Annotated in this window: 50 protein-coding genes, 1 tRNA gene and 2 pseudogenes (2 of these 53 cut by a window edge); 27 read left to right on the top strand and 26 right to left on the bottom strand. The window is 61.7% G+C overall.

The genetic code is table 11. The features are described 5' to 3' along the window. Window positions 1-397, bottom strand: the start of a protein-coding gene (locus M5J09_RS05565; RefSeq protein ID WP_257157244.1) for a threonine/serine exporter family protein. The gene continues 1,280 nt to the left of window position 1, outside the view; the window shows 397 of its 1,677 coding nt (coding positions 1-397); it begins with the start codon at window positions 395-397; its stop codon lies beyond the left edge, outside the window. Window positions 398-582: 185 nt separating this feature from the next. Here M5J09_RS05565 and M5J09_RS05570 point away from each other — a divergent pair. After that, window positions 583-655: transfer RNA gene (locus M5J09_RS05570), tRNA-Thr, on the top strand. Window positions 656-659: 4 nt separating this feature from the next. Here M5J09_RS05570 and M5J09_RS05575 read toward each other — a convergent pair. Further along, entirely contained in the window at window positions 660-1,187 is a 528-nt protein-coding gene (locus tag M5J09_RS05575) for a TetR/AcrR family transcriptional regulator (RefSeq protein ID WP_070537308.1), read from the bottom strand. Next, window positions 1,171-2,682 carry an MFS transporter gene (locus M5J09_RS05580; protein ID WP_257157245.1) on the bottom strand — a complete coding sequence of 504 codons (1,512 nt, stop codon included), beginning with the start codon at window positions 2,680-2,682 and terminating at the stop codon, window positions 1,171-1,173. The genes M5J09_RS05575 and M5J09_RS05580 overlap by 17 nt, the downstream gene beginning before the upstream one ends. A 169-nt stretch (window positions 2,683-2,851) precedes the next feature. On the opposite strand from M5J09_RS05580, the gene M5J09_RS05585 reads away from it, so the two are divergent. Then, window positions 2,852-4,597 (top strand): pyruvate dehydrogenase, encoded by a 1,746-nt coding sequence (locus M5J09_RS05585; RefSeq protein ID WP_239181094.1) that lies wholly within the window; start codon window positions 2,852-2,854, stop codon window positions 4,595-4,597. A gap of 35 nt (window positions 4,598-4,632) precedes the next feature. Here the strand turns inward: M5J09_RS05585 and M5J09_RS05590 are convergent, their stop codons facing one another. Continuing rightward, window positions 4,633-5,922 carry an MFS transporter gene (locus tag M5J09_RS05590; RefSeq protein ID WP_239181095.1) on the bottom strand — a complete coding sequence of 430 codons (1,290 nt, stop codon included), beginning with the start codon at window positions 5,920-5,922 and terminating at the stop codon, window positions 4,633-4,635. A 188-nt stretch (window positions 5,923-6,110) separates the two neighbouring features. Between M5J09_RS05590 and M5J09_RS05595 the strand changes: the two genes are divergently transcribed. Further along, window positions 6,111-6,815 (top strand): response regulator transcription factor, encoded by a 705-nt coding sequence (locus M5J09_RS05595; protein ID WP_144792296.1) that lies wholly within the window; start codon window positions 6,111-6,113, stop codon window positions 6,813-6,815. Between the two features lie 2 nt (window positions 6,816-6,817). After that, window positions 6,818-8,266: a cell wall metabolism sensor histidine kinase WalK gene (locus M5J09_RS05600; RefSeq protein WP_144792298.1), complete on the top strand. Its 1,449-nt coding sequence runs from the start codon at window positions 6,818-6,820 to the stop codon at window positions 8,264-8,266. Window positions 8,267-8,275: 9 nt separating this feature from the next. Here M5J09_RS05600 and M5J09_RS05605 read toward each other — a convergent pair whose 3' ends face one another. Continuing rightward, window positions 8,276-8,701 (bottom strand): HIT family protein, encoded by a 426-nt coding sequence (locus M5J09_RS05605; protein ID WP_042532254.1) that lies wholly within the window; start codon window positions 8,699-8,701, stop codon window positions 8,276-8,278. A 34-nt stretch (window positions 8,702-8,735) separates the two neighbouring features. On the opposite strand from M5J09_RS05605, the gene purD reads away from it, so the two are divergent. Both purD and purB read left to right on the top strand, forming a co-directional pair. Next, a complete protein-coding gene (gene purD, locus M5J09_RS05610) occupies window positions 8,736-10,010 on the top strand; it encodes a phosphoribosylamine--glycine ligase (RefSeq protein ID WP_257157246.1) in 1,275 nt (424 codons plus the stop codon). Window positions 10,011-10,038: 28 nt separating this feature from the next. Beyond that, window positions 10,039-11,478 (top strand): adenylosuccinate lyase, encoded by a 1,440-nt coding sequence (gene purB, locus M5J09_RS05615; RefSeq protein WP_257157247.1) that lies wholly within the window; start codon window positions 10,039-10,041, stop codon window positions 11,476-11,478. A 92-nt stretch (window positions 11,479-11,570) separates the two neighbouring features. On the opposite strand, the gene M5J09_RS05620 is transcribed toward purB, so the two are convergent. Both M5J09_RS05620 and M5J09_RS05625 read right to left on the bottom strand, forming a co-directional pair. Further along, complete coding sequence (locus M5J09_RS05620) at window positions 11,571-12,848, bottom strand: hypothetical protein (protein WP_257157248.1); 1,278 nt, start codon at window positions 12,846-12,848, stop codon at window positions 11,571-11,573. Next, window positions 12,848-13,663 carry a serine/threonine protein kinase gene (locus M5J09_RS05625; RefSeq protein WP_257157249.1) on the bottom strand — a complete coding sequence of 272 codons (816 nt, stop codon included), beginning with the start codon at window positions 13,661-13,663 and terminating at the stop codon, window positions 12,848-12,850. The genes M5J09_RS05620 and M5J09_RS05625 overlap by 1 nt, the downstream gene beginning before the upstream one ends. A gap of 64 nt (window positions 13,664-13,727) precedes the next feature. On the opposite strand from M5J09_RS05625, the gene M5J09_RS05630 reads away from it, so the two are divergent. The 3 genes from M5J09_RS05630 to M5J09_RS05640 are packed head-to-tail and all read left to right on the top strand — an operon-like array spanning window position 13,728 to window position 17,450. Then, window positions 13,728-14,585, top strand: a complete 858-nt coding sequence (locus tag M5J09_RS05630) for a phosphoribosylaminoimidazolesuccinocarboxamide synthase (protein WP_257157250.1) — start codon at window positions 13,728-13,730, stop codon at window positions 14,583-14,585. Between the two features lie 9 nt (window positions 14,586-14,594). Then, entirely contained in the window at window positions 14,595-16,703 is a 2,109-nt protein-coding gene (locus tag M5J09_RS05635; RefSeq protein ID WP_257157251.1) for a S9 family peptidase, read from the top strand. 60 nt (window positions 16,704-16,763) lie between these two features. Then, on the top strand, window positions 16,764-17,450 hold the full coding sequence (locus tag M5J09_RS05640) for a DUF2334 domain-containing protein (RefSeq protein WP_257157252.1): 687 nt from the start codon (window positions 16,764-16,766) through the stop codon (window positions 17,448-17,450). A 443-nt stretch (window positions 17,451-17,893) separates the two neighbouring features. Here M5J09_RS05640 and M5J09_RS05645 read toward each other — a convergent pair whose 3' ends face one another. From M5J09_RS05645 to M5J09_RS05660, 4 genes and pseudogenes are all read right to left on the bottom strand, one after another. Next, window positions 17,894-18,310, bottom strand: a complete 417-nt coding sequence (locus tag M5J09_RS05645) for a hypothetical protein (protein WP_257157253.1) — start codon at window positions 18,308-18,310, stop codon at window positions 17,894-17,896. Further along, window positions 18,261-18,638, bottom strand: a complete 378-nt coding sequence (locus M5J09_RS05650; RefSeq protein WP_257157254.1) for a serine protease — start codon at window positions 18,636-18,638, stop codon at window positions 18,261-18,263. Before M5J09_RS05650 ends, M5J09_RS05645 begins: the two co-directional genes overlap by 50 nt. 16 nt (window positions 18,639-18,654) lie before the next feature. Then, window positions 18,655-19,080 (bottom strand): annotated as a pseudogene (locus M5J09_RS05655) (transposase family protein); the annotation flags it as partial. 158 nt (window positions 19,081-19,238) lie between these two features. Beyond that, window positions 19,239-23,129: an ExeM/NucH family extracellular endonuclease gene (locus M5J09_RS05660; protein WP_257157255.1), complete on the bottom strand. Its 3,891-nt coding sequence runs from the start codon at window positions 23,127-23,129 to the stop codon at window positions 19,239-19,241. A gap of 228 nt (window positions 23,130-23,357) precedes the next feature. Here M5J09_RS05660 and purS point away from each other — a divergent pair, with 228 nt between their 5' ends. The 3 genes from purS to purL are packed head-to-tail and all read left to right on the top strand — an operon-like array spanning window position 23,358 to window position 26,582. After that, the gene (purS, locus tag M5J09_RS05665; RefSeq protein ID WP_039676532.1) at window positions 23,358-23,588 is read left to right on the top strand and encodes a phosphoribosylformylglycinamidine synthase subunit PurS; all 231 of its coding nucleotides are present in this window, start codon (window positions 23,358-23,360) and stop codon (window positions 23,586-23,588) included. Further along, window positions 23,588-24,256, top strand: a complete 669-nt coding sequence (gene purQ / locus M5J09_RS05670) for a phosphoribosylformylglycinamidine synthase subunit PurQ (RefSeq protein WP_257157256.1) — start codon at window positions 23,588-23,590, stop codon at window positions 24,254-24,256. The genes purS and purQ overlap by 1 nt, the downstream gene beginning before the upstream one ends. Window positions 24,257-24,290: 34 nt before the next feature. Next, on the top strand, window positions 24,291-26,582 hold the full coding sequence (gene purL / locus M5J09_RS05675) for a phosphoribosylformylglycinamidine synthase subunit PurL (RefSeq protein ID WP_257157257.1): 2,292 nt from the start codon (window positions 24,291-24,293) through the stop codon (window positions 26,580-26,582). 77 nt (window positions 26,583-26,659) lie between these two features. On the opposite strand, the pseudogene M5J09_RS13295 reads toward purL, so the two are convergent. The 3 genes and pseudogenes from M5J09_RS13295 to M5J09_RS05695 form a co-directional block, all read right to left on the bottom strand. Next, window positions 26,660-27,618: pseudogene (locus tag M5J09_RS13295) on the bottom strand (Abi family protein). Window positions 27,619-27,915: 297 nt separating this feature from the next. Continuing rightward, complete coding sequence (locus tag M5J09_RS05690; RefSeq protein ID WP_257157275.1) at window positions 27,916-28,557, bottom strand: alpha/beta hydrolase-fold protein; 642 nt, start codon at window positions 28,555-28,557, stop codon at window positions 27,916-27,918. After that, window positions 28,557-28,952 carry a hypothetical protein gene (locus tag M5J09_RS05695; protein WP_257157259.1) on the bottom strand — a complete coding sequence of 132 codons (396 nt, stop codon included), beginning with the start codon at window positions 28,950-28,952 and terminating at the stop codon, window positions 28,557-28,559. The genes M5J09_RS05690 and M5J09_RS05695 overlap by 1 nt, the downstream gene beginning before the upstream one ends. Window positions 28,953-29,243: 291 nt before the next feature. Between M5J09_RS05695 and M5J09_RS05700 the strand changes: the two genes are divergently transcribed. Next, the gene (locus tag M5J09_RS05700) at window positions 29,244-29,897 is read left to right on the top strand and encodes a hemolysin III family protein (RefSeq protein ID WP_042533436.1); all 654 of its coding nucleotides are present in this window, start codon (window positions 29,244-29,246) and stop codon (window positions 29,895-29,897) included. A gap of 30 nt (window positions 29,898-29,927) precedes the next feature. Here M5J09_RS05700 and M5J09_RS05705 read toward each other — a convergent pair whose 3' ends face one another. After that, window positions 29,928-30,551: a DUF6891 domain-containing protein gene (locus M5J09_RS05705; protein ID WP_070537258.1), complete on the bottom strand. Its 624-nt coding sequence runs from the start codon at window positions 30,549-30,551 to the stop codon at window positions 29,928-29,930. Next, a complete protein-coding gene (locus M5J09_RS05710) occupies window positions 30,467-31,462 on the bottom strand; it encodes a LysR family transcriptional regulator (RefSeq protein WP_083280805.1) in 996 nt (331 codons plus the stop codon). The genes M5J09_RS05705 and M5J09_RS05710 overlap by 85 nt, the downstream gene beginning before the upstream one ends. Before the next feature lie 79 nt (window positions 31,463-31,541). Between M5J09_RS05710 and M5J09_RS05715 the strand changes: the two genes are divergently transcribed. Then, window positions 31,542-32,558 (top strand): TDT family transporter, encoded by a 1,017-nt coding sequence (locus M5J09_RS05715; RefSeq protein ID WP_052471420.1) that lies wholly within the window; start codon window positions 31,542-31,544, stop codon window positions 32,556-32,558. A 113-nt stretch (window positions 32,559-32,671) separates the two neighbouring features. Here the strand turns inward: M5J09_RS05715 and M5J09_RS05720 are convergent, their stop codons facing one another. The 3 genes from M5J09_RS05720 to M5J09_RS05730 all read right to left on the bottom strand — a co-directional run bounded on the left by M5J09_RS05720 (window position 32,672) and on the right by M5J09_RS05730 (window position 36,806). Continuing rightward, window positions 32,672-33,307 carry a DUF6891 domain-containing protein gene (locus tag M5J09_RS05720; protein ID WP_042532223.1) on the bottom strand — a complete coding sequence of 212 codons (636 nt, stop codon included), beginning with the start codon at window positions 33,305-33,307 and terminating at the stop codon, window positions 32,672-32,674. Between the two features lie 92 nt (window positions 33,308-33,399). After that, on the bottom strand, window positions 33,400-35,478 hold the full coding sequence (locus M5J09_RS05725) for an acyl-CoA dehydrogenase family protein (RefSeq protein ID WP_257157260.1): 2,079 nt from the start codon (window positions 35,476-35,478) through the stop codon (window positions 33,400-33,402). A gap of 29 nt (window positions 35,479-35,507) precedes the next feature. Next, the gene (locus M5J09_RS05730; RefSeq protein ID WP_042532218.1) at window positions 35,508-36,806 is read right to left on the bottom strand and encodes an acetyl-CoA C-acetyltransferase; all 1,299 of its coding nucleotides are present in this window, start codon (window positions 36,804-36,806) and stop codon (window positions 35,508-35,510) included. 185 nt (window positions 36,807-36,991) lie between these two features. On the opposite strand from M5J09_RS05730, the gene M5J09_RS05735 reads away from it, so the two are divergent. Together M5J09_RS05735 and M5J09_RS05740 are read left to right on the top strand one after the other, a co-directional pair. Then, a complete protein-coding gene (locus M5J09_RS05735) occupies window positions 36,992-38,317 on the top strand; it encodes a 3-oxoacyl-ACP reductase (protein ID WP_257157261.1) in 1,326 nt (441 codons plus the stop codon). Further along, window positions 38,318-39,262, top strand: coding sequence for a MaoC/PaaZ C-terminal domain-containing protein (locus tag M5J09_RS05740; protein ID WP_257157262.1), 945 nt, complete (start codon window positions 38,318-38,320; stop codon window positions 39,260-39,262). It begins immediately after the preceding gene. A 51-nt stretch (window positions 39,263-39,313) separates the two neighbouring features. On the opposite strand, the gene M5J09_RS05745 is transcribed toward M5J09_RS05740, so the two are convergent. Beyond that, the gene (locus tag M5J09_RS05745; protein WP_042532211.1) at window positions 39,314-40,336 is read right to left on the bottom strand and encodes an acyl-CoA thioesterase; all 1,023 of its coding nucleotides are present in this window, start codon (window positions 40,334-40,336) and stop codon (window positions 39,314-39,316) included. A 33-nt stretch (window positions 40,337-40,369) separates the two neighbouring features. Between M5J09_RS05745 and M5J09_RS05750 the strand changes: the two genes are divergently transcribed. Genes M5J09_RS05750 through purM form a run of 3 tightly spaced genes read left to right on the top strand, consistent with a single transcriptional unit; the run spans window position 40,370 to window position 43,370 of the window. Beyond that, window positions 40,370-40,774, top strand: coding sequence for a sterol carrier family protein (locus tag M5J09_RS05750; protein WP_257157263.1), 405 nt, complete (start codon window positions 40,370-40,372; stop codon window positions 40,772-40,774). A gap of 10 nt (window positions 40,775-40,784) precedes the next feature. Beyond that, window positions 40,785-42,302 (top strand): amidophosphoribosyltransferase, encoded by a 1,518-nt coding sequence (purF, locus tag M5J09_RS05755; RefSeq protein ID WP_374982102.1) that lies wholly within the window; start codon window positions 40,785-40,787, stop codon window positions 42,300-42,302. 15 nt (window positions 42,303-42,317) lie between these two features. After that, window positions 42,318-43,370, top strand: coding sequence for a phosphoribosylformylglycinamidine cyclo-ligase (gene purM, locus M5J09_RS05760; RefSeq protein WP_070537264.1), 1,053 nt, complete (start codon window positions 42,318-42,320; stop codon window positions 43,368-43,370). Window positions 43,371-43,472: 102 nt separating this feature from the next. On the opposite strand, the gene M5J09_RS05765 is transcribed toward purM, so the two are convergent. Both M5J09_RS05765 and M5J09_RS05770 read right to left on the bottom strand, forming a co-directional pair. Further along, complete coding sequence (locus M5J09_RS05765; protein ID WP_042533434.1) at window positions 43,473-43,685, bottom strand: DUF3073 domain-containing protein; 213 nt, start codon at window positions 43,683-43,685, stop codon at window positions 43,473-43,475. Between the two features lie 187 nt (window positions 43,686-43,872). After that, window positions 43,873-44,934, bottom strand: coding sequence for a folate-binding protein (locus M5J09_RS05770; RefSeq protein WP_257157264.1), 1,062 nt, complete (start codon window positions 44,932-44,934; stop codon window positions 43,873-43,875). Window positions 44,935-44,964: 30 nt separating this feature from the next. Here M5J09_RS05770 and M5J09_RS05775 point away from each other — a divergent pair, with 30 nt between their 5' ends. Further along, a complete protein-coding gene (locus M5J09_RS05775; protein ID WP_257157265.1) occupies window positions 44,965-45,843 on the top strand; it encodes an aminodeoxychorismate lyase in 879 nt (292 codons plus the stop codon). A gap of 46 nt (window positions 45,844-45,889) precedes the next feature. Here M5J09_RS05775 and M5J09_RS05780 read toward each other — a convergent pair whose 3' ends face one another. After that, window positions 45,890-46,573, bottom strand: coding sequence for an FABP family protein (locus M5J09_RS05780; protein WP_042532199.1), 684 nt, complete (start codon window positions 46,571-46,573; stop codon window positions 45,890-45,892). A 63-nt stretch (window positions 46,574-46,636) separates the two neighbouring features. Here M5J09_RS05780 and M5J09_RS05785 point away from each other — a divergent pair, with 63 nt between their 5' ends. Next, on the top strand, window positions 46,637-47,677 hold the full coding sequence (locus tag M5J09_RS05785; protein ID WP_257157266.1) for a diacylglycerol kinase family protein: 1,041 nt from the start codon (window positions 46,637-46,639) through the stop codon (window positions 47,675-47,677). 58 nt (window positions 47,678-47,735) lie between these two features. Here M5J09_RS05785 and M5J09_RS05790 read toward each other — a convergent pair whose 3' ends face one another. Then, window positions 47,736-48,572 carry a DUF2993 domain-containing protein gene (locus M5J09_RS05790; RefSeq protein WP_257157267.1) on the bottom strand — a complete coding sequence of 279 codons (837 nt, stop codon included), beginning with the start codon at window positions 48,570-48,572 and terminating at the stop codon, window positions 47,736-47,738. Between the two features lie 33 nt (window positions 48,573-48,605). Between M5J09_RS05790 and mshD the strand changes: the two genes are divergently transcribed. From mshD to pstB, 5 genes are all read left to right on the top strand, one after another. Beyond that, entirely contained in the window at window positions 48,606-49,526 is a 921-nt protein-coding gene (mshD, locus tag M5J09_RS05795; RefSeq protein WP_257157268.1) for a mycothiol synthase, read from the top strand. A gap of 171 nt (window positions 49,527-49,697) precedes the next feature. After that, window positions 49,698-50,822, top strand: coding sequence for a phosphate ABC transporter substrate-binding protein PstS (pstS, locus tag M5J09_RS05800; protein ID WP_257157269.1), 1,125 nt, complete (start codon window positions 49,698-49,700; stop codon window positions 50,820-50,822). A gap of 142 nt (window positions 50,823-50,964) precedes the next feature. Beyond that, window positions 50,965-52,014, top strand: a complete 1,050-nt coding sequence (gene pstC, locus M5J09_RS05805; protein ID WP_239181157.1) for a phosphate ABC transporter permease subunit PstC — start codon at window positions 50,965-50,967, stop codon at window positions 52,012-52,014. 13 nt (window positions 52,015-52,027) lie between these two features. Continuing rightward, window positions 52,028-52,945 carry a phosphate ABC transporter permease PstA gene (pstA, locus tag M5J09_RS05810; RefSeq protein WP_239181156.1) on the top strand — a complete coding sequence of 306 codons (918 nt, stop codon included), beginning with the start codon at window positions 52,028-52,030 and terminating at the stop codon, window positions 52,943-52,945. Window positions 52,946-52,984: 39 nt separating this feature from the next. Next, complete coding sequence (gene pstB, locus M5J09_RS05815; protein WP_239181155.1) at window positions 52,985-53,758, top strand: phosphate ABC transporter ATP-binding protein PstB; 774 nt, start codon at window positions 52,985-52,987, stop codon at window positions 53,756-53,758. Between the two features lie 152 nt (window positions 53,759-53,910). On the opposite strand, the gene phoU is transcribed toward pstB, so the two are convergent. Further along, on the bottom strand, window positions 53,911-54,639 hold the full coding sequence (gene phoU, locus M5J09_RS05820) for a phosphate signaling complex protein PhoU (RefSeq protein WP_257157270.1): 729 nt from the start codon (window positions 54,637-54,639) through the stop codon (window positions 53,911-53,913). Window positions 54,640-54,723: 84 nt separating this feature from the next. Next, a complete protein-coding gene (dusB, locus tag M5J09_RS05825) occupies window positions 54,724-55,869 on the bottom strand; it encodes a tRNA dihydrouridine synthase DusB (RefSeq protein ID WP_042532179.1) in 1,146 nt (381 codons plus the stop codon). A gap of 210 nt (window positions 55,870-56,079) precedes the next feature. On the opposite strand from dusB, the gene M5J09_RS05830 reads away from it, so the two are divergent. Then, window positions 56,080-56,641: the 5' end (the start) of an acetyl-CoA hydrolase/transferase family protein gene (locus M5J09_RS05830; protein WP_042532177.1), read on the top strand. Its footprint extends 941 nt past the window's final position; only the first 562 of its 1,503 coding nucleotides appear in the window; its start codon is at window positions 56,080-56,082; its stop codon lies beyond the right edge, outside the window.

The following is a 56,641-nucleotide window of genomic DNA, read 5'->3' on the forward strand; positions in this document are numbered from 1 at the left end:
AGCGGATGAGGCGGTCCACGGCCGACAACTTAGTGAAGTCCACTGCGATACCGGGGGCGACGCGGAAGACGTGCAGGTTACGGCGGTTCGGGCCGGTGCCGATTGCGGTGTGAATCGTAATGGTGTTCATCAAAATCGACACGTGGCAGTAGTGCAGACCATACGAGGAGGCCACGAGGTGAATCTGCGCCTGGGCATCGGTGTTTGCCGTGCCGGCCGCGATGAGGATCCCGCCAACGCGCGCGGCAATCTCCATGACGCCCGTGACCTGTGCTGGGTCGGTGAGATCGACCGGGGCGAGCGGGGAGGGTGGTGGGGCGGCTTTGGCGGTGTCGATGGTGGCGATATGCGCCGAGCCATAGCGCAAGCGCTGGCGGAGCGAAGAAAGAACAGACACGGAAAAGATAGACCTCAACAACACTTCTGGATTCGGTAAGTCAGCACTTTAGTAACTGTCGCCGATTTATGCACCTGCCAGTGCTTTTAGTGTGGCGCGGCGCACGCTTTTGTGCAGCGCATGGACCTGGCTTTCCGTCTTCGGGGTGGACTCGGGTACGATTCCCATAGCGGATCATCCGCGGTGCTGGAGTGGCGCAATTGGTAGCGCAACGCACTTGTAATGCGTAGGTTGCGAGTTCAAGTCTCGTCTCCAGCTCAAATTACTCGGCGAGGTGGGCCAGGGCGACGTCGATAAGCGCGCGGCGCCGACGTGGCGGCAGGGGGCGCTCGGTGAGGTGGTCATGCACCCACAACCCGCTGCCAATCACCGATGCGAGCACGACGGATTCGTCCTCTGTGGCGGGGTCAGGTAGCCAGCGCTTGTCGACGGCCCTCCATACCTCCTGAAAGTCCGGATGCGACTGCGAGTGGATGGACATGAGCAGCTCGATGAGCGGATCGTTTTTGCCCATTGACTCAATCGCTGCGCGGTAGCGCTGACGCTCAGTCAACTCGTCCGCGGTTTTTCCACCGGAAAGGTGCACGAGTTCTTCCTCCCACCGCTCGGCACAGAGCGTGTGGCAGTCAATGAGCAACTGGTGGCGAGTGGGGAAGTGGTAGATGAGCCCGGACTTACTCATCCCAGTGGCGGTGGCCAGGGAGTCGTAGGTGAGCGCGTGGACGCCGTCCCTCTCGATGATGAGAAGCGCCATCTCCAGCGCTTCTACCTTTTTACTCACGCGTGGCATCAGCACCTCCAGACGTCGGATTATGGCGGAAGCACCAACTAGTTACTGCGGCAAAGAGGAGCATGACCACGGCGAGTCCGGCGGCGGTAGTGAGATAGGCGTCGGTGTAGGCGGCAGCGGGTGCGGTGCCAAGCTCAGGGACCCGCAGTGCCTCGACGCCGAGGTCCTGCGCCTCGTCCGGGAGGCTGCTGGTGAACAGCAGCGGCAGGACCGAACCCGTCACGGCAATGGACAGCAACGTGCCGAACTCATAGGAGACCTCCTCCACGCCTGCGGCCATGCCGGAGCGCGAGACTGGGGCCGAGCCGATGATGGCAGTGGAGGAAACCGACATGACGAGGCCCGCGCCCACGCCAGTGAGGAGGAGCCCCGCCAGATAGGCGGCGAACACGTCGCGGTGGCCGCCCCACACCACACAGGCAATGCCGGCGGCCATGAAGAGGAAACCTCCGCTGATAATCGGCAAGAAACCCCAGCGGTGCAAATTCGCCCCGCCCAGTGCGGACATGGGCAGCGCGGCCAGCGCGATGATGGAGATAATCAGACCCGCATGCAGGGGCGAATACTGATCCACGAGCTGCAGCTTCTGGGTCGTGGTCATCTCCAACCCCGACATGCCAAACATTGCGCCCGCTGCCGCCACAACGCCGCCGGTGAAGATGGGGGAGCGGAAGATATCGAAGGTAAGGAGCGGTTCCTCGAGCTTGTCTTGGCGGCGGGTAAACAGGATGGCGCCACTGAGGCAGGCGGCCAGTGCGCCGCCGATCAGCGTGGCGTTGAGGTGGGAGCTGGCTACAGATTTGATGACGAGCACGAGTGAGGTCAGGGTCACCAGCGCGTAGAGCGAGGAAAGGAAATCCCACTGCTTTGCCGGGTTCGCCACATTCGGTGGGGCAAGAAACGCCGTGAGCACGAGCGCAATGACCACGATGGGCACGTTGACCAAGAAGACCGAGCCCCACCAGAAATGTTCGAGCAGAAGGCCGCCCACCGTGGGACCGGCCGCCGCGCCGACGACGGCGATGGAGCCCCAGATGCCGATTGCGGTGTTGCGTTCAATTTCGTCTTCAAAGGTCAGGCGAATGAGCGCGAGGGTGGCGGGCATCATGATGGAGGCGCCGAGTCCCAGGAAGGCGCGGGCGGCGACGAGCTCCCACGCGCCGGGGGCAAGCGCAGCGGTCAGCGAGGCGATGCCGAAAATCCACAGGCCTATGACGAACATGCGGCGGTGGCCGATTTTATCGCCCAACGTGCCGGTGCCGAGGAGCAGGCCGGCCAGCATGAGCGCGTAGGCGTTGATGATCCACAGCTGTTGCAGCGAGGTGGCGTGGAGCTGCTCGGAAAGCGCCGGCAGGGCGGTGTAAAGGATGGAGTTGTCCAGCCCGATCATGAGCAGTCCGAGGGAGACGACACCAAAGAACGTCCATCGGCGCGGTGCTGAGGAGCGGAGGGCGTCAGTGGCGTCAGTGAGGTCTGTCGTTTGGGCGTCTGTCATGCTGCGAAACTATAGCGAACGGTCGTTACAGTTTCAATCCATGTAGGGAGAGTTGTTGTTGGGGTCACAAAACGACCGTTACGTGAGAATTGAGGTTTAAGGTGGCGAAACCACTCCGGTTGGAGCAAAACTGGGGTCTGTTCACAACAAAGTTAGAGAGGAAGACAACATGGCACGCACGTATGCCACACAACTTGTTGAGATGCTGGAGGCGCAAGGCGTCGAGCGCATTTATGGCCTGGTGGGTGACTCCCTGAACCCCATCGTGGATGCGGTACGCCGCTCCTCTATCGAGTGGGTCCACGTCCGCAACGAGGAAACCGCTGCCTTCGCTGCAGAGGCTGATTCCCTCACCACCGGCAAGCTCGCCGTCTGCGCTGCTTCTTGTGGCCCGGGTAATACTCACCTTATTCAGGGGCTTTATGACGCCCACCGTAACGGCGCCAAGGTCCTCGCCATTGCTAGCCACATCCCGTCGCGCCAGATTGGTTCGAAGTTCTTCCAGGAGACCCACCCGGAGTCCATCTTCCAGGAGTGCTCCAGCTACTGCGAGATGGTGAACTCGGCTGATCAGGGCGGAGTTATCCTGCACCACGCCATCCAGAACACCATGGCGGGCAACGGTGTCTCCGTCCTCGTTATCCCAGGCGATGTCTCCATGCAGGAGGCTGAGGATGACACCTTTACCTCTTCGGCTATCTCTGCTGGCCGCCCGATTGTTTTCCCGGACCCGGCTGAGGCAGCCGCGCTGACCCAGGCGATTAATGAGGCTAAAACCGTCGCACTCTTTGTCGGTGCCGGTGTGAAGAATGCCCGCGAGCAGGTCTTGGCCCTTGCGGAGAAGATTAAGGCCCCGATTGGCCACGCCCTCGGCGGCAAGATGTACATCCAGTACGACAACCCCTTTGACGTGGGCATGTCCGGCCTGCTCGGCTACGGTGCTGCCCACGAGGCAACCCACGAAGCAGACCTGCTCATCCTGCTGGGCACCGACTTCCCGTACAACGACTTCCTGCCGGATGCCAACGTGGCGCAGGTGGACATCGACGGCACTCACATCGGCCGCCGCACCCGCATCAAGTACCCGGTGACCGGCGATGTTGCTGCCACCATCGAGAACATCCTGCCGCACGTGGATGAGAAGAAGGATCGCTCCTTCCTCGATAAGATGCTGAAGAAGCACTACGACAAGCTCGAGCATGTCGTCGAGGCCTACACGTCGGGCGTCGAGAAGCACACGCCGATTCACCCGGAGTACATCGCGGATCTCATTGACAAGGAAGCCGACGAGGACGCCATCTTCACCGTCGATACCGGCATGTGCAACGTGTGGGGCGCGCGCTACATCACCGCGAATGGCAAGCGCGAGCAGATTGGTTCCTTCCGCCACGGCACCATGGCCAACGCCCTGCCGATGGCCATCGGCGCCCAGGCCGCGAACCCGGGCCGCCAGGTCATCACCTTCTCTGGTGACGGTGGCCTGTCCATGCTCATGGGTGAGTTGCTCACCGTGAAGTTGCACAACCTGCCGGTGAAGACGGTGGTCTTCAACAATTCTTCCCTCGGCATGGTGAAGCTGGAGATGCTGGTGCAGGGGTTGCCAGAACATGAGACCGACCACGAACATGTCAACTTCGCCAAGATTGCAGAGGCCGCTGGCATCAAGCACTTCCGCATCGAGGATCCGAAGAACGCGCCGAAGGAGATCAAGAAGGCGCTGGCCTACGATGGGCCTGCGCTTATTGACGTCGTCACTGACCCCAACGCCCTCTCCCTGCCGCCGACGCTCACCTTCGAGCAGCTCCTTGGCTTCTCCAAGGCCGCCACCCGCACTGTCTTCGACGGTGGCGTGGGCCAGATGCTCACCATGGCGAAGTCCAACTTGCGCAACATCCCGCGCCCGCAGGACTTCTAAGCCCACGGTTCACAGCCAGACCCCGCCTTGAGGCATCACGCCTTGGCGGGGTCTTTGACTGGGATGAGGACAAGGGCTCCCACGAAGAGGACGAGACCGATCGCGAGCACACCGCCGCGGTCGCCTTGTCCCAAGAGGGAGACAAACACGCCGAAGAGGAAGGGCGTCAGCCACGAGACTGCGCGTCCAGTCGTGGCATACAGCCCAAACATCTCACCCTCGCGGCCCGGTGGGGCCACTCGAGCCAGGAAGCCTCGTGCTGAGGCCTGCGCTGGGCCAACACACAGGCAGAGGATGAGCCCGCAGATCCAGAAAGCCGTGGCGCCTTCGGCGAAGAACATGATCCCGGCCATCGCAGTGAGTGTCACCAGGCAGGCGAGGATAATGGCTTTGGGACCCACGTGGTCATCAATAAGCCCTCCGGCCACCGCACCCAGCGCGGCCGCAACGTTGGCTGCAACGCCGAATATCAGGACATCACCTGGTGAGAGCCCATACACCGACACTCCCAGCACCGCGCCGAAACTGAATACCGCGGAGAGCCCATCGCGGAAAATGGCGGAGGCGAACAGGAACGCGAAGGCGTTGCGGTCCTCCTCCCAAAGCGAGCGCAGCGTGCGCCACAGCTCGCGATAGGACTGCGCGATACCACCCGTGGTGTCGCCGGAGGGAGCAATCTCCGGAACGCGCAGCAGCACCGGAATCGCGCTGAGCCCGAACCAGAACGCCGCCAGCAGCGCTACCAGCCGAATGTTCCAGCCACCTTCGGTGCTCAGGCCCAGCGCACCACCCTCCCCAGCGACGAAGCCGATATAGCACACAAGCAGCAGGACGATTCCGCCGAAATAGCCCGCGGACCAGCCCAAACCGGACACACGCCCCACCTTGTCCTCCGTGGCCACCTGGTTGAGCTGCGCAAAGTAATTAACCTCCGCAAACTGGATGGTCACGCTGCCCACCGCCAAGCCCAGCAGGCCGAGCCAGAAATACTCGGGTGCGTCGTTGCGAATGAAGAACAGCCCAGCCATGGTGACGAAGGTCAGAAGTGACCAGAAACCCAGCGCCCGGCGCCGTGTGCCTAAGCGATCCGAACGCTGGCCCATGATTGGGGTGACCGCGAAGATGACGAGGCCCGCCACCGCCATGGACCAGGACAGCCACTGCGCTGGGCTAAACCGCGAATCAATCTGTTGGCCCACTGAATCGGTGAGATAGACCGAGAAAATGAACGTCACCAGCACCGCATTGAAGGCGGCAGACCCCCAGTCCCACAGGGCCCACGAGGCGACGGTGAGGCGATCGGTGCGTTGGGAAGCGTGCGTCATAGCTCTTTATCGTAGGCAACGCCGCCCCCGATTTCTGGTTCACAGCACACGTACAGATTTTGCTCAGTACTCTGGGAAGGCGTAATGCAATACTTCTCACTCTGAATGAGATACCTGACCAGAGGCTGCGCCCTGGGCGTTCGTCGTGGCGCTGGGAGTTGCAGCAGAGAAAGGATTCAAGCGGGACTATGGATGATTCCAAGGACATCAAGGTGCTCGTCGTTGATGACGAGCCCAATATCGTCGAGCTACTCACCGTCTCCCTGAAGTTCCAGGGGTTTGATGTGTATAGCGCCAACTCCGGCAACGAGGCTTTGCGCATCGCGCGCGACATCAACCCGGATGCCTACATCATGGACGTCATGATGCCGGGCATGGACGGCTTTGAGCTGCTGGGCAAGCTGCGCGGTGAGGGCCTCGACGGGCCCGTGCTGTACCTGACCGCTAAGGATTCCGTGGATCAGCGAATTCACGGCCTGACCATCGGAGCGGACGATTACGTTACTAAGCCTTTCAGCCTGGAGGAGGTCATTACCCGCCTGCGCGTCATTCTGCGTCGCGGCAGCGCCACGGAAGGCGCCGATGACGGCGCCACCATGACCTACGCTGACCTCACCCTCAATGATGACACCCACGAGGTCACCAAGGGCGGCGAGATCGTTGAACTGTCGCCCACGGAGTTCAACCTTCTGCGCTACCTCATGCAGAACCGTGAGGTTGTGCTGTCCAAGTCCAAGATTCTGGACAACGTGTGGCACTACGACTTCGGCGGCGACGGCAACGTGGTGGAGTCTTACATTTCTTACCTGCGCCGCAAGATCGACACCGGTGATACCCCGCTGATCCACACGGTGCGCGGCGTGGGTTACGTCCTGCGTATGCCGCGCTCGTAAGCATGAGCGAACCCACCGAGAACATCCAGGCCCCGGACTCCGGGGTCACTCTCGTGCGCGAGAAATCCCAGCGTCGCCGCATTCAGCGCCCCAAGGCCTTGCCGCTGCGCACGTGGTTGCTCGTGCTTATGGTGCTGGTGTCGGGCATTGGCCTAGCGATGTCCTCATTGGCGGTGTCATCGATTATGCGCAACGTGCTCTACACCCGCGTGGACACCGAGCTCAATGACGCGCTCCATTCCTGGGCCAGCAACCTTGACGAGACCTTCTACACCCAGGACCGCAGCCGCCGCCCACCGACGGATTACGTGGCTATGGCCTATTATCCCAACGGATCCGTGGTCTCTACGGGCCCAACCGCTGCGATTCCGGATGCGCGAGGTGTGTATGTCGGCGGCGAGCCCATGACGGTGCCCTCAACGAAGGGAGATACCGAATGGCGGGCGGTGGCCGCGCTGAACCCGGATGGGTCCGTGGTGGTCGTGGCCAAGGACATGACCACGGAGAATTCCATCCTTAAGGGCTTGGCAATCGTTCAGGTCATCATTGCCGCCGTGGTCATGCTCATCATCGCCATCGTCGGCATGTGGTTTATCCACCGAGCCCTGCGGCCCCTGCGGGTGGTGGAGAAGACGGCATCGCAGATCGCGGCAGGTAACTTAGACAAGCGCGTTCCGGAATGGCCGCTGCACACTGAGGTGGGGCAGCTCGCCGCGGCACTGAACGTCATGCTGGGTCGACTACAGAAATCCGTCGTCCACGCGCAGGAGAAGGAGCAGCAGATGCGCCGATTCGTCGGTGATGCCTCCCACGAGCTGCGCACCCCGCTCACCAGCCTGCGCGGCTATACGGAGTTGTATCGTTCGGGCGCGACGAAGGATGCGGAGTTCGTCTTCGGCAAGATTGATGCCGAGTCCAAGCGCATGTCCCTCCTCGTGGAGGACCTCTTGTCCCTGACGCGTGCGGAGGGCTCGCGCCTGGATATGCGTCAGGTGGACATGCTGGAGCTCGTGCTGTCCGTGGGGTCGTCGGCGCGCGCGGCCTTTGCTGGCCGAACCATTAACGTCAACAACGAGGCCACGAGTATCCCCATGGTCGATGGTGACGCGGACCGCCTCCACCAGGTTTTGCTCAACCTGGTGTCCAATGGCATTCGCCATGGTGGCGAGGATGCCGTCGTTACCCTCACGCTTCGGGATGATGAGGAGCACGTGCTTATCGACGTCTCCGATGACGGCAAAGGCATCTCCCCCGACGATGCCTCCCATATTTTTGAGCGCTTCTACCGGGCGGATTCCTCACGCACCCGCGACACGGGTGGTTCGGGCCTTGGCTTGGCCATCGTGAAGTCGCTCGTGGAGCAGCACGGCGGCTCGATCTCCGTGGAATCTGAGCTGGGCCGCGGCTCCGTTTTTACCGTGCGCCTGCCCAAGGCGGCAGACGCTGCCTAACGCGGCGCGTTAGTTACGCTTGCCCTCCTCATCGGTGCCGAGGTGCTGGCGGATGCGCGCGGCGGCCTCATCCATGGCGGCGGGGTCGGTGGCGTCAGCGTCGAAGGCCTTGGCGAAGTCGTAGTCCTCCATCTTCTCGGCGGGGAAGAGATGGATGTGGGTATGCGGCACATCGAAGCCGGCAATGATGTAGCCAGTGCGCGGGGTATCGAAGGCGGTGTTGATGGCACCGCCAATCTCTAGGGCGATGGCGTTGAGGTGTGCCCAGGTCTCAGGATCCAGATCGGTCCACTTATCCACTTCCTCGACCGGCACCACGAGGGTGTGGCCGTAGCGCAGCGGCTCGATGGACAAGAATGCGACGCACTTCTCGTCGCGATACACAAAGCGAGCGGGCAGCTCGCCGTTGATGATCTTAGTAAATACAGAAGACATGGCTCCTAGGCTACCGGCAGTTAAGATAGACGGCATGCGCATACTCGTAATCGGCTCGGGCGGCCGCGAACACGCCCTGCTCACCGGCCTCAAGGCTGATCCTTCTGTGACCGATCTGCACATCGCGCCGGGTTCTCCGGCCCACGCGCAGCAGGCCACGGTGCACCCGGAGTACTCCCAGGTGGCTGACCCAGCGCGCATGGTGGAGCTCGCGCTCGATATCGCCGCCGACCTCGTCGTCATCGGCCCTGAGGTCCCGCTGGTCGCTGGCGTGGCGGATGCCTTGCGGGAAAAGGGGGTGGCGGTTTTCGGGCCGTCGGCAAGCGCGGCTCAGATCGAGGGCTCCAAGGCCTTCGCCAAGGACGTCATGGCTGCTGCAGGCGTGCGCACCGCCCGCGCGGAGCAGCTCGCGCCCGGCACCCCTGACGCCGACATTGAGGCGGCCCTCGACCGTTTCGGTCCGCATTTCGTGGTCAAGGATGATGGCCTCGCCGGCGGCAAGGGAGTTGTGGTGACTGAGTCCCGCGAGGACGCCCGCGCCCACGTCGACGCCGTCCACGCCTCAGGCAACCCGGTGCTGCTGGAGTCCTTCCTCGATGGTCCCGAGGTTTCCCTGTTCTGTCTCGTCGACGGTGAGACCGTCGTGCCGCTACTGCCGGCCCAGGACCACAAACGCGCCTACGACAACGATGAGGGCCCCAACACCGGCGGCATGGGTGCGTACACCCCACTGCCGTGGCTGCCGGAAGACGGTGTCCAGCGCATCGTTGATGAGGTGTGCGTCCCGGTAGCCCGCGAACTTGTCCACCGCGGCACGCCCTACACCGGCCTGCTCTACGCCGGCCTGGCGTGGGGTGCGGAGGGGCCAGCCGTGGTGGAGTTTAACTGCCGCTTCGGTGACCCGGAAACCCAGGCGGTTTTGTCCTTGCTGACCTCCCCGCTCGGAGAGGTCCTCAACGCCACCGCCACCGGTCACCTGGCAGAACTCGCGCCGCTGGAGTGGAAGGAGGGCTACGCCGTCACCGTCGTGTTGGCGGCCGAGGGTTACCCGGCCTCGCCGCGCAAGGGTGATGTTATTAGCTCTCCAGACCTCGAGAACTCCACGAAGATCCTGCATGCGGGCACCGCGACGTCGGACAGCGGCGTGGTTTCCAACGGTGGCCGAGTCCTCAACGTCCTTGGCCAGGGCGCCACGTTGGATGAGGCACGTGCCGCTGCCTACGCCGTCCTCGACGGCATCGAGCTCGAGGGCAGCTTCTTCCGCACCGATATCGGTGCCCGCGCTGCCGCTGGAGAAATCAGCCTCTAATACCCCAGGGGTGGGGCGGCGTGGAATAATGAGCGACGTGGCTGAAAAGAAGAACATTTCCAACGTCCTGTCCGCTCGATACGCCTCCCCCGAGATGGCTGAAATCTGGTCTCCAGAGCACAAAATCATCCTGGAGCGCCAGCTGTGGATCGCGGTGATGAGCGCGCAAAAAGACCTCGGCGTCGACATCCCAGCCGAGGCCATTGCCGCCTACGAGGCGCAGGTGGACAACGTCGACCTCGCCTCCATTGCGGAGCGCGAGCGCATCACGCGCCATGACGTCAAGGCCCGCATTGAGGAGTTCAACGGCCTCGCCGGCTTTGAACACATCCACAAGGGCATGACCTCTCGCGACTTGACAGAGAACGTGGAGCAGCTGCAGATCTTGCGCTCCCTAGAGCTGGTTCGTGACAAGGCCATCGCGGTGGTCTCCCGCATCGGTGAGCGCGCTGCGCAGTACCAGACTCTGGTTATGGCTGGCCGCTCGCACAATGTGGCGGCGCAGGCCACGACGCTGGGCAAGCGTTTTGCCTCCGCCGCGGATGAGATGCTGCTGGGCATCGAGCGCGTTGAGTCTCTTCTGGGCCGTTACCCGCTGCGTGGCATCAAGGGCCCGATGGGCACCTCCCAAGACATGCTCGACCTCATGGGTGGATCAGAGGACAAGCTTGCCGCCTTGGAGACGCGCATTGCGGACCACCTGGGATTCTCCCGCGTGTTCAATTCGGTGGGCCAGGTTTACCCGCGTTCCCTCGATTTCGATGCCGTCTCCGCCCTCGTGGAGCTCGGCGCGGCCCCGTCCTCCCTGGCCACGACGATTCGCCTCATGGCTGGCAACGAGACGGTAACGGAGGGCTTCAAGGAGGGCCAGGTTGGCTCCTCTGCCATGCCGCACAAGATGAACGCTCGTTCCTGCGAGCGCGTCGGCGGCTTCCAGGTCATCCTGCGCGGCTACCTCACTATGGTGGCGGACCTGTCCGGCCAGCAGTGGAACGAGGGCGACGTGTTCTGCTCAGTGGTGCGCCGCGTCGCGCTTCCGGATGCCTTCTTCGCCCTCGACGGCATGTTTGAAACCTTCCTCACGGTTCTGGCCGAGTTCGGCGCCTTCCCCGCCATGATTGACCGCGAGCTGGAGCGCTACCTGCCGTTCCTGGCTACCACCCGTATCCTCATGGCGGCGGTGCGCGCGGGCGTGGGCCGCGAGACCGCGCACGAGGTCATCAAGGAAAACGCCGTGGCTGTGGCTCTGAACATGCGCGAGAACGGCGGGGAGCAGGACTTGGTGGAGCGCTTGGCTGCGGATGAGCGCCTGCCGCTCGATGCTGCTGCGCTCGACGCCGCCCTCTCTGACAAGCATGCCTTCATCGGCGCGGCCGAGTCCCAGGTCAGCCAGATCCTCGGCCGCATCAAGGCACTGGCGGATCAGCACCCGCACGCCGCTGCCTACACCCCGGGCGACATCCTCTAACCCACGCCGCCAGGGGTATCCCCTGTGCAGGGGGCGACCCGGCGCGGTACGTTTTCGCAGACAAGCCTTCTCAAACGTGAGTTTTTGAGGCTCTATTTACGAAAACGTACCTCAGCATCGCGGGCGGCCCTTGTGAGTGCGTCGCGGGTTGCTCCCCATGCCTGGCGCGCGCGGTGGGCTACGGTGTCGCTGGCCCCGGCGGCGCGTTGCTGTGCGGCGTCGGCAGCCTCGCGCGCCGTAGTCATGCCGGAGGCGGTGAGCTCGCGGGCAGCGTCGAGGTGCCGGACCTCCTCGAGGTCCTCGGCTCCGTCCACAGTGAGGTTGGCAGCCTCGGAAAAGTCACGGAGCTGCCCAAAGAAGCGGTTGACCTCGTCGACGGCGCGGGGAGAGTTCCAGTCGATGGCCTTGCGGAAGGTCGAGAAACTGCCCAGCTCATGTGCCTTCTGGGCAATCCCGGACAGGGTCTCCAGAAGCCGCGCAGCGCGCTTGTCTCGCGCGCGGGCCACGGCAGCGGCGTAGTCAGTGGCGGCCTCGCCTTCCACGGCGTTGACACGGTTGAGCTGGAGCACGTACATCTGGTTCTGCAGCTGCACGGTGCGGGCGAGCTCGTAGAGCCAGAAACGCGCGTCGTCGTTGGTCTCCTGGAAAGTCTCGCGCACCTTGCTGGGTGAGGTCTTCGACTGCGCCATGCGTTCCGCCACCGCAGTGAGGTGGCGCAACACCTGGCCTTGCAGTTTCGCCAAGTCAGCGCTGACGTGTTGCACGGTGGCCCACTGCGTATCGGTCACCGAAGTGGTGCCGTCCAGAATGAGGGCGGCCTCCGCGAGCGTCTCCGCAACGCCGTCAATATCGCCCGCCAAGGAATCCTGCTGGAAGCGCAGAACCGAGTCGATTTTGGAGTCGATGCGCTCCAGGTAATCCTGCATCTGCGCCATCTGCTTTTCGACGGCCGCCTGCTGCACCATCGACGCCATCACCATGGGCGCCGCAGGGGTGAGCAGCCCAGCCTTGTCAAAGGTCAGGTGCTTGAGCACGCTGCCGCCCGTGTGCGATGCAGCGCCGCGCGGCACGTCTGTCGCACGGATGACGCCAGTGCGGACATCGCCCGGTTTAATACCCATGCGCTTGAGGTAGTTAGCGGAGTCCGCATCCAGTTTGAGCCAGCGCCCTGATTCCTTCTGGTAGCGCTCAATTCCCGAGAGAGCTTGGCTCGCGCGGTGCAGCAGCTCCGGCGTGATGGGAGAGGAATCGGCATCGACACCGGCGGAAAGGCGCTCGAGTGTGGACTCAGGTCCGAGGATGAGGGCGCCCTCCTCACCTACGACGACGGCGAGTTCATCCTCGTGCTCTGCAGGTGGGTTCTCCGCCATTAGCCGAGTCCCGGCACGCGCAGAACCGGCAGCTCGAAGCCGCCGAAGCTGCCAATGGACTTGCCATTGGAGGCGAGGTAGCCGCCAAGCACTATCGCGGTGAGCGCCACCATGACGCCGATGACGGCGGCACCCGTAGATGAGCTCTTCTCCTGTGTGGTCTGGCCCGGAATGGTCAGCTCGGGCACCTCCTGGATACCTTCTTCTGCTCCGCGTCCGCGCAGCTCAGAAACACACTCGGCAAAGGCCTGCGCCTGGGCGGCGTTGAAGGCAGAGACAGCCTCCTTTTCCTGTGCCTGGTTCTCCGCCAAAGCGGCGCGGAGGGTGGGGCTGAAATCACTACCCGTTGACAGGAGCGGTGCCGGGCCCTTCTCCGCGCGGGCGGAAGCCGCATTGATGGAATACTCGGCGTCGTCAGGCAGCAGCACCGACTCGTCCGCCACGAGTGCTTCCGGGGCCGACGCGCCAACCAAAATGATGAGCATGTCCGCGCCGGTGTAGCCGGCCTTGCCCAGCGCCGCCACCGTCGAGGCATAGCCTGGAGCCTTGCTCACATCGCGCGAGGTGTACGCCGAGAAGTCCAGCTTCGGAAACTGTGCTTGAATTTGCTCGGAGGTCGCACGGATGGTGGCGATGTAGCCGGCGCGAACGTCGCGCGCCAGCTCACGGTCGGCGGCCGAGGGGGAGACTGTGCACAGCCACTGGCCGTGGGCGGACTCGCGCACGGAGACATCGGCTGCGTGCGCAGCGGGCACAGACAGGGCGCCGCCCACGACGGCAACGGAGGTAACAAGGGAGGTCAGACGAGTACGCATGGCTAAGGCTCCTCGGGATAGGGACGTATCTTGAAGCAGTGTAGACGGGGCTAGGATGGATGTCATGCGTCCAGAACTTTCTTCCTACACCCACATCGCTTCCGGCAAGGTACGCGATATTTACGACATCGACGACAACACCCTGCTCATGGTGGTCTCCGATCGCATTTCCGCTTTTGACTATGCGCTCGAGCCCGCCATCCCCGATAAGGGCCGCGTGCTCACGGCGACGTCGAAGTTTTTCTTCGATGCCATCGACTTCCCTAACCACTTGGCGGGCCCGCTCGATGATGAGCGCATCCCAGAGGAGGTCCTCGGCCGCGCCATGGTCGTACAGAAGCTGGACATGCTGCCGTTCGAGTGTGTTGCCCGCGGTTACCTCACCGGTTCCGGCCTGAAGGAATACCAGGAATCCGGCAGCGTGTGTGGCGTCGACCTTCCAGAAGGCCTGACGGAGGCTTCCCGCCTGCCCGACCCCATTTTCACCCCGGCCACCAAGGCGGAGCAGGGCGACCACGATGAAAACGTCTCCTTCGACGTCGTCGTGGACAAGCTGGGCCGCGAGCGCGCCGAGGAGCTGCGCGAGGCTACCCTGCGCATTTACTCCGAGGCCGCGGCATTGGCGGAGGCGAAGGGAATCATTTTGGCGGATACGAAGTTCGAGTTTGGCGTCGATAAGCACGGCACCCTCGTCCTGGCTGACGAGGTCCTCACCCCGGACTCCTCGCGCTACTGGCCGGCTGATACCTACGAGGAAGGCAAGGTCCAGCCCTCCTTTGACAAGCAGTACGTGCGCGATTGGCTCACCAATTCCGGCTGGGACAAGGAGTCCACGCCGCCGCGCCTGCCGGAGGACGTTGTCCAGGCCACCCGCGCCCGCTACGTCGAGGCCTTTGAACGCCTGTCCGGAACGACCTTGTAAGGAGCTTGCATGAGCGCACCGATTGCCGCCAAACACCCGGTAACCCGCGAATTTCACGGACGTAGCTTCGTCGATGACTATGAGTGGCTACGCGAAAAGGACGCACCGGAGACCCGTGCGTACCTCGAGGCAGAGAACGCGTATACCGCCGAGCGCACCGCGCATTTGGACACACTGACGGAGAATATCTTCACCGAGGTCAAGTCCCGCATCAAGCAGACGGACATGTCCGTGCCCCAGCGCCGCGGTAAGTACTGGTACTACGGCCGCACCGAGGAGGGGCAGGAGTACGGCTACAGCTGCCGCATCCCGGTGTCGGAAGGCTCCGATCCGTGGACACCGCCGACCATCCCGGAGGAGGGTGCGCCGGAGGGAGAGCAGGTGCTTCTCGACGTCAACGCGCTCGCCGAAGGCCATGACTTCTTTGCCCTAGGTGCCTCCACGGTGAGCGATTCCGGGGACCTGCTGGCCTATTCCGTCGACGTGGCTGGTGATGAGCGCTTTGAGCTGTTTATCAAGGACCTGCGTACAGGGGAGCTGTTGGAAGACCGTCTGGAAGGCATCTTCTACGGAGCGACCTGGGTAGGTGAGGAGTACATCTTCTACACCACCGTCGATGACGCCTGGCGGCCGGACACCGTATGGCGCCACCGCGTGGGAACCCCGCAGTCGGAGGATGTCGTGGTTATGCGCGAGGAGGATTCGCGCTTCGGCATCGGCGTAGGCACGACGCGCAGCGATAAGTACATCATGATCGTGTCTGGCTCGAAGATTACGAGCGAGGCGTGGGTGCTTGAGCAGTCTTCCCCGGAAGGCGAGTTCCGCCTTTTGTGGGAACGCGAGACCGGTGTGGACTACGACGTCGACCACGCAGTGGTGGGCGGCGCCGATTATTGGGTAGTTACCCACAATGTCACCGGTCCCAATTTTGAGCTGGGCTATTGCCCCGTGTCTGAGGAGCTGCCGTCTTTGCGTGATCTCACCGTGCTCATGCCGCACGATGACACCGTACGTCTGGAGGGCGTGGACTGCTACCGTGACCAGATCGTTGTAGGCTACCGCCGCGGCGGCATTGGCCGTGCCGCGGTGATGGATGTGCGTCAGGGTTGGGCGGAGTTCAGCGAGCTTCACTTCAACGAAGAGCTCTACACCGTCGGCGTGGCCGGCAACCCCGAGTGGGACGCGCCGGTGCTGCGCGTGAGCTACACCTCCTTCATCCAGCCAGCCCAGCTCTTTGATTACCGCGTGGCCACCGGGGAGTACACGCTGCTCAAGGAACAGGAAGTCCCTGGCGGCTATGACAAGGATGAGTACGTGGCCTACCGCGTCTGGTCTGAAGCGCCTGATGGGACGAAGGTGCCGGTGTCCATCGTGCACCGCGCGGACCTCGACCGCACGCAGCCGAACCCGACGTTGCTCTACGGCTATGGCTCCTACGAGGCGAACATGGACCCGTACTTCTCGGTCTTCCGTTTGTCCCTCATGGACCGCGGCATGATTTTCGCCATGGCGCACGTGCGCGGTGGCGGGGAGATGGGCCGCCAGTGGTATGACGATGGCAAGATGCTGTCCAAGAAGAACACCTTCACCGACTTCATTGCGGTGGCCGACGACCTCATCGCGCGCCGTGTGACCACGCCGGAAACCTTGGTGGCTGAAGGCGGCTCCGCCGGTGGCCTGCTCATGGGCGCGGTGGCCAACATGGCACCGGACAGGTTTAAGGCCATTCAGGCCAACGTTCCCTTCGTCGACCCACTGACCTCGATCCTCATGCCGGAGTTGCCCCTGACGGTGGTGGAGTGGGAGGAATGGGGAGACCCATTCCATGACCCAGAGGTCTACGACTACATGGCCTCGTACTCGCCGTATGAGAACATTTCGGCGCAAGATTATCCCAATATCCTGGCGCTGACCTCGCTTAATGACACCCGCGTGCTCTACGTGGAACCGGCGAAGTGGGTGGCCAAACTGCGCGAGGTTGCCACCGGCGGCGAGATCCTCCTCAAAACGGAAATGGCTGCTGGCCACGGCGGTGTGTCGGGCCGCTATGCCAAGTGGAAGCAGAGTGCGTTTGAGTATGCATGGCTGATTAACCAAGCCACGGGTGCTGAGGCCTAACCGAATAACACAGCCCCACTCGGCGCGCGCCGGGGCGGTGGCTGTGCGATAATTTTCCTTATGCATGGCCACCTTCTGGTTTCGATTTCCAGTATTTTTGACGACACCCGAAGCCAGGCCTCCGGCCTGCTTGCCTCGTTCGACAAGGCGGACATCCCGGTGTCCCTCCTGGTCGCTCCACATATTGACGGCAACTGGCACCTGGCTAAGGACGCCTCCACGCGGGCATGGCTGCGCGAGGAAGCTGAGTCGGGTCGAGTGCTCATTCTCAATGGCTTTGACCAGGCAGTTCAGGGCCGCCGTGCGGAGTTTGCCAACCTTGATGCGCACGAGGCACGCCTGCGCCTCAAGGGGGCGACGCGTCAAATGGCAAAGATCGGCTTCGAGCCCACTATTTTTGCGCCGCCGCGCTGGCGCATGTCGGAAGGCACGCTCACTGTCCTTCCCGAGTTCAATTTCGACTTCGCTGCCTCCACCCGAGGTATCCACGACTTGCGTTCCGGCGAGCTCCACCAAGCCCGCAACTTATCCTTTGGTGAGGGCTTTGGTTCGGCCAAGTGGTGGCGTCGCAACATCATCCGCGCCGCGGAACGCTCCGCCGAGCGCGGCAATACCGTGCGTCTATCGATTTCCGGCCGCAATCTTGATGACCGTAAGGTCGTTGCCGACTTCCTCAAGGCCGCTGAGCGCGCTGCCGCCGCAGGCGCTCGTCCTGCTGACTATTCCGTCTTTACGCACGCCGAATAGCCCACCGGCCTCTTTCTGGTTGGCGGGTGTGGCCAATGTAGACGCGGTGTAAGTGTGCGAACCGGTCGGGCGTGCTGGTTGCGTGTTTCACGAGCGCAATCCCCGAATTGCGGTAGTGGACGTAGGTTTCAATTGCCCCACCCACAACCGGAGCGAGAAAAGCCCCTCTTGATGAGGGGCTTGACCTGGGTGAGCAGAGACGAGAATTCCGGCGTCGCGGGTCAGTGAGGAAGTGGCATGAAGCTCCGTCAGTAATGCTGGCGGGTGTCCGGCTGCACTGTTGGCGGCGTCTAGCGCGTACTCGGTACTACATGGGGTGTTGGAGACGCCACGACTCGGTGGTGTTGCGTCAACTTCTACTTGGAAAAGCCAGTTCTTGTGGCTAGCTTCAAACAGATCATCGCGATGTGCATTGAAGGTGAACCAAGGGAATTAGGGCCAATCTACTTAACAACAATCTTTACCATTACCGGCTCGTCATTGACAGTTACTTCCTGACTACCCTCGAGCACTCGCGCGGAGGAAAGGCTGGAAAGCCCCGAACAAGTTGCGTTGATGGTATGTGAACCAGGTTCCAACGCGTAGAAGTACACGCCATTGGCATTAGTCGTGTGTACCTTTTCCTGCGAAAGACCAATAAGCCTACATTCGCCTGCCGGGTTACCACTGGAGGTTACAACCTGAATCGTTGATTCTCCTGCATTGGGCTTGGACTGCTCATCGTCGGGGAGACCTTGGCCTACACTGATTCCAACAACTAGGGAAATAATGCCCAGAATGGTACCAATGAGTCCGAGAAGATTACTGGGGTTATTGATTAGAGCTTGAACCTGAGTTGGAACCGGGATCGGTGGTTGCATTGTTTTGGCTCTCCTTAATGTCGTTGAAGGTATTTAGCATGCTTGGGCTGATACGTAGGGCACTGTTTTCAGGGTAGCCGAGCGCGCTGATGCCATGTGTGTGAATGCCGATGGCAGCGTTGTCTGTTGTATAGACCGGCGAACCGCTTTGTCCGCCCGTGGTGTCTAAGTTATAGCAGAGTCGAGTTTGGGTTCCTGGCTGAAGGATTCTGCTCATTGTCCACAGTTGTCCGTAGTCGCGAATCAGGCTCTTACCCTTCTCTGCCGGAAAACCGGTGACAGTTACTTTTTGTCCAGAGAAAGCGGAAGAAGTATCGCTCGGTTTCATTTCAAACCAGCTGGAAGACTTGGTTGACCAGATCCCATCCCACACCGAGTGCTTTGGCGGTAGCCGACACACTCATCCGATCAATAGCAAGGCGCTGCAAGATCCAGCGGGTAACCCGATAAGTGAGCTTGGCGCCGTCATCCGCGCAGGTTAAAGATTCTTGGAAGATCTTTCTCTTACATGAGGTGGCTGTGCACCGGAATCTAGGGACTTTTACGTGCAGCCTAGTGGGGAATCCGACGACAGGAAGATCAACGAGTCGACGGGTGGTGTGGTCGCGCAGCTTTCCTGGCTGTCCGCAGTCCGGGCACACGCCGATAACGGCTACTGGTGTGGCCTCAATGATGGTCAGTGGTCCGGCGTCAGCGGCACCGGTGATGGCAAGACCGATTTCCGCGGTACGGCAGATAGTGTCGGCGACGAGGTTTCCAGTAGGCTTCACAGTACGGGTCCCTGGTGGGTTTAGATGGTTGTGTAGGAACTTTCATCTTCACACCAGGGACCCCTATATGTTGTGGTGACCCGCTGAACCCGTCGTGGCTAACTTCACCTCGCTACGCACTCCGAAACTGGAAGAGCCATTAAACTCAGGAGAGCGTTTTACTCAGAGTCGGTCGGTGCGCAGGCTGCGGCGATGATGCCAAGTGCAGCCAGCAGACCAATGCCACCAGCGGCGTATTGAGCCTCACGCGGGAAATTGCGAGTGAGCGACTCAATCTGCTTCTTCACTGGCTCAAGGCCTGGGATGTTGAGCTTTGCGCCGAAGCTGCCGAGGAAAGCCAGCGGAATGGCGAGTGCTGCTGGGATGGTGAGGCCGAGGACCGTCGGCAAGCAGCGCTCACTCACAGAGGAACCACCTGCCGGGGCGGCTGGCTTGTCGCCGGACTTGACGGTTTCTGAAGTGCCGTCGGTGTAGGTGATGACGAGGTTACCGTCGGCATCCGTGGTCACGGACTTAATTCCGCGGCCGTCCTTGCCGTCTTTACCGTTTGCGCCGTCGCGGCCATCGGTGCCGTCGCGGCCTGGTGCGCCATCGAAGCCATCGCGGCCCGGAGCGCCCTGGTCGCCCTTCGCGCCGGCGAGGGTACCGAGAATCTCAGAGGTGCCGTCGGTGTAGGTGATGACCACTTCGCCCTTGTCGTTGGTCGTCACGGACTTGATGCCACGGCCGTCCTTACCGTCGGCACCGTCCTTACCGTCCTTGCCGGCGTCGCCCTTGTCGCCGTCCTTACCGTCGACACCGTCCTTACCGTCCTGGCCGGCGTCGCCCTTGTCGCCCTTGCCGCCAGCGTTACCGTCGGCACCGTCTTGGCCGTCCTTGCCATCGGAGCCGACGACCTTGCCCACGTTCTGCTCTTCGCCATCAGTGAACGTCACAATGAGTTCACCCTTGTCGTTGATGCGAACAGACTCGATACCGCGGCCGTCCTTGCCCGGCTCACCCTTGTCGCCCTTCGGACCAGAAACCTTGCCGGCGTTCTCCGTGGTGCCATCGGTGTAGGTGATGATGAGGTCACCCTCGTCGTTGGTAGTCACGGACTTAATGCCGCGGCCGTTCTTACCGTCGGCGCCGTCCTTACCGTCCTTACCGTCCTGGCCGGCATCGCCCTTATCGCCCTTCGGGCCTTGGGCGCCGTCCTGGCCGTCGGTGCCAACGACCTTGCCGGCGTTGACAGTGGTGCCGTCGGTGTAGGTGATGATGAGGTCGCCGTTCTCGTCGGTCGCTACGGACTCAATGCCACGGCCATCTTTACCGTCGGCGCCGTCTTGGCCGTCCTGGCCGGCATCGCCCTTGTCACCCTTCGGGCCCTGAGCGCCGTCCTTACCGTCCTGGCCGTCTTTACCGTCGGCGCCGTCTTGGCCGTCCTGGCCGGCATCGCCCTTGTCACCCTTGGGGCCGGCGACGCTGCCGAGGTTCTTGGTGGTGCCGTCGGTGTAGGTGACTTCGAGGGTGCCGTCGTCAAGCACGGCGACGTCAGCAACGGTCTTGGGCTCGGGAATGTCGCAGCCTTGAAGCTGGTCAGAGGTGCGCTCGACGGTGCCGAGGTTGAAGCCCACCTTCACCGGGTCGTGGTCGGAGGAGCGGTACGGGTTGTCGGCCTCAAAGACATCGCCGCCGGTGTAGTTGCGGCGCGAGTACTCCATGGCAATCGGCTCGTCGGAGTTGATGTTCCAGGTCTGCGCAGCCTGCGCGTCGACGTGCTTGTTGGCCAGGATGTGGTCGAGGGAGCCGATGCGGCCGGAGAACTGATAGGACGCGACGGCCTGCCACTCAGACTCCGGGTTCAGCTCTTCGACCGGGATGGTGTAGCCCGCGTTGCGGAAGATCGAGATGGCGTCTTCCTTGGAGTAAGTGTTCAGGTCACCCATGACGAAGGTGGCCTTCTCCTGCCACTGCGGCTGCTTGGACAAGCCATCGAGGACAGCCTGGGCATGAGCATTGCGCACGTTGGGGTTGTTGCCCTGGCCATCGCCGGTGTCCTTGTCGCCGTTAGCTACCGAACCCTTGGACTTGAAATGGTTGGTGACCACAACGAAGGAATCCGGACCCTCAGCAGCGCACTTATCAGCAACCGGCTTGAACTCCGCAGCGAGCGGGGTGCGGGCGGTGCCCTTGAAACGCTCGTCCTCCAGCAAGGTGGCCTCACCTACTGGCTCGACGCGGTCCTTCTTGTAGATGATCGCAGTGCGGATGACATCCGTGTCCGCCGCGGAGTTTGCCGGAGCCTTGACGTAATCCCACACCTCGGAACCTGCGCGGGAGTTGAGCTCGCCCACGAGGTACTTCACGGCGTCATCGTAGGAACCGCCCACGGTGTTGGCGGCGTTCTCAATCTCAGACAGGCCGATGACATCGGCGTCGAGTCCTTCCAGCGCAGTGAGGATCTTGCCCTTCTGGTCCTCAAATGCGGAGGCAGACCACGCGCCGCGGAACGTACCGCTGTCAGAACCCACGCCGTTGCCAAAGCGGTCCTTGTAGGATTTCGCACCGTTGTCCTCACCCAGGTTGATGAAGAAGTTGAGGACGTTAAACGCAGCAACGGTGTAATCGCCGGCCACCTGTGGGGCCTCCGGGCGTGCCGGATCCCAGGTGATTGGCAGGTCAGCGGTGGCGGAGTCACCGGTAATCAGCGTGGTGGGCTGGAAGCGCCACTGGTCGTGCCCGTAGCCCAAGATAACGCCAGACTCGGCGAACTCCACCTGGTTGGTGGTACGGATGGTCTTCACATCCGAGCCGTTTTGCATGATGTACGGCAGCTTGGTGGAGGCACCGTCGCGGGTGAAGTCACGCGTGGAACCGTCATCCAGAATGACGTACTTTGCCGCGTTGGACTCCTCGAGGGCGTGCATCTCCGGGGAGCCAGGCGCGAACTTGTCGGTAGGTTGGCGCAGCGCCTCCGTACCCGGGGCTAGGCCCAACTCGCCGTAGCGGTTAAGGCCGTAGTTATCCGTCACTGTGTGCACGCCCGGCTTGAGCAGCATGGACTCGAGCTTCTCTCGAGCCTCGTCGCCCTCCGGCAGGGCATCGATGGCAAGCGGGGTTACGGGATCGAGTGCAGTCTCGAGGACGGATCCTGAGGCGAGAACCACCTGGGTCTGGCCGTAGTACTCGTCGACGGAACCGGTGACCTCGACGGATTCCCCAATCTTTGGGTAGAAGCCGGTGCCGCCGGTGTAGACGAAGACTGCCTCAGAGGCCTCTGCCGGTGCGGCGTCGCCCGTGCCCGGGGTCTGGATGGTGAAACCGTTGAGGGACTTCTCGCCCTGCCACACGGCGGTGACAACGCCCTGGGTGGTGACGTTCTGGCCCTTGAGTGGGGACTCCGCGCCGGTGCCCTGGATCTCCGGGATGGTGACGGTAGCGCCCGGCTCGACCGGAGCTAGGGTCGGATCTGGATCTGGTGCTGGGGTGGTCGCCCCACCTCCGGTAGACGCCGGCGTCGGGGCGCCCGTGCTGAAGTCAGCGGAGTTGTCGTCGGTGTCCGTGCCGGCTGCGTTGCGCTGTGCGGAGGTCGTGTTGCTCAGGCTGGGGGTGGGAGAGCCTTCGCTTATCGACGCCGCGCCGTACCCCACCACGTCAACCTCGGCCCCGGAGGCGTCGTACAGCTTGACCGAGCCCTTGGAACCGGACATGTTCAGGCTGCCCTCCGCATCCGGGGTGGGAAGCGGTTCACCGGTGCCGCCGCCACCTTCCTGGATGAGGTAGTGCCCGCTGGCCGGGATGGAGCCGGAGAGAGCTGTCTTTCCACCAGAATTACCCTTGGAAGAGAAGTACTCCACAGACCAGCCGGTGAGGTCGATGGGGGAGTTAGTCGGGTTGTAGAGCTCGATGAAGTCATTGGTGAAGGGGGCGCCCTTGTTGCCGCCGCCACCATAGACCTCGGAGATGACAGCGGTGGAACCATCCACCGCGGCAGTAGCCTGGGGAACAACCACGCAGGTGGAGACCAGCGCGGCGATGGCGAGCGAGCCAATTCGCTTGAGATGCATGAGACAATCCTTGAGTTGGGGAGATGAGTGATTGTGCATCTCGTTCTACCTGCTGGGTAGCTGGTGCGATACCGGAGAGCTGAGAGCGAGCTGGGGGTTAAGGTGTGATTCCTCAAGAATTCTTGAGGCGTTTAGTGCGTGTTTACCCCCTGAAGATTCCGAAACTGTCCGGGTTGGGGGATACACTGGCAGGGCACCCATACTCACGCACAGTAAGGCAAAATTTTCATGGCTCGTGTAGTTGTCAATGTCATGCCCAAGGCCGAGATTTTGGACCCGCAGGGTCAGGCCGTCGTTCGCGCGCTGGGGCGCCTGGGGGTTGCTGGTGTCAGCGACGTGCGCCAGGGCAAGCGCTTCGAAATTGAGGTCGATGATTCCGTGAGCGCCGAGGAGCTGGAGAAGGTCGCTTCCACGCTGCTGGCAAACACTGTCATCGAGGACTACGAGGTCATCCAGTAATGAAAATCGGCGTTATTACCTTCCCGGGCACGCTTGACGACGTCGACGCGGCCCGCGCTGCCCGCACCGCCGGCGCCGACGTGGTGTCCCTGTGGCACGCGGATGAGGACCTCCGCGGCGTCGATGCCGTCGTGGTCCCCGGTGGCTTTTCCTACGGTGACTACCTGCGCTCCGGCGCGATTTCGGCGCTGGCTCCGGTGATGCGTGCGGTCGTCGATGCAGCAAATAAGGGTATGCCGGTGCTCGGTATCTGCAACGGCTTTCAGATTCTGACTGAGGCCGGTTTGCTGCCCGGCGCTTTAACCCGTAACCAGGGCCTCCACTTCCACTGCGTGGACACGTACCTCGAGGTGGCGAACGCGGAGACCGCGTGGACCAGCGAGTTCGAGAAGAACCAGCGCATCCTTATCCCCGCCAAGCACGGTGAGGGCCGCTTCCAGGCGGATGCCGAAACCGTAGAGCGCCTCGAGGGCGAGGGCCGCGTGGTCTTCCGCTACACCGAGAACTTCAATGGCTCCATCAATGACATTGCGGGTATCACCAATGAGGCCGGCAACGTCGTGGGCCTCATGCCGCACCCAGAGCACGCTATTGATCTGCTGACCGGACCGTCCACCGACGGCCTGGGCTTGTTTGTGTCCGCCATCAACACCCTGGCCAGGGCCTAAATCGCCGGCGCCTGAAAGGGAACAAGGAGAAACCATGACCGTACACAACGACACCGTTGAACAGGCTACCCAGCAGTCGGACATTGAACAGCCCTACCGCGACCTGGGCCTCAAGGACGACGAGTACGCCCGAATCCGCGAGATTCTGGGCCGCCGTCCTACCGACGCCGAGCTGACCATGTACTCTGTGATGTGGTCGGAGCACTGCTCCTACAAGTCTTCCAAGACGCACCTGCGCTACTTCGGCGAAACCATGACCGAAGAGATGGGCTCGAAAATCCTCGCCGGCATCGGTGAGAACGCCGGTGTGGTCGACATCGGAGACGGCAACGCCGTGACCTTCCGCGTCGAAAGCCACAACCACCCCTCGTACGTGGAGCCGCACCAAGGCGCGGCCACTGGTGTGGGCGGCATCGTCCGCGACATCATGGCCATGGGTGCTCGCCCCATTGCCGTGATGGACCAGCTGCGCTTCGGCGCTGCCGATGCCCCCGATACCAAGCGCGTTCTCCCCGGTGTTGTCGACGGTATTTCGCACTATGGCAACTGCTTGGGTCTGCCCAACATTGGTGGTGAAACCGTCTTCGACGAGTCCTATGCGGGAAACCCGCTGGTTAACGCCCTGTGTGTGGGTACCTTGAAGGTGGAGGATCTCAAACTGGCCTTTGCCTCGGGAACGGGCAACAAGGTCATGCTCTTCGGCTCGCGTACCGGCTTGGACGGCATCGGCGGCGTGTCCGTGCTGGCATCTGACACCTTCGAGGACGGTGCGGAGCGCAAGCTCCCAGCCGTCCAGGTGGGCGATCCCTTCGCGGAGAAGGTTCTCATTGAGTGCTGCCTGGACCTGTACAAGTCCGGCATCGTCGTCGGCATCCAAGACTTGGGCGGTGCGGGCCTGGCCTGCGCCACGTCCGAGTTGGCTGCCTCCGGTGACGGTGGCATGGAGATCAACCTCGACAACGTGCCGCTGCGCGCCAAGGACATGTCCGCCGCGGAAATCCTCGCCTCCGAGTCCCAGGAGCGCATGTGCGCCGTGGTGACCCCGGAGAACGTGGAGAAGTTCAAGGAAATCTGTGCGCACTGGGACGTTACCTGCGCTGAGATTGGTGAGGTCACCACCGGCAAGCACCTCATCATCCGCCACCAGGGCGAGGTCGTCGTTGACGCACCGGCCCACACCATCGCCAACGAGGGCCCCGTTTACGAGCGCCCCTACGCCCGCCCGGAGTGGCAGGATGCGCTGCAGGAATTCCAGGGCGTCGAGAAGCACGGCCTCGTGCAGGCGCTGACTAAGCTCGTGGCCTCCCCGGCGCTGTGCTCGCGCGATTTCATCACGAATCAGTATGACCGCTATGTGCGCGGCAACACCGTGCAGTCCCACCACGCCAACGCCGGTGTGCTGCGCATCGATGAGGAAACCAGCCGTGGCGTGGCCGTCTCCGCGGATGCGTCTGGGCGTTACACCAAGCTGGATCCGAACATGGGCGCGCGTCTGGCGCTGGCGGAGGCCTACCGTAACGTGGCCGTGACCGGTGCCCGTCCCGTCGCCATCACCAACTGCCTCAACTACGGTTCCCCGGAGAACCCGGACGTCATGTGGCAGTTCCGTGAGTCCGTGCATGGCCTTGCCGATGGCGCCGTGGAACTCGGCATCCCCGTCTCTGGCGGCAACGTGTCCTTCTACAACCAGACCGGTGAGGAGCCGATCTTGCCGACGCCCGTCGTGGGCGTCCTCGGTGTCATCGATGACGTTCACAAGACCATCGGTAACGAGCTCGGCCTTGTTGAGGAGCCGGAAGTGCTGGTCCTCTTGGGTGAGACCAAGGATGAGTTTGGTGGCTCCATCTGGCAGCAGGTCAGCGCCGATGAAGCCAACACGGATACAGGACTCAATGGCCTGCCGCCGCAGGTGGACTTGGCCAATGAGAAGCGTCTCGCGGACTTCTTCGTGGGCAATGAAGGACTGACTGCTGCGCACGACATCTCTGAAGGTGGACTTGCCGTCACCGCATTTGAGATGGCCAAGCGTAGCGGCGTGGGCCTGAGCCTGGACCTATCCAAGGTGCACGAGGACGCCTTTGTGGCGGCCTTCTCCGAGTCCGCCTCCCGCGTGCTCGTGGCCACGACCGCCGACCGCGTCGACACCTTGCTGCACCGCGCGGAGGAGTGCGGCGTACCGGCCGTCGTCGTCGGCCAGACCAACGATAGCGGCGAGTTGGAGCTCGGCGAAGAATCCATTGCCGTCGCCGCGCTGCGCGAGGCTTGGTCTGCTACCTTGCCGCTGCTCTTTGGTCACGCGGTGGGTGCCAACTCCGTCGTAGAGTAAAACACACAGTTCCGCTCAGCAGCGTTGACGCTGCATCAGCCCGGCTTCGGCCGGGCTTTTTCCGTTTTCTGAGTCATCTAAAGTGTTTCTCCATCCCAGTTGCCGTGAACACCGATACTGGCTTTTTCGACAAGAGGATTGGTGAGGAAGTGCTCATTTAACAAGGCCACTACTTTTTCAGGCCACGTGGTTCCGGGAGGCACGGTCCGCAGCAAATGCGCCATGATTATTAAAGCACCGAATAGCTTTTCACTTTGATTCTCTGGAAGGATGTGTAGGTTTCCATTGTTCCGGATAACCTCAGTTGGAGCCGGAGCAAATGAACGATTCCACAGCCTTCCATGGTGGGCACATGTATTCCGAATGACAGTTAGCTGCTCGAGCCAACTCGCCAGCGGATGTTTCTTCGTAAGTCTTTGCTTCTGATTCCTATTCAAACTAGAGAAGTTGATTTTGATATCCAGCGCTTCCGAAATCGAACGTTGATCGTTGGATCCAATTCTGCATAGAGCTTTGAAATGTCCGAAAAGTCGAGCACTTCAGCCACAACCCACATGGGATACTGTCCACCGTATTCATCAATGTAGTGCTTCACGGCGTCGCTCTTCTTTGCTCTCGCAAGCCGACCGTACGCTGTACTCAGCCACGACACGTGGTCAAAGTTTGGCCGAAAGTCGTCTGATTTGAGGTAGAAGGTAGGATCACCCGGGTGTCGAGCACACAGCAACTCGATTATCTTGGTGCGCATCGCAACCTCGATTCGCTCCATACCATCATGAATCAGGGTACGGAGTTTCCGATCGGCTTCATATAAGGAGACGACGTCGGCAAAGTCAGTACCATCGACGAAGCTGCTAATTCGGCTAGTTCCGTCTTCAGTGAACTGTCTAGCCGGATACCAATAGGCGGAAAGCCGGTAGTAGCTGACGTGTGAAAACCATTGTTCAGCTAAAGCTCTGTCGATCTTCATGCCGCGGCTTTGAAGACGAAGAATGTGTTCGCCAATGGTCGCTGCTGGCTTGAGCGTAGAAGACATGAAAAGCCAATCTAGAGGTGGGATGTGTTGCCACGGCGACAGTGTTGGCGACACTGCGCAAATAGAGATCCAGCCCACTCCGTGTTTCCGAAGGGAACCGGGCGGGCTGAACTATTAACCAAAATTTTACCGCAGAATCTTGACATGCGTCAATCCCTTTTTTCGGGCAAACGTGAACTTTGAAGATCCAGTTGTTTAGCTGAGGGTTAGTGGAATCAAAACCTACAGTGGGTATATTCCGTGGTCGTGGTGATGAAGGGGGCTTGCGTCTGCAGTGAAGCGACAACCAGTCAAAACTTAGGCGCCGATAGCGCGGGCAATAGTCTGATCCCAGCTCAGCTTCATCTGGTGGGAGAAAAGGTTGAAGGTGTGTGAACCGTAGGGGCTGAAGTAGCGGTTCACGCGCACTCCGGCTTTGCGGGCGTTGCGTGTAAATTCCTCCGAACACTGGTTGGCCACCATCTCTACCGCGTGGGGCCCGAGCCACTGGGCGGGGTTGGTGGTGCCATCGATGGGGCCCGGCGTTCCGGAGGCGGAGCCTACGAAGACTTCAACGCCGCGCAGGCGAGCGGGGTTAGCATTGGGGTCGTGGTCCAGCCATTGCGGGGAGCCTGGCAGACCCCACGCGTTGAGGGAGGAGCCGCCGCCGTAGGCAATCATCGCGGTGGAGGTGGGGAAACCAATCGCGCCGGAGCGCACCGGGCAGCCGGAATAGGAGGCAGCGGCCTTGTAGCGCTGCGGGGCATGGCCGGCGATGTCGAGTGCGGCACCAGCGGTGGAAGAAATGCCGCCGATGGCATCGCGGCCGGTGCCGTGGAATTCGGCGTCGATAAGCGGCGGCAACTCAGTGGTCATGTAGGTGTTCCACTTGTTGACGCCCAGGATGGGATCGTCGGCGTTCCAATCGGTGTAGAGGGAGTAGGCGCCGCCGAGTGGCATCACCACGTTGACGTTTTGCCCACAGCCCACCTGCCGATATCGGAGTGGGTCATCCAATTCATGCCCGCCTGGCCGCCCTCCACTCCGGGCAGCAGATAGAAGGAAGGCCGGGGCTTATCGCCTGCGGGGAGGAGGACGTTATTGGAAATCACCGCACGGTTGGCCGGGGACCACACGTCCACCACCCAGTGGTTGCCGTGCACGTGGCGCTTTGAGGTGATGAAAGGCTTGTTGCCAAGCCAGGGTTGCGGGTTGGTCACGCGCGAGGAAGCCTCACCGATCGTGCTGGACTGTGCGGAGGCAGGGCCGATGCTTGCCGACGTCGCCCCCAGCGCCACCATGGCGGCTGCGAGCAAAGCCGTGGTGCGGCGCGAGTGTGAGAAATAGGAAAACATACTGTGCGTAGTGTATGTGGCCAGGGCTCTCGATCTGTGGCAATCGGTAGAAAATACGGCGGTAACTTTGCTTTTAGTCTTGTCTGGAGTGTTCCTCACCCGTATAGTTACGGGCACGTAAGTTTTGGAGGTGAATGCGTTATGCGCATGACCCGCATCTCAGGCAAGGCAAGGCCCCTCACTATGAACGCACCCATTGCTCACACATCTTCCCCGCACGATTTTCCGGCTGAAGGTGGCGCTGCGCGCGGCGGCGATACGATCGAGCACCGCATCCAGCGCTCGTACTGGATGGCAGACCGCGGACCGCGCCCCCTCACGCGCGGCTGGGGGCACTTCTTTGCGGCTATCCTTTCGCTCATTGCGTCGACGGTCCTTATTACCTTTGCGTGGATGACGCTTCCGTGGTGGCAGGGCCTTGCGGTAACGGTGTACGGCGTCGGCGTGGTGGGGCTCTTCGGGGTCTCGGCGCTGTATCACCGCTGGCCGTGGGTATCCATGCGCGCGGTGCAATGGTGGCGGCGGGCAGATCACGCGACGATTTCGGTGTTCATCGCGGCGACTTACACGCCTTTGTGTGCCATTGTTCTGGACCCCACGCAGGCGCTGTGGATGCTGAGTGCGGCGTGGGTGGGAGCCATCATGGGGGTTGTCCTGAATCTGGTGTGGATTAACCACCCACGCTGGCTGGATGTGGTGGTGTATCTCGTGCTGGGCTGGCTTATTTTGCCGCTGCTGCCGAACCTGTGGGAATCCGCCGGGCCAGCCGTGGTGTGGCTGCTCTTTGCCGGTGGGGTGGTCTATTCACTGGGAGCCTTGGTGTACGGCTTCAAGTGGCCGGGGCGCAATGCGCGGTGGTATGGCTACCACGAGCATTTCCACACCGCGACGATTGCCGCGGCGGTGGTGCACATGGTAGCCATTTGGATGGTTGTTGCGGGCTAGCCGAATGAGGGGCTGACCATTTGGGGGCGCCTAGTCGGTGAGGTCGTCCGCGAGGGGGAATTCGAGGGCGACGTCGTGGCATAGAATGCGCGCTTTCGTCGAGCCGTTCCATTCGGGGGCAAAGCCTACGGCGCGCAGGGCGTCGACGAGTTGCTCGCCGACTTTGATTGTTGCCTCTTCGCTTTTTTCCATGGCGGAGAAACCGAAGTATAGTTCGCCGTTGTAGATAGCCCGGCTGATGTCCTGGCGGTGGCAGTAGACATAACCGCTGTGGCCTTCTTCCTCAGCGAGCTCGGAGCCTACCCAGGCTCCGTCTGACATATCCCATGCTTCGTTGAATGTGAAGGATATGTCGCGCTGAGCGAGCTCGTCGTGTAGGGCATCAAGGCGCTTAGCATCTTCCGACTTTTCTGTGACGAGGCGGCGGTATTCTGCGGCGACTTCGTCGATGATGCCGTCGAAATCCTCTGGATAAGGTTCCGCGTGGTTGGCTTTCCACTCGGACGGGTCATCGAGGACTTCAAAGAAGTCGTTTTCACGTCCCCTGGCCTGACTGCGGGTTCTCTGGGCTATGCCCTCCCCGCATCCGCGTAGTCCACGAGAAAGCGCAGGAACTGATGAGCAGGATCGGAAAGTCGGTTCTGCGAGCTCCACACGACTCGTAGCGGACGGTCAAAACTAATACCAGCCACCGGTACTTCGACATACTCACCCGTTTCCAGCTGGGACGCCACCGCACGTCGCGCAATTATTCCAGGAGCTCCTAAAGCACCTATGGCAGTACGTTGCGCACCCAGAGAACCAAACTCTCCCGCAGGCGAGGCGAGCATCCCCAGAACATCGGCTACAACTTCGCGCGTACCACTTCCATGCTCACGCAAAACCAGAGGCGTAGATTGCAACTCCTCTTTAGTCACCGCCGCTATTTCAGGAGCCGATGTGGAAACTTCAGTACCGCTTGGTTGACGGGGATTTTTCGTGTCAGCCCAGCGATGCGCTGCGGGGACAACCACCACCAACTCATCGTGCCCGACTACACGCTGATGCAGCTCGTGCGCTACCCAGTTGCCTTCAACAATGGCTAGTTCCGCATGTCCTTGAACAACATGATTCTGCGCCTCCCGGCTGTTGAGCTGACGCATGTGCAAATGGGTATGCGGGTAAGCACGCTGATAGGCCGCAGCCCAGCGAGGATAGTCCACTTCGGCGATCGTATGAGAAACCACCAGTTTGACTTCCTCGGTGGGACTTCCTCCTACAGCAATTTCGAGACCCCTCGCGCATTCGTCTAGGGCACCGTGCAGACCTTCGAGCACGCGAACGATCCGGCTCCCCGCCTCTGTGGTGAAGCTACCCGCCGCTCCGCGCCAAAAAATGCGTTGACCTAATCGCATTTCAAGTTTCGAAATACGCGTACTTACCACTTGTTGGGAGACTCCCAAGTGATGAGCGGCCTTATTCATACCCCCATACCGAACAACGGCAAGCACCGCATCAACTGTTAGAGCGTCGGGAACGTAGCCGCGTCGAACTGGAAAAAATTCATCACTATCGTTATTTCGCATGGGGTACATTCATTTATTGTAACCCCGTTCGGTTTGTGCGCTCTCCCGCTTCGTCGCGGCAGTACCTAGCCTGAAACCCATGTTAAAAATTCAAGATGAGATAGATCTCCCACCTCTAGGCCCTGCCTGGGCTGGCTCACTCATGGGTCTATCGATCTCATCGACCCTTATCAACATTCATCTGACGCCAGTTGTGGGTAGGCTGCCCGCCGCATTCATGCTTGGGATTGCAACCTCTCTAGCCCTAGCGCTCCTGATCGGCTTCTTGAGAAATCGCGTTCCTGGATTTCACTCCACTGTAATGCCATCGTGGGGTATGGCTTCAATGGGCATCCTCGCCTTGGGGAGCGCATACTCCGGTGTTTTCACTGCTTGGACAATCCATGCGCTGTGCTGGGGAGTAGGAACAGTCCTTGGCGTCGTTACCTGCCTTCGATTTCTCCATTTCCTTATCGTCACACGCCCCTCTGGGCCGGCATTCACCTGGGGATTGCCCCTCGTAGCACCCATGGTGGCCGCTACGTCCTCAGCGCAATTGACACCACATGCTGGCGAGTGGGCTTCGGTAGTCCACGGTATCGGTGTGGCCTGCTTTGTGCTGGCATGGACTACCGCGATACCCACGTTTGTCTTCGTCTACCTGCGCACTTTTCCCAAGCTTCCCACCAGCTTCGCCGCCACTGCTTGGATCCCACTCGGCCTGGTTGGCCAGTCCACCGCAGCCGCGCAGCTACTCGCTGGTGACAAATTGCTCGACGGAGATCAATGGCATCTTCGAGCTGCGGTCTACGGCGCCGCGATGCTCAGCCTCGGTGTCCCGTTAGCTGTCTATGCCGTCACCAAACACTGGGGGGCAGTCTTGGGCAGCACTCCAATGTCCTACAACCCTTCGTGGTGGGCCAGTACTTTTCCTGTAGGCACGTGTTGCCTCGGTACTCATGCCTTGTCTACGCAGGGCACTATGCTGTCGTGGAATGTGGAATGGTTAGATACTGTCAGCGCCGCCCTGCTTATTCTTCTTCTTGTGCACATCGCTTGGGCGACTTTCGGTGCTGTCGCAATAACTTGGGGGAGGGCTCGCAGTTCATCCAGTTAAGGCAATAAACACTGAGGCGGCGCACTGGAAGATGTCAGCCCTGCGAGCACATGGTAGCCATCTGGATGGTTGTCGCGGGCTAGCCGAATGAGGGGCTGACCATTTGGGGGCGCCTAGTCGGTGAGGTCGTCCGCGAGGGGGAATTCGACAACGAGACCTTGGCACAGGACACGCGCGTTGGGGTTGCCGTCCCACTCAGGGTCAAAACCACTCGCACGTAGTGCTTCGACGAGCCGCTCACCCACGGCCTCGGCCGTGCTGAGTTCGGCATCGGTTTTCATGGTGCCAAAGCCGAACAGGAGGTCACCGGTATGAATCAACCGGTCGACGTCCTGCATGTGGCAATAAACATAGCCCGCGGCATCATCTTCTTCCGCCTTTTCAGCACCGTACTCGGCTCCTTCGGAGGCATCCCAGCCCTCGTCAAAGCTGAAGACCAGGTCGCGTTGCTGGAGTTCATCCCGGAGGTTCTCGAGGCGCTGTGCGTCAGCAGACTTTTCTGTAACTTTCTGTGCGTACTCAGCGGCTACCTCGTCGATGATGGCATCGAAGTCTTCGGGGAACGGGTCCTTGCGCACCATCTCCCACTCGGCTGGGGAATCGAGGAGTTCGAAGAAGTCGTTGTGAATGTCCCGGCGTGAGTGGCCGTGACACAAATGCAGCGAGATGTCGTTGCGCAGAGTGCCGGAGACCAAGAGATCATCGGAGGGCGGAAACGAACTGGAGAACATTGGATGCTGTGTGGTCATAGCTCAGAGAGTAAACAACTCTAAAAGGTACTGTCCGAAAACAGGGAAGACACCCCGCCTGCGGGGTGTCTTCCGAGAAATGCGGTAGTGGCTTACTTGTGGAGCGGGTCCACGCCTGCCTCGTTGAGCATCGGGATGTTGTGGACCTCAGCCGGAACGCCGAAGGCGTCGACCAACACGACGGACCACGGCGCCAGCGAATCAACGAGGTCGTTGATGGCGGCGCGGGCAGCCTTGATGCGGCCAGCCGGGATGAGGTTGTGCTCCTGGTACCAGCCGGCGTGCTGCACGATGGCGTCGAAGACGAAGAGGTGACGCAGCTGCTCGAAGACCTGGCGGGCCATTGAGCCCTCCTCGAGACGCTCCTCAGCCTCAACCATTGCTTGCACGAGCAAGGTGTCGACGCGGGCCCAGCCGGCGGCAATGAGGTGGTCCTGGCACTGGTCCACAATCGCGGCTGCCTGGACCTTGTCTGCCTTGCGGGCCGGCTGGATGCGGCGCACGAGGGAGAAGAGGACGGACTGGGCGCGGTCGTCGATAAGCTTGGCCTGGTACGTGGCATCGAAGAGCGAGGCCTCGGACGGATTCACGCGGTCGACCAAGCCCTGTAGGCGGGTGGTGAAGCCGTAGCGGCGTTTGACCACATCGGTGGCGGTCGTCGCCGCGTACTTCACGGTGTCCCACGGGCTCATGTCATTCATCTCACGGCCGTAGGCGGTGAGGAGGTTCTTGCCCACCATCTGGATGAGGACGGTGTTGTCACCCTCGAAGGTGGCGAAGACATCCGAGTCGGCGCGGTAGGTGGTCAGACGGTTCTCCGACATGTAGCCAGCACCACCGCATGCCTCACGGCACTCCTGGATGGTGCGGGTCGCGTGCTGGGTCTGTGCGGACTTGATGGCGGCCGCGAGGGATTCCATCTCGCGGGAGGCGAACTTCTGCTCCTCGGTCGGCTCCGTGACGGACCAGGTGCCGGCCTCGTGCTGGTCGTTCTGCTCCTGGTAGCGCTCCAGAATCTGGTTGTAGAGCAGGTGCAGTGCGTAGGTGCGGGCCAGCGGGATGAGCAGGCGGCGGCGGTGCTGGCGGTGCTCGATGAGGCGCTTCTCGGCGCCGGTTGCACCTTCGAACTGGCGGCGGCGGTTGGCGTAGCGAACCGCGATGTCGAGGGAGGCCTCGGTGGCAGCACCAGCGGCACCAGACACGCCAATACGGCCGCGAATGAGGGTGCCGAGCATGGTGAAGAAGCGAGCGTTCTTGGATTTGATGGGGGAGGTGTACTTACCGTCCTCATCAACGTCCGCGAAGCGGTTGAGCAGGTTCTCGCGCGGCACGCGGACGTGGTCGAAGCGAAGGGTGCCATTGTCGACGCCCACCAGGCCGCCCTTGTGACCATGGTCGCCCAAGGTCACACCCGGCAGTTCATTGCCCTCTTCATCGCGAATGGGCACGATGATGGCGTGAACGCCGTGGGAGCGGCCGTCGCTCTCCGGGGTGATGAGCTGGGTGAAGACGACAGCAGCGCGGCCATCCTTGGCGGCATTACCGATGTAGTTCTTCACGGCGGTGTCGGACGGGGTATGCACGACGAATTCCTGGGTCTCAGGGTCGTAGGTAGCGGTGGTTTCCAACGACTGCACGTCGGAGCCGTGGCCGCGCTCGGTCATGGCGAAGCAACCAGGTAGCTCCAAGTTGGCGGCCTTCTGAACCCACTCGATATGGCGCTCGGTGCCGAGCTGGTCTAGGGCGCCGCCCCACAGACCCCACTGCACGCCAGACTTGATGGCGAGGGAGCCATCGACCCACGCCAGGCCCTCGAGGGTGAAGGTGGAGAGGTTCGGCTTACCGGAACCACCGTTGTCGCGGCGCAGGCCGTGCTTGAAGCCGCCGAAGTCGCGCACCTTGGCCAGGTTGTTGAAGGTGTGCTCACGCTGCTCCGCCATGGGCAGGTGAGACTTCGGGAAAAGCTCCGGGTCGTTGAGGAAGGTACGCAGTTCATCGCGGAAGGCGGCGTGGGGGCCGTCGAGAAGCGCGCCCAGCTCCGTGGCCACAGCCGGCTTCGGCGTGGACGGCAGGCGGCGCGGGCTACGAGCCTCTGCCTTTGGGGCGTCGTTGGAGGCGTTCTTATTGAGATCGGCGTTGGACTTCTTGTCGGAGGACTTAGTCAATGGCATGGGGGTATTTCCTTTCTGAATAAATTTCTTTAACGCTCGACGATGGCTGCGACACCCTGGCCGCCGGCAGCACAGATGGAGATCAGGGCGCGGCCGCCGCCGTTCTCTTCGAGAATCTTCGCAGTCGTAGCAAGAATGCGGGTTCCGGTTGCCGCGAACGGGTGGCCGGCAGCGAGCGAGGACCCCTTGACGTTGAGCTTGGAACGGTCGATCGAGCCGAGTGCGGACTGCAGACCGAGGCGCTCGCGGCAGTAGGTCTCGTCTTCCCATGCGGAGAGGGTGGCCAGGACCTGGGAGGCGAAGGCTTCGTGGATTTCGTAGAAGTCGAAGTCCTGCAGGGAGAGGTTGTTGCGCTCCAAGAGGCGCGGAACAGCGTAGGTGGGGGCCATGAGCAGGCCATCCGGGCCGTGGACGAAGTCGACGGCGGCGGTTTCAGAGTCAACGAGGAAGGCACGCGGCTCAATGTTGTGCTCAGCGGCCCATTCCTCAGAGCTGAGGAGGGCAACGGAGGCACCATCGGTCAACGGCGTGGAGTTACCTGCCGTCATGGTGGCCTGGGCTCCGTGCTGCTCGGCGTCGCGCTTGCCGAAGACTGGCTTGAGCTTGGCCAGAGACTCAAGGGAAGAATCCGGGCGCAGGTTGGTATCGCGGTTCACGCCGAGGAAGCCAGTGGTCAGGTCGGTAAAGAAGCCCTCTTCCCAGGCCTTGTGGAGGTTCTGGTGGGAGGCTAGCGCGAGCTCGTCCTGAGCCTCACGGCTGACCTTCATTTCGCGGGCGGTGATGGCGGCGTGGTCACCCATGGACAAGCCGGTGCGCGGCTCACCATTCTGCGGCTGCTCCGGGGCCAGCTGGGAGGGGCGGATGGAGCCGATGAGCTGAGCGCGCTGGGCGGCGGACTTGGCGCGGGTGAGGTTGAGCAGAGTGCGGCGCAGGTTGTCATTGACGGCGAGCGGGGCATCCGAGGTGGTGTCCGTGCCGCCGGCGATACCAGCGGAGATGCGGCCCTGGGCAATAGCGTCGCCGACGTGGATGGCGGCGGCGAGGGAGGTGCAGCAGGCCTGCTGCACGTCGATAGCCGGGGTGGTGGAGTCCAGCGCGGAACCGAGGACGACCTCACGGGTGAGGTTGAAGTCGCGGGAGTGCTTGAGCACAGCACCGGCGGCCACGAGTCCCAGGCGCTCGTCGTGGAGGCCGTAACGAGCCACGAGGCCATCAAGAGCGCTGGTGAGCATGTCCTGGTTGGAAGCATGGGCGTACTGCTTATTCGAGCGGGCAAACGGGATGCGGTTGCCGCCCAGAATGGCTACGCGGTGCTGAGGGGTGGTCATCTAAAGCTCCTTCACGGGGTGGTTTGGTGCGAGTCATCCCGTGAGAGGGGGTGAAGACCCCTTCAGGAATTTCGCATCACACTTAAAGTGATAGTGTTAGTTCTATCACTCAATTAACTAACCTTGCAACCAGGGCAACAAAGCTCGCAAGGTTGTGAAGATTTAAGAAAGGATCGCGCCCCTACATGTCGCACGTCACCATCGCTGAGAAACTCATTAACTCCCCGCTCGCCGCCAAGGCGGGTGTGCCACAGGGCTACCCCCTCCGCCGCCACAAGGCTGGCGAACCTGCCCTCGAAGGCCCCATCGTTCTCGGCGGCCAAGGCCGCATCGCCGAGTTCCTCCGCTCCCAGCTTGCCGTGGACTACCAGGTCATTGACTCCTCCGCGGAAGCCAAGCGCGCTGCCCTTGTCTTTGATGCCACCGGCCTCGAGACCCCAGAGCAGCTGCGTGAGCTCTATGATTTCTTCAATCCGCAGATGCGCAACCTCCTGCCGTGCGCGCGCATCGTCGTCGTCGGCACCACTCCGGAGGCTGCCGATACTATCGACGCCCGCATCGCCGCCCGTGCCCTGGAAGGGTTTACCCGCTCCCTTGCGAAGGAAATGCGCAAGGGCGGAACCGTGAACCTTGTCTGGGCGGACCCAGCCGCCACCGCTGAGGTGGAGTCCACCCTTCGTTTCTTCCTCTCCGGTAAGTCCGCCTTCGTAGACGGTCAGGTTGTTCGCGTCACCGCGCAGGGCGAGGGTCAGGGTCCCCACAACTGGGAGAAGCCGCTGGAGGGCCGACTTGCCGTGGTCACCGGTGCTGCGCGCGGTATCGGCGCCACCATCGCCGAGGTGCTCTCCCGCGATGGTGCCGACGTCATCTGCATTGACGTTCCGCAAGCCAGCGAGCACCTGGCCAAGACTGCTAACCAGGTTAAGGGTACCGCTCTGCCGCTCGACGTCACGGACCCGCAGGCAGCAGAGAAGATTGCGCAGCACGCCCAGGAGCGCCATGGCCGCGCCATCGACGTCATCGTGCACAACGCCGGCATTACCCGCGACAAGTTGATGGCCAACATGAACGAGGGGCAGTGGGATTCCGTTCTTGCTGTCAACCTTCTTGCCCCGGTCCGCATTACCGAGAACCTCCTCGAGTCTGGTTCCCTCGCGCCGGGCGCATCCGTCATTGGTGTGTCCTCCATGGCCGGCATTTCCGGCAACCGTGGTCAGACGAACTATGCCACCACCAAGGCGGGCATCATCGGGGTTGTCGACTCCCTCCGTCCCGTCCTTGCCGAGAACGGTTCCACCATCAATGCCGTAGCCCCAGGCTTTATCGAGACCGCCATGACCGCTGCGATGCCGACCGGTCCGCGTGAAATCGGCCGCCGCCTCAACTCCCTGCAGCAGGGTGGTCAGCCGGTTGATGTGGCTGAGACCGTCGCCTTCTTTGCCGCTCCCGCCTCCGCAGCGGTGACCGGCAATACCGTCCGCGTGTGTGGCCAGAACCTCATGGGAGCCTAAATGAACTACACCATCCTGAAAGAAATTCCAGATCTGTCCGCGCTGTACCGCTCTCTTATGGTGGGTGCGGTGCCGGTGCCGGGGGTGGGCGTCGGAAAGCGCACAGTGGCCGACCCTCAGACCGCCTACCGTGTCGAAGGCGTGCACGTTGATGCTGAGCATCTGGCGCGCTACTGCCAGGCCACCGGCCTGCGCCTGAGCAACGAACTGCCGGCCACCTACCCATACGCCCTGGCGTTCCCGCTGGCCATTAAGGTGATGGCGGCCAAGGACTTCCCGTTCCCCGCGCTCGGCGTGGTGCACCTGTCCAACCGTATCGAGCAGACTCGCCCGCTGCGTGTGGATGAGGCCCTTGATATCGCGGTCCATGCGGAGAATCTTCGCCCGCACCGCAAGGGCCTTGTTATCGACATGGTGACGACGTACAGCGTGTATGGAGAGGAGATCTGGCGTCAGACCTCAGCTTTCCTCGGACAGGGTGCGAAATTCACCAAGGAGACCCCACAGGAAGTCACGACTCGTCCCGAGGCGGAGCGTTTCCTCGACTTCCCAGGCGATGAAGCCGGCACTTCGACGGCTACGCTGCGCTTCACCCCTGAAAGCACACGCGTCTATGCCGAGGCTTCGGGAGACAAGAACCCCATCCACGTCTCCAAGGTCGGCGCGAAGCTGTTCGGCTTCCCCGCCACCATCGCGCACGGCATGTACACCCACGCGCGCATGCTGTCGGTACTGGAGGGCGTACTGAGCGGCGCTACGCGAATCACCGCCGACTTCTACAAGCCGGTCATCTTGCCAGCGACCACCGGCGTGTACGTGGACCAAACCGGTGCCGACAGCGGCGATAACGCCGGGGTGCGCGGTGGTACGCGCACCGTGACGCTGCGCAAGGCCAAGGACCCCAGCACCCTCCATGTTGCGGCCCGCGTGGAGTCGCTAGCCTAATTGGCGTGGCTATCTGGATTAATCTCGGATTAATCCAGATGCTGGTGCTTCTTAATCCAGATGCTGGTGCTTCGGCGCCACCACTAGCGGCTTGGGGGAGTACTTGCCGCGCAGACCACGCAGAATGCCGGCGTGCTCCCACAGGCGCTTGTCCTCCTCTGTGCGCGGAGTGAACTGACGGGCGGCCAGCGGCTGCCAGTCAGCGTCCATGGCCATGTAGGACACCGTGGCATGAATGGCGGTCTGCAGCTTCTCACGGCCGCCGCGAGGGTTGCCGGAGCGCACGTGCACCGACATCTGCATCGAACGGGCATCGGTGCGCATCATGCGGGCATCGACCTCAATGAGGTCGCCGATGTGAATCGGGCGGTAAAAACGAATGCCGCCGGCATACACCGCAACGGTGTGTTCGCCAGACCACTCCATCGTGCAGGCAGAGCCTGCCTCATCGATCCACTCCATGGCGGTGCCGCCGTGGACATTGCCGCCCCAGTTGACGTCTGTGGGCTTGGCAAGGAAGCGGTTGATCATGCGCGGCGCATCCGAGGGGCCGTCATAGGTCTGCTTTTCCATCTCTTCCTCGATGGCCTTGCGCAGCTCAATGCGGGACTCCGCAGCCTCCCACACGCGCTGGTGCTCGGTGGACTCCGGGGTCAGCGGAGGCACGGGAACTGCCTTTCCGGTTTCAGTGTCCTTGGCCACGAAGATGACGAGACAGTCGCAGGCACGTGTGAAAATACCGTCGCGGGGGTCCGCGGAAAGAACCTCGTTGACGATGTGCATGGACGACCGGCCCGTCATGGCGATGCGGGAGCGCACCTCCACGAGGTGGCCCGAGGGGATGGGACGTGTGAAATGAATATGGCCCACGTAGGCTGTCACGCAGTAGGTCCCTGACCACTGCACCGCACAGGCATAGGCGGCCTTGTCGATCCATTCCAGGACGCGTCCGCCGCCGATGCCCTGGGCACCAGCGATGGTGAGATCGGTGGGCGCAGCCATAAAGCGCAGCGTGATGGAGGGGGACTTCCCGGTAGAAACCGGTTTCTTTTCTTCCGACAGAGTAGGTGACATGGATAACAAATTAGCAGGGAGAGTGGTTCACGTATGAAGAAGGCCGCTGATGCCGCCACCACCCGCGCCGCCGTCGAGGTCATCGCGGCCTGGATCCAGAATCCGGAGGAGGTGGAAAAACCAGGTCGCGCGGCACTTGCGCAGGCTACCCGCATGACCGCCCGCTTGCTGGAGGCCGACGCGCCGGGCCACTCGGTGGAAGTACGAGTCCCCCCATTCGTGGCAGTTCAGTGCATCGAAGGCCCGCGCCATACCCGGGGCACCCCTCCGAATGTGGTGGAAATGGATCCTCGTACCTGGTTGCAACTGGCCACCGGGGTAGTGTCCTGGGAACAGGCGCTGGCCAGCCCTAACCTTGAGGCTTCCGGTTCCCGAGCCCACGAAATTGCGGAGTGGTTGCCCGTCATTCCGTTAGTTTTCGCAGACCGGAACCGCTAGGATAAGCGCCGTGGTAGCTGAACACGACCCCAACACGAGCACACCCCTGTCCACGGATCCCTCCCAGGATCCGGAGCCCCGCGAAGAATGTGGCGTTTTCGGAGTCTGGGCCCCAGGAGAAGAGGTTTCTAAGCTCACCTATTTCGGCCTCTTTGCCCTCCAGCACCGCGGTCAGGAAGCCGCGGGCATTGCGGTGGGTGATGATGACCGCATCGTTGTCTTCAAGGACATGGGCTTGGTGTCCAACGTCTTTGATGAATCCATTCTGAGCTCGCTGCACGGCAATGTGGCAGTGGGGCATACCCGTTATTCCACGGCGGGCGGCAAGGAATGGTCCAATGTGCAGCCGATGTTCGGGACGTCGCCCAGCGGCGTCGACATCGCACTCGGCCACAACGGCAATCTAGTGAACTACCTGGAACTGCGCGCGGAGGCCGTTAAACGCGGACTCATCAAGCCGCAGGAGGAATCCGTCTCCGATTCCATGTGCCTGTCCATGCTGCTGGCGGACGGCGTTTCGGAGGACACTTCCGTCTTTGATTCCGCCCTGAAACTCCTGCCCGACGTGAAAGGCGCATACTGCCTGACGTTCACCGACGGGCACACCTTGTATGCCGCGCGTGACCCGCACGGTGTGCGCCCGCTGGCCCTAGGGCGCCTCAGCACCGGCTGGGTCGTGGCCAGCGAGACCTGTGCGCTCGACATCGTGGGCGCACAATTCATCCGTGAGATCGAGCCAGGTGAGCTCGTCGCTATTGATGAGACTGGCATTCGCTCCGAGCGCTTTTCGGAGACTAAGCGTCACGGCTGCGTCTTCGAATATGTCTATTTGGCACGCCCTGACACGGACATCAAGGGCCGTTCGGTGAATGCGACGAGGGTGGAAATTGGGCGTCGTCTAGCGCGGCAGTACCCAGCGCCCGATGCCGACATGGTCATTCCCGTGCCCGAATCCGGAAACCCTGCCGCCGTGGGCTATGCACGTGAATCCGGCTTGACCTTCGCGCATGGCCTGGTCAAGAACTCCTACGTGGGGCGCACCTTCATCCAACCCACGCAGTCCCAGCGGCAGATGGGTATCCGCCTGAAGCTCAACCCGCTGCGCGAGGTCATTAATGGTAAGTCCATCGTCGTGGTGGATGATTCCATCGTGCGCGGTAACACGCAGCGTGCGCTCATCCGCATGCTGCGCGAGGCCGGTGCGGCTGAAGTGCACGTGCGCATCGCCTCCCCGCCGGTGAAGTGGCCGTGCTTCTACGGCATTGACTTTGCCTCCCCCGGCGAGCTCATCGCTAACGCTAACCCCTCCGATGACCCGGAGGAGGTAGCGCAGACCATCTGCACCGCCATTGGTGCGGATTCCCTAGGGTTTGTCTCCATCGATGAGATGGTGGCCGCCACGGAGCAACCGCGCAACGAGCTGTGCTGTGCCTGCTTCGACGGCAAGTACCCGCTTGGCCTTCCGGCCGGAAACCCCAATGCTGAGGCCGTGCGCACCCTGCAGGGCTCGACTTCGACTAACGAGTAAGGACCAAAGTCTCACATGAGTGAAAACACGTATGCAGCCGCTGGCGTCAACATCGAAGAGGGCGACCGCGCGGTTGAGCTGATTACCCCACACGCTAAGCGTGCCTCCCGCCCGGAGGTCATGGGCGGACTCGGTGGTTTCGCCGGTCTGTTTAAGCTGGGCGAGTACAAGGAACCGGTCCTGGCTGCTGGGTCCGACGGCGTGGGCACCAAGTTGGCCGTGGCCCAGGCGATGGATAAGCACGACACCATCGGTATTGACCTGGTAGCCATGTGCGTCGATGACCTCGTTGTGTGCGGCGCAGAACCACTCTTCCTGCAGGATTACATCGCCGTGGGCGAGGTTGTGCCGGAGAAAATCGCAGACATAGTCAAGGGCATTGCCGAAGGTTGTGTCCAGGCCGGTGCCGCGCTGCTGGGCGGCGAGACCGCCGAGCACCCAGGTGTGATGGGCAAGGATGAGTACGATGTGTCCGCCACCGCCGTGGGCGTGGTTGAAGCCGATGAGCTGCTCGGTCCAGACAAGGTGAGCGACGGCGACGTGCTGATCGCCATGAAATCCTCGGGACTGCACTCCAACGGCTACTCCCTAGCGCGTTACGTCCTACTGGAGCAAGCTGGCCTGCCGCTCGACGGCTACATGGAGGACCTTGGCCGCACCCTCGGCGAGGAGCTACTGGAGCCGACGCGAATCTACGCCAAGGACTGCCTGGCGCTGACGTCCGAGTGCGCAGTGTCGACCTTCTGCCACGTCACCGGTGGTGGATTGGCCGGCAACCTGGAGCGCGTTATTCCGGAAGGCCTGACTGCTGAGGTCAGCCGCTCCACGTGGACTCCGGGTCAGATTTTTAAAACCATTTCCTCCGTGGGCAAGGTCGCTCTCGAAGAGATGGAGAAGACCTTCAACATGGGCGTGGGCATGATTGCCGTCGTGGCGCCAGAGGATCGTGAGCGCGCGCTGGCTATGATGGCCGCCCGCCACGTCGAGGCCTGGGAGCTGGGCACGGTACGTTCGGCGAATGAAGGCGAGCCACGCGTTCTGATGACCGGTGAACACCCGGGATACTAGAACTCGCTGACATAGCAGAGGCCGGTGGTCTCACCTCCCATGGACTGGGAGGGGGAGGCCACCGGCCTTGTGCATACGTGCTGAGGGCTGAGTCTGAGGAGCTTAACGCTCGTCGGAATCGTCCTCATCCCATTCGTCCGAATCCCAGTCATCCTCGTCATAATCGGCATATTCCGAGTACTGGTCAGCATCCTCGTCGCGGGAACGCTGTGACGCGAGCTCGCGCTGGAGAGAGTCCAGATCCATTTCGGGCGAATTGTACTTCAGCTGGCGTGCAACTTTGGTCTGCTTTGCCTTTGCGCGTCCGCGTCCCATGTGCATGACCCCCTTGAGGTGTGTAGGGCGGTCCAGGGATTCTTGGCCGCCCCATCGTCTTAGTCAGATATGTGTATGTTCCTGTAAGACACCATAGCGCGTGTGACGAAAAAATTCCGAACTACCCCCAGCAACGGGCTGAAAAAGTGCTATACCCCGCGCAGATGCAGCCGTGTGCGGTTTGCCACTACCGCCCGCGCAGACGATCCACAGCAGCACGTCCCGCCTTAGGGCCCTCGTCCTGTGGGATGGACTCCGGTTCCACAGACGCGGCGACCGGGCCGATGGCCAGATCGCCCTGGCTCAGCGCCGAGCGTTTGACAAGCCCCAGCGCAATAGGACCGAAATCGCAATCTTCCACCACCGTGCCGAGGCGGCCTACGCGGCGGCCGCCCAGCGTGATGTCAGCACCGCTCTCCGGTGCTTCTGGCGCGGAGCCGTCGAGGTAGAGGAGGACGAGCAACCGCGGTGAGCGCCCAAGGTTCTCCACGCGCGCCACGGTTTCCTGGCCGCGATAGCACCCCTTCTCCAAGTGGACGAAGGCTGGGCGCTCATCGCTGCGTCGAATCCAGTGCGGGACTTCGTGGGCGATGGCCTTGGCATCTAAGTCCGCGGCGAGTTCCGGCTCGAGGGCCTTGACGCGCTCGGCGGTAAACGCCATGAGGCCTGCGAGCGTGCCGCCACGTGACTCGAGTTCCGCCGCAGCGACCTCAAGCTCAGCGCGGGGAACAAGGAAATCCTGGCGTGGGCAGCCTGGCCAGTAGACGGTGCGTTCGGCCACGACCGCGGAGGGCGCGGGCAGTGCAGTGCCGAGGACGGTGATGACCGCGAGGTCCGCTTCCTCCACAGTGACGTCGGACCAAAAGACCATCCTGGTGAGGAAGTCCTTGAGGGAATCGAACTGCTGTGAGGGGACATCGAGGTAGAACGTCTCACCGCTGAAGACGAGGTCCATGTGATGAAGCACGTGGCCCTGCATGTCCAGATCGAGGGCGCCGGCGGCGAAGCCCGTTGTGACGTCATCAAGCTTCTGACTCAGCAGGTTATGCAGAAAACCGGGAGCATCCGGGCCGGACACCGCGATGGCACGGCGCTGGGAGCGGTCAATAATCGCAGATCCAGTCTCCACGGCGCGCTGCTCCACGAGTGGGTTGCCGTAGTGCCAGGGGACTCCGGCGGCGTCAACAAGCGTTGTGCCCTGAAGCTCAGCGGCTCCGGGCCGGGAAAGAAGCGGCGAAGAGTAACTCACGTCTTCCGATGGTAGGGCATAATCGGATTTATGAGCCTTCTGCCCCGAAAAGAGCCGGTCATCTACGTTGTCGAACCTTTTGGTGGGTCGGTGCGGCGCCATATGCCCAGTCTGCCGTTGGTTCACTGGGATGATGCTGCGGTAACCCGTGGCGATGGCATCTTTGAGTCGCTTCTCGTGCGTGATGGCAAGGCGGCGAACTTTCAGCGTCATGCCGAGCGTTTCGCGCAGTCGGCCCGTGCGCTGGACTTGCCAGAGCCGCCGATGCATAAGTGGGAGAAGGCCACACAGCTAGCCATCACGGACTTTTGTGGGCCGGTGACGGATGGACAGCCGGTTCCGGAGGCTAAGTGCACGTGGACGTACACGCGCGGCCGGGCGTCAACGGGCGTGCCTTCGGCTTGGGTTGTGGTGCAGGAAATCCCAGAGGACGTGCTGAAACAGCGCGAGACCGGTGTCAAGGTCATGAGCACGCCGCGGCTGTGGCAGGTGGCGGAGGAGCTGCCGGCCAAGACGTTGAACTATGCGGCCACCATGGCTACGCTGCGCTTGGCGCGCGAGCGTGGGTTTGATGACGTCATTTTCACGGACCCGGAGACTGGGCTGGTGTTGGAAGGGGCGACGTCGACAGTCGTGGCGGTCAAAGGTGCGAAACTGCGCACGCCGGCGGGCAAGGGAATCCTGCCTGGCACCACGCAGGCAGCGCTCTTTGAGTACGCCACGAAGCAGGGCTTTCGCTGCAAAGCGAAGGAATTGACCGTGGAATACCTGCAGGGAGCGGACTCAGTGTGGCTGGTCTCCTCCGTGCGCACCGCGGTGCGGGTGACTCGCCTCGATGATGTGAAACTCAAGGCGCCAGGGAATGCGGAGGAGATCCGCGCGCTTATCGACGCCTCCCTGGCCCGCTAACCACCCCGAAAGCAGATCCCTCCCGCCTTCACTCAGGTGCCTGAGCTTAGCCTGCGACGCGGGTGAGCTCGGCAGACATGAAGGGGCGCATCTCGCCATCGACGAGGCGCTCATCGACCCAGCCGAGGTTGTTGTTTGGCATGAGACCGTACATGCGCTTGCCCGGGCCCAGGTTAGTCGGGCCAGTTTCGGTGACCATGGTGGAAGCGGATTCGAGCTGCCAGGCGCGCTCATTGAAGAGGGAGCCGTAGAAGATCTCGTTGATTCCATTAGAAGAGGTATAGGTCATTTCGATCTCATCTTTGAGGGAGATGCGCCAGAAACCGGTCTCGCGGACGTCGGGTCCGGTGGGGTTGCCCTCGGTATCGATCTTCCAGGTGCGGGAGGTGTAGGTCAGGTAGTTCTCACCATCGTGGGCGATAATCAGTTGCTGGCCAAAGGTGTACTGTTCACCGTCGGTGCTGTGAGCCTGGCCCTCACCCTGCCACACGCCAACAAGGGGGAGGAGCCCCAAGAGACCATCGTGCAAGGATGGGCCCTGCCGCAGGTTGGCGGTCTCATCCGGCAGCGGGTTCTCCGCCACGGTCACGGTGGGGATATTGCGCGAGGCGGCATCCTTCCATGCCTCCGCGGCCTGATTGACGGCCTCGTTGCCGTCAATCTTGGTGTTCTCCGGGTGCGCGCCGCGGCGGTCTTCGGGCTGGTTCTGGTTATTCGTCTGTTCGCTCATGCTGCCCCAGCGTAGTCGTGCCGCACCGACGCTCACCACTAGGCTCCAGTACTGTTGGGTGACATGCGCGTATTGCTCATTTCTAACCCGAATTCCACCAGCCAGAATGCAGCCCTCTTCCGAGAGGTGCTGCCCATCATTCGCGGTGTGGAAGGGCTTCGCCTGTTGACGCAGTTTACCCACTACCCAGGCCATGCAGAAGAGATGGTGGAGGGAATGACCAGGAAAGATTTCGATGTCATCCTGGCCTTCGGCGGGGACGGCACCGTCAATGAAATTGTCAACGGCCTCCTCGGGCCGGTGGATGGACGGGCCCACCCGTCGCCACAGGATATCCCAGCGTTGGCGGTGATTCCGACCGGTTCCGCCAACGTTTTTGTGCGCGCACTGGGGTTCCCCAACACACCGGTGGAAGCCGCGCACGTCTTGGCGCGCATGCTCGACCGCGACATTCGCCGCGAGGTGTTCCTTGGAACGTGGAATGACCGCTGGTTTGCTGTGAACGCCGGGTTCGGTTTGGACGCGGACGTTCTTGCCCGCGTGGATCGCGCTCGTGAGAAGGGCTTTTCGGCAACCCCGCTGCGCTATCTTGCAGTGGCTTTCCAGGCTTATCAGCGCGCCCGCGTACGTCCGCCGCGCATCAACGTGCGTGCAGTATCGCGTTCTGGACAAACCTTTGAGGCGGAGAACGTACCGCTCATGTTCACGTCCAACACTAACCCGTGGACCTTCTTGGGCCCACTTCCTGTGGTGACTAATCCACGCAACTCCTTCGACCAAGGTCTGGGCCTGTTCGGAGTCTCTGACCTTCACGGTTTCGATGGGTTGGTGGGAGTTCTCCACCTCTTTGGTGTGGATCACCGTCACTGGCTGAACAAAATCACGGATGCCCGTACATTGCACTTTGAGGATGCCGCCGAAGTGGACTTGGACTGCCCAAAGCCGCACCGCTTCCAGGCCGATGGTGAATCCGAAGGTACCTTCACCAAGGTGCACATCGAATCAGTGCCGAATGCGCTGGAAGTTTTCGCACCTATTGATCCGCGCCCAGCCTCACAGCGCACCATCCGGGAAGTGCTGCGGGACTTCATCCGCATCAAATAAGGCGCGTACCACGTACAGCGGTGGTGTGGACACCGGGGGTGGCACAATCCACGGCCCGTTAGTTTTGGCGCCAGCTGGGAGGCGTTGTTGGGGCGCTGCCCACTTCGTTGGCGGTGTCGTGGGCTTTTTGCGCCGCGTCCTCCACGGCTTTCTCCTCCGAGCCATCGATCTCGAGAGGGGAGAGCTGGGTTGCCTTCAACGTGATGTTGCGGCGCTGCACCTCAAAGGAAATTGATCCGCCGTGCAGCTTCACCGACGTTGCTTGTGACGGGAGCGGCAGTTGGCGAGTATCAAGCACTAGGCTGAAGGCTTTCTTGAGGCGTTCATCGTCAGTGCCATACACGCTCATTCGAAATTCCGGGCCGACGAGGCGCAGCGTGACAGCAGCCGTGGACTTGGTGGTATCACCGGGCAGTGTTCCGGTGAGTTCGGCCTCGGCGGATAAACCACCGGTGGGGGAGATGTTGTCGGGATTGGCAATGGATAAATCCGTGATGCCCAGCAAGCGGCCAAGTGCAACGCCATCGAGGCTGATGCTGCGCGTGTAGGTCGATACGGGTGAACCTTCTAAGTCACCGTTGAAGAGTTGTTCGGGGCTGATGGTGATATCACGCAGAGTGGTGGAGGCATTGACCATGCCGAGCTTGGGAACCTCGACGTCAGAGGAGTTGACCTCGATATAGGGAATCTCTGAAGTGACTGCCGCTGCGGTGAAGGGAACGCCGCCGATGTAGACATCGGGTGAGTTTTCGAGCTGTGAGCTGGCCTTTGCTTGTTGCGCCACGGTGTGTTCTGCATGCATGGCCACCGCAGAATCCGCCAGCCATGCGGCCAACACCACGCCTGCCACTGCGGCGAGGCGCACGGTGGTGCGGCTGAGATGGATGACGGTCACCCTTCTATTTCTACCGCACGTAGGCTGGGAAGCATGAATATTGAGAACAGCAGTCTGCCGCAGCACACAGACTTGGCTGAGCAGGTTGAACAACTTGCCCGTGCCGCTGCCGCCCAGGATGGCATTGATCCTCTGTCCGAGCAGTTTCTTCTCGGTCTGCGGGATACACGTCTGGGTCACGAGCACCTACTCGCCACGGAAGGGGATGAGATCGTGGGTGTCGCCGCGCGCGATGGGGAGTCGGTGGAGCTCGTCGTTGCGCCGCAGCACCGTGGCCGTGGCGTGGGGCAAGCGCTTGTCGCCGCTCTCCCGGACCATCCCCAGGTCTGGGCCCATGGCAACCTCCCGGCTGCGCAGGCACTTGCGAAGAAGTGTGGGATGGACGTTGTCAGACGCCTGCTCGTGATGAGTATTGAGGGCGAGGCACTGCGCGCGGCCGCGGCGTGGCCCTCCCTGTCTACGGGGCTCACGATTCTGTCCTATACGGAATCCGTCGAGCGCTACTGCCGCGAGCACGTGGAGACAGAGTGGGTCCGCGCTAACAATGAGGCCTTTTCCTGGCATCCGGAACAAGGCGGTTGGGATCTGGAACGACTGCACCGCGGCATGGAGGCCGAGTGGTTCGATCCGGACGACGTGCTTTTCCTGTGGGAGGAGGACGGCGCTGCCGCACCCAGCGAGCCAGCCACGATGGCAGGCTTCCACTGGCTGAAATGGCACACAGAGGACACTCCAGCTTTTGGTGAAGTCTATGTTGTCGGGCTTAGCCAGGACTACCGCGGGCGCCGATTGGGTGGCCCGTTGCTCACTGCCGGACTGCAGCGCATGCAGGATAAAGGTGCTGACAAGGTAATCCTGTATGTGGAGGCGGATAACCAGCCGGCGGTTAAGGCCTATGAACGTTTGGGCTTTTCTGTCGCGGAGGAACACTGCGTCTGGTCAGTAAGTGACTAGTCTCACGGCCTTTTGGTACAAGTTAACCGATTGTTCACCTCTTGATCCCTGTGTGGTTAACCCGCTCGGGATAGCTTTACCTCTCGTGAGTTAATCGTGCTCGCCCCGGTGGGGCAGTGGACGGTTTCCTCGGACAATCATTCTCTTGTATCCGCACCGGAAAGGTTTCCCGTGATTCGCAACTTCAAGCGCACCGCCGCTATCTTCGGCCTTGTCGCCGCTACCTCCACCGCTCTCGTAGCCTGCAACGACTCCAACGACTCTGGTTCTGACAAAGCTGAGGGTGGCTCTGACGCCGCCGAGACCAAGGAAGTCTCCGGCGACCTCTCCGGCGAAGGCGCTTCTTCCCAGAAGTCCGCTATGTCCGTCTTTGAGAAGGCTTTCCTGGGTGAGTACCCGGATGCTAACTTCTCCTACACCTCCTCCGGTTCCGGCGCTGGTGTTAAGGCCTTCAACGGCGGCACCGTAGACTTCGCCGGCTCTGACTCCGCTCTGAAGGAGGACAAGGGTGAGGTCGAGGCTGCCAAGGAGCGTTGCGGCGGCAACGATGCATGGCACCTGCCGACCACCATCGGTCCGGTAGCTATCGCTTACAACCTGGGTGACACTGAGGTCAACCTCTCCACCGACACCCTGGCCAAGATCTTCAAGGGTGAGATCACCAAGTGGAACGACGACGCCATCAAGGCTGAGAACGAGGGCACCGACCTGCCGGAGAAGGACATCACCGTCATCTTCCGTTCCGACGAGTCCGGTACCTCCGACAACTTCCAGAAGTTCCTGAAGTCCGCTACCGGCAACTGGGACTCCGAGGGCAAGCAGTTCCCTGACGCTGTCGGCGAGGGCGCTAACGGTTCCTCCGGTGTTGCTGACCAGGTTGCTTCCATTGACGGTGCCATCACCTACGTTGAGGCTGGCTACGCACACCAGAAGGAAGGCGACGGCGTCAAGATCGCCAAGATCGACTTCGGTAACGGCCCGGTTGAGCTCTCCTCCGAGTCCGTCGGCGTTGCCCTGGACCACCTGGCCTTCAAGGAGACCGGCTCCGAGCACAACATGGTCGTTGACTCCGAGAAGCTCTTCGCTTCCGACGACGAGGGTGCTTACCCGCTCATCCTGACCACCTACAACATCGTCTGCTCCGCTGGCTACGATGAGGAGACCTCCGCTCTGGTCAAGGCCTTCTTCAACACCGTTCTGGACAACCAGAACGAGGACCTGGAGAACGCCGGCTTCATCCCGGTCTCCGGCGACCACCTGGAGCGCCTGAAGGCTGCTGTTGACGCTATCCAGTAAGAGCGCTTAGCGCGTGATAGCTGCCGCTAGGCGCACTGCCTAGCACCGCTTTCGCCCCCAATCCGCCCGTTACGAGCGCTTTGGGGGCGCTGGCATGTCACATATTTTTAATTGCTTCCGTTGAAAAGGATTTCGTAGTCTCATGGCAGACAACAATCTCACTACGGCGTCGTCAGCCGAGGAGGACGTTATCGCAACGTCCCAGCCGGCAGTGTCGAAGAACGATGCCAACGTAGCAACCGAACCCGCTGTGAAGTCCGGCGTTAAGCGCCCGGGCGACCGCGTATTCGAGTTCCTCTCCACCGCTTCCGCGACGCTGATTACGGTGATGATCGCTGCCATCGCAGCCTTCCTGATCCTGCAGGCAGTGCCGTCCCTCGCCGTCAACGAGGGCGGCCTGTGGGGCTTCTTCACTTACGGTGAGCGCTGGGAGACCACCAACACCGACGCCATGAAGTTCGGTATCCCGACAATGTTCGGCTCCACCGTTCTCATCTCCGTGGTGGCGCTCATCATCGCGATGCCAGTCGCACTTGGTATCGCCATCTTCCTGTCCAACTACGCCCCGGCCAAGCTGGTCAAGCCGCTCGGCTTCCTGGTGGACATGCTCGCCGCTGTGCCGTCCATCGTGTACGGCCTCTGGGGCTGGCAGGTGCTCGGCCCGGCACTGTCCGGCCTGTACACCTGGATCCACTCCTGGGCTGGCGGATTCTTCCTGTTCAAGGTCTACGACAACTCCCCGAACTTTGCGACTGGCCGCAACATCCTGACCGGTGGCATCGTGCTGGCCGTGATGATCCTGCCGATCATCGCCGCCACCGCCCGCGAGGTCTTCGTGCAGACCCCTCCCGGCCAGGTCGAGTCCGCGCTGGCGCTGGGCGCTACCCGCTGGGAAGTTATCCGCATGACCGTCCTGCCGTTCGGTATGTCCGGCTACATCGCCGGCTCCATGCTGGGTCTGGGCCGTGCGCTGGGTGAGACCATGGCTCTCTACATGGTCGTCTCCCCGCTGGTGGACTTCCGCTTCTCCCTGTTCGACGGTGGTACGACCTTCGCTACCGCCATCGCCCTGGCAGCCGCCGAGTTTGGTAATGAGATGCGCGCCGGTGCCTACATCGCCGCAGGCCTCATGCTGTTCCTGCTGACCTTCCTGGTCAACGCCATTGCCCGCTCCATCGTGAAGAGCAAGTAAGGAGGGACGAAGAATGACTACGACTACGACTACCAATTCCGTCCCGGCCTCCTCCGGCCCGACCTTCCTGGATATCTCCGCCGGCCGTAAGGCCACCAACAACGTCGCCACGGTGTTGGTGTGGGTGACCATGATCATCGCCATGATCCCGCTGCTGTGGGTTCTCTATGAGCTCATCGCCCGCGGCGCCGGTGCAGTCATCTCGCCGGAGTGGTGGACCAGCTCCCAGCGCGGCATTCTCGATACCGAGGCTGGCGGCGGTGCCGCCCACGCCATCATCGGTACCTTCGTGCAGACCATCATCGCCACCATCATCTCGGTGCCGATTGGTATCTTCACCGCCATCTACCTGGTGGAGTACTCCAAGGGCGGCCTCCTGAGCCGTCTGACCACCTTCATGGTGGACATCCTCTCCGGTGTCCCGTCCATCGTTGCGGCGCTGTTCATCTTCGCCATGTGGATTACCATCTTTGGCTTCAAGCGCTCCGGCATGGCCGTGGCCCTGTCGCTGGTGCTGCTCATGATCCCGATTGTTGTCCGCAACACCGAGGAGATGCTCCGCGTGGTCCCGATGGACCTGCGTGAGGCGTCCTACGCGCTGGGCGTTCCCAAGTGGAAGACCATCGCCCGCATCGTTCTGCCGACCGCCCTGTCCGGCATCGTCACCGGCATCATGCTGGCCGTGGCCCGCATCATGGGTGAGTCCGCACCGGTCCTGGTGTTGGTCGGTTCCACGTCTTCCATCCACTGGGACCCGTTCAAGGGCGCACAGTCCTCCCTGCCGCTGATGATGCTGGACATGTACAAGTCTGGTGCACAGCCTGCCGTGCTGGACAAGCTGTGGGGTGCCGCGCTGACGCTGGTTATCCTCATCGCCGTCCTCAACATTGCCGCGCGCATCGTTTCGGCGAAGTTCTCGGTCAAGAAGTAACCGTAACCACTCTCTACTTACACACTAGGAGCATTACTCATGTCCAAGCTTGAGCTCAATGACGTGAACATCTACTACGGTGACTTCCACGCCGTACAGAACGTCAACATGCAGATCCCAGCGAAGGCCGTCACCGCGTTCATTGGCCCGTCCGGCTGCGGTAAGTCCACCGTGCTGCGCACCATTAACCGCATGCACGAGGTCATTCCGGGTGCTTACGTGAAGGGCCAGATTCTTCTGGACGGCCAGGATATCTACGGTCCCAAGGTGGACCCGGTGTCTGTTCGTAACACCATCGGCATGGTCTTCCAGAAGGCTAACCCGTTCCCGACCATGTCCATCGAGGACAACGTCGTTGCCGGCCTGAAGCTGTCCGGCGAGAAGAACAAGAAGAAGCTCAAGGAAGTTGCCGAGAAGTCCCTGCGCGGCGCTAACCTCTGGGACGAGGTCAAGGACCGCCTGGATAAGCCGGGCGGCGGCCTCTCCGGTGGTCAGCAGCAGCGTCTGTGCATCGCCCGCGCGATTGCCGTGGAGCCGGAAGTCCTCCTCATGGACGAGCCCTGCTCCGCGCTGGACCCGATTTCCACCCTGGCCGTGGAGGACCTCATCCACGAGCTGAAGGAGAACTTCACCATCGTTATCGTGACCCACAACATGCAGCAGGCAGCCCGTGTGTCCGATAAGACCGGCTTCTTCTCCCTGGAGGCCACCGGCAAGCCGGGCCACCTCGTGGAGTTCGATGACACCACCAAGATCTTCGAGAACCCGTCCAAGAAGGACACCGAAGACTACATCTCCGGCCGCTTCGGCTAAGCCGCAGAGATTCTTTCCACCGCAACGGCCCCCTCCCGGACCTCAAAGGTCTAGGAGGGGGCCGTTGGGTCGTTGTGGCTTCGTTGTGGGCGGAACGTGCGAGATGCTGTGCGGCGTTTCCCAGGCTGAGCCGTGCGAACAACCTAGCGCTGTTAGCGGTGGAACTGGCGCTCGAGCTCAGCCATACGGGCCTCCATGTCTGCCTCGCGCTTTTCTTCATCACGCTTGTGCATGTAGCGCTCAGGATCCAAACCCGTGGCGAGGTAAATGATGCGGCCAGCAGCGGATGCGCAGTGGTCGGCGAAGCGCTCGTAGTAACGAGAAAGCTGCGACGTCTCGACTGCCTGGCGGACGGAGCCATTCCACTCACGCTGGGTCAACATGCGCAACAGGTGGTGGTTGATGTCATCAACGGCGTCGTCGTCCTCGGTGAGATGCAGCGCGAGTTCCGGGTCGCGGGTGATGAGGAGCTCCTTGAGGCCCAAGGACATGTCCAGAACGAGGCGCGCGTACTCCTCGAAGAAACCCAAAATTTCCGTGGGAACGACGATCTCAGGGTGTCGGCGGCGTGCGCTCGTGGCAATGTGCTGGGCTAAGCGGCCCATGCGGTAGTAATCCTCCACGATGTAGATAGAGGAGATGACCTGGCGGAGATCCTTGGCCATGGGGTTCTCCAAGGCCAAGAGGGAGACCGCGCGGTCCTCGCAGCGTTCGCGCACTTCATCGAGGTCTTCGCGCAGTGAGAGGGCCTCCTCGGCTGGCTGGAGGGCGCCCTCAAGCAGGGCCTGGGAGGCTAGAGTCATCAATTTGTGGACAGTATCGCTCATGATGATCAGGTCATGGGCAAAGTTATCCAGCTGTTCACGGTAAGCGGCGCGCATGGCCTGTAGCCTAACTGATTTTTTGGTCTAGCGCTCGGTGAAGAACTCTGCAGGGAGGTATGTGCAACTTTTGGTGACCCTCTATTAGCCGCCAGAGTGCATCAACTCTGCACCCTCGGGCACAGTCGCATCCTCCGGATCGTCGAGCCAGCCCTCAGGAAGGACTACCTTGGCGGGGGATCCTTGGCGGCCACGGGCACCATCGGCGTCGTCGGCAAGCGCAGGCGAGTCGGACCACGGTGCGAGGAGTTCGCGCAGATCCTCAAGGGAATTAACGCGCGAGAGACCCGCCCGAACCTCGCCGCCGACAGGGAATCCACGGAGGTACCAGCCAATGTGCTTACGGATATCGCGGCTGGCCTGGCGCTCGCCCTCGTGCTGCGCCAAGAGCTCCGCGTGGCGGGTCATGATCCGGGTGACCTCGCCGAGCGTGGGCTCAGACGGGACTGGTTCGCCGCGCAGGTGTGCGGACAGCTCCGCGAACAGCCACGGCCTACCCAAACAGCCGCGCCCGACGACGACGCCGTCGCAGCCGGTCTGCGCCATCATGGCGTGGGCGTCGCTGGCCTTGAAGATATCGCCGTTGCCCAGCACCGGAATACCGGTATCGGCCAGGTGCTCCTTGAGGCGTGCAATCTCGTTCCAGTCAGCATGGCCGGAGTAGCGCTGTGCTGCGGTGCGGCCGTGGAGAGCGACTGCCGACGCCCCTTCCTCCACCGCAATGCGTCCCGCGTCAAGGTGTGTGTGGTGCTCATCGTCGATGCCCACGCGCATCTTCACCGTCACAGGGATATCGGTGCCCTCGGTGGCCTTAACCGCTGCTGCCACAATATTGCCGAAAAGGCGACGTTTATACGGCAGAGCCGAGCCGCCACCGCGGCGTGTCACCTTAGGCACCGGGCAACCAAAGTTCATGTCAATGTGGTCCGCCAGATTTTCATCCACAATCATCTTCGCAGCCTTATAGGTGTACTCCGGATCCACGGTGTACAGCTGCAGGGAGCGCGGATTCTCCTGCGGATCGAAGGTGGTCATATGCATGGTTTTCGGGTTGCGCTCCACGAGTGCTCGGGCAGTAACCATTTCGCACACATAGAGTCCGGATACGGTTCCGGTTTTTTCGATCTCTTGCTCGCGGCACAGCACGCGAAAAGCCACGTTGGTCACGCCAGCCATGGGGGCGAGAACAACGGGGGAAGTGAGCTGAATTTTTCCGATCGCAAGAGTCACGCAGCTCATTGTGCGCGGTAGGAGGGTGGGGTGGCAAATTGGCGCGCGGCCACGATTGGCTCGGGCACAGTGTGGGAATCGGGGACAGAGAGGGGATGCACAGTTTTGCGAAGAGTGCGGTAAACTCTCCACACATTCGCTAATGTGGTGCATGTAACTAAGTGGATAGCGCCGTAACCTAGGCCCTTTCCGTACACAAAGGAGGATTTAATGTCTGAGAGAATCGCGTACGCGCCGTTTGAGAAGCTTGTTATGAGCGCTGACGAGGCTGCACAGTTTGTCAATCACGGTGACCGTGTGGGTATCTCCGGCTTTACCGGTGCCGGCTACCCCAAGGCCCTGCCCACCGCTATTGCTGAGAAGGCTAAGGCTGCTCACGAGGCTGGCGAGGAATTTAAGATTGATGTATTCTCCGGCGCCTCCACCGCTCCGGATTGCGATGGTGTGCTGGCAGAGGCCAACGCCATCCGCTTCCGTTCCCCGTACAACTCCGATCCGGCTCTGCGTAACCGCTTTAACGACGGCTCGGCCCTCTACCAGGACATCCACCTGTCCCACTCGGGCCAGCAGGTCGAAGAGGGCTTCTACGGTGATTTCCAGGTAGCGATCATTGAGGCCGTGCGCATCGATGAAAACGGCAACATCGTTCCGTCCTCCGCCGTGGGTAACAACCTTGAGTACATCGATGCAGCTGACAAGATCATCATCGAGGTCAACGAGTGGCAGTCCGAGAACCTCGAGGGCATGCACGACATTTACAAGATTGAAAAGC

This window comes from Corynebacterium sp. BF-R-2 (assembly GCF_024586525.1).
GTDB classification, from domain to species: Bacteria; Actinomycetota; Actinomycetes; order Mycobacteriales; family Mycobacteriaceae; genus Corynebacterium; species Corynebacterium singulare.

Coding starts and splice junctions, on each gene's coding strand:
- purM (WP_070537264.1), top strand. CDS start 42,318: ATGAGTGAAAACACGTATGCAGCCGCTGGCGTCAACATCGAAGAGGGC.
- mshD (WP_257157268.1), top strand. CDS start 48,606: ATGAATATTGAGAACAGCAGTCTGCCGCAGCACACAGACTTGGCTGAG.
- M5J09_RS05635 (WP_257157251.1), top strand. CDS start 14,595: ATGAGCGCACCGATTGCCGCCAAACACCCGGTAACCCGCGAATTTCAC.
- M5J09_RS05595 (WP_144792296.1), top strand. CDS start 6,111: ATGGATGATTCCAAGGACATCAAGGTGCTCGTCGTTGATGACGAGCCC.
- pstC (WP_239181157.1), top strand. CDS start 50,965: ATGGCAGACAACAATCTCACTACGGCGTCGTCAGCCGAGGAGGACGTT.
- M5J09_RS05765 (WP_042533434.1), bottom strand. CDS start 43,685: ATGGGACGCGGACGCGCAAAGGCAAAGCAGACCAAAGTTGCACGCCAG.
- purB (WP_257157247.1), top strand. CDS start 10,039: ATGAGCGACGTGGCTGAAAAGAAGAACATTTCCAACGTCCTGTCCGCT.
- M5J09_RS05725 (WP_257157260.1), bottom strand. CDS start 35,478: ATGCCATTGACTAAGTCCTCCGACAAGAAGTCCAACGCCGATCTCAAT.
- M5J09_RS05700 (WP_042533436.1), top strand. CDS start 29,244: ATGGCAGACCGCGGACCGCGCCCCCTCACGCGCGGCTGGGGGCACTTC.
- M5J09_RS05630 (WP_257157250.1), top strand. CDS start 13,728: ATGCGTCCAGAACTTTCTTCCTACACCCACATCGCTTCCGGCAAGGTA.
- M5J09_RS05580 (WP_257157245.1), bottom strand. CDS start 2,682: ATGACAGACGCCCAAACGACAGACCTCACTGACGCCACTGACGCCCTC.
- M5J09_RS05750 (WP_257157263.1), top strand. CDS start 40,370: ATGAAGAAGGCCGCTGATGCCGCCACCACCCGCGCCGCCGTCGAGGTC.
- M5J09_RS05695 (WP_257157259.1), bottom strand. CDS start 28,952: ATGTTTTCCTATTTCTCACACTCGCGCCGCACCACGGCTTTGCTCGCA.
- M5J09_RS05640 (WP_257157252.1), top strand. CDS start 16,764: ATGCATGGCCACCTTCTGGTTTCGATTTCCAGTATTTTTGACGACACC.
- pstB (WP_239181155.1), top strand. CDS start 52,985: ATGTCCAAGCTTGAGCTCAATGACGTGAACATCTACTACGGTGACTTC.
- M5J09_RS05645 (WP_257157253.1), bottom strand. CDS start 18,310: ATGCAACCACCGATCCCGGTTCCAACTCAGGTTCAAGCTCTAATCAAT.
- M5J09_RS05590 (WP_239181095.1), bottom strand. CDS start 5,922: ATGACGCACGCTTCCCAACGCACCGATCGCCTCACCGTCGCCTCGTGG.
- M5J09_RS05785 (WP_257157266.1), top strand. CDS start 46,637: ATGCGCGTATTGCTCATTTCTAACCCGAATTCCACCAGCCAGAATGCA.
- M5J09_RS05660 (WP_257157255.1), bottom strand. CDS start 23,129: ATGCATCTCAAGCGAATTGGCTCGCTCGCCATCGCCGCGCTGGTCTCC.
- M5J09_RS05745 (WP_042532211.1), bottom strand. CDS start 40,336: ATGTCACCTACTCTGTCGGAAGAAAAGAAACCGGTTTCTACCGGGAAG.
- M5J09_RS05600 (WP_144792298.1), top strand. CDS start 6,818: ATGAGCGAACCCACCGAGAACATCCAGGCCCCGGACTCCGGGGTCACT.
- M5J09_RS05780 (WP_042532199.1), bottom strand. CDS start 46,573: ATGAGCGAACAGACGAATAACCAGAACCAGCCCGAAGACCGCCGCGGC.
- purD (WP_257157246.1), top strand. CDS start 8,736: ATGCGCATACTCGTAATCGGCTCGGGCGGCCGCGAACACGCCCTGCTC.
- purL (WP_257157257.1), top strand. CDS start 24,291: ATGACCGTACACAACGACACCGTTGAACAGGCTACCCAGCAGTCGGAC.
- M5J09_RS05625 (WP_257157249.1), bottom strand. CDS start 13,663: ATGCGTACTCGTCTGACCTCCCTTGTTACCTCCGTTGCCGTCGTGGGC.
- M5J09_RS05710 (WP_083280805.1), bottom strand. CDS start 31,462: ATGCGAAATAACGATAGTGATGAATTTTTTCCAGTTCGACGCGGCTAC.
- purS (WP_039676532.1), top strand. CDS start 23,358: ATGGCTCGTGTAGTTGTCAATGTCATGCCCAAGGCCGAGATTTTGGAC.
- M5J09_RS05585 (WP_239181094.1), top strand. CDS start 2,852: ATGGCACGCACGTATGCCACACAACTTGTTGAGATGCTGGAGGCGCAA.
- M5J09_RS05730 (WP_042532218.1), bottom strand. CDS start 36,806: ATGACCACCCCTCAGCACCGCGTAGCCATTCTGGGCGGCAACCGCATC.
- M5J09_RS05775 (WP_257157265.1), top strand. CDS start 44,965: ATGAGCCTTCTGCCCCGAAAAGAGCCGGTCATCTACGTTGTCGAACCT.
- M5J09_RS05720 (WP_042532223.1), bottom strand. CDS start 33,307: ATGACCACACAGCATCCAATGTTCTCCAGTTCGTTTCCGCCCTCCGAT.
- M5J09_RS05715 (WP_052471420.1), top strand. CDS start 31,542: ATGTTAAAAATTCAAGATGAGATAGATCTCCCACCTCTAGGCCCTGCC.
- M5J09_RS05575 (WP_070537308.1), bottom strand. CDS start 1,187: ATGCCACGCGTGAGTAAAAAGGTAGAAGCGCTGGAGATGGCGCTTCTC.
- pstA (WP_239181156.1), top strand. CDS start 52,028: ATGACTACGACTACGACTACCAATTCCGTCCCGGCCTCCTCCGGCCCG.
- M5J09_RS05605 (WP_042532254.1), bottom strand. CDS start 8,701: ATGTCTTCTGTATTTACTAAGATCATCAACGGCGAGCTGCCCGCTCGC.
- phoU (WP_257157270.1), bottom strand. CDS start 54,639: ATGCGCGCCGCTTACCGTGAACAGCTGGATAACTTTGCCCATGACCTG.
- M5J09_RS05735 (WP_257157261.1), top strand. CDS start 36,992: ATGTCGCACGTCACCATCGCTGAGAAACTCATTAACTCCCCGCTCGCC.
- M5J09_RS05690 (WP_257157275.1), bottom strand. CDS start 28,557: ATGCCACTCGGCGGCGCCTACTCCCTCTACACCGATTGGAACGCCGAC.
- M5J09_RS05620 (WP_257157248.1), bottom strand. CDS start 12,848: ATGGCGGAGAACCCACCTGCAGAGCACGAGGATGAACTCGCCGTCGTC.
- M5J09_RS05740 (WP_257157262.1), top strand. CDS start 38,318: ATGAACTACACCATCCTGAAAGAAATTCCAGATCTGTCCGCGCTGTAC.
- purQ (WP_257157256.1), top strand. CDS start 23,588: ATGAAAATCGGCGTTATTACCTTCCCGGGCACGCTTGACGACGTCGAC.
- M5J09_RS05650 (WP_257157254.1), bottom strand. CDS start 18,638: ATGAAACCGAGCGATACTTCTTCCGCTTTCTCTGGACAAAAAGTAACT.